Raw genomic sequence first — 49,012 nt, 5'->3', positions numbered from 1 at the left:
CGCAAGCAGGATCGATGACCTGCTGCCGTGGAACCTCAGACCAGATGGTCAAGCCGTGGTGATAGGCTGACGCTTACGGCACTGGCTTTGAGCCGGGCGCTGCAGATAGAGCGGGCTGCCCTTCCGGCACGGGGCTCAGAGTTTGCGCATTCGGTCTTGCGGCTTTTAGGCACGGTGTCCTCCGTCGAAATGAGGACATCCACTTACCGAACATGAAAGGCGTCGGCACGCCCTAGGTATCGAAGCGGCTTTGACACGCCTTTGCGAAAAATTAGGTGGGCAGGGTTGCTTGCGGGGGGGGCGTTTGGAAGCGCGATCATCCTTTCCAAAACCGGCCTGCCGGTACTAGAAGAAAGCGATTACAAATGCATAGCGCCACTCGGCACTTGTCTAAAGGCGGACCACACGAGGGACTTAGCAGTATGAGGCTGCACGAAAACCCCGTTGCGAAAAATGGCTGCAACGGCTCGGACCCGGGCTACGACAGGTCGCCAACACGTTGGCCCAAGGCGGTTTCAGCCTTGCGAATCGGCGGTTGTGAGAGATCGGACCGGATTCGGAATTAATGGCTGCGCCAAAGAAGCGGCGAGCCTGCAGGGCGGAAAGAAAGTCGGCCACTGGAGCGGTGGTGTGATGCTGCTGCAGGCGCTGTAAAACCCGGCCAGTGGCAGGTGGACTGGCACCGTCAACTCGCCGGCCCTACGACCATTGCGCTGACATACCCGAAGGTTACGGCACAGCAGGATTCAGGCGGCAGCAGCGGCTGCAGCTGGCCCGGCCGCGGCGACTGCCGTTCGTCCGCTCGTTGGAACGGCTGGCGGTCGAGGCTGACCCGCTGAAGCTGCCGCTTTAGGAGCTGGAGACGGGGGCGCCAGCCCCATTCCCATCAGCGTGGTGCCGGCCATCCGCCCCAGCGATCCCGGTATAGCAATCCGCCAGACTGCCATCAGGTCCTTGAGCGAGAAGTGCAGCCCGACTGCGAACATGAGCAGGATCACGCCGATCTCGGCCAACTGGTTGGCCATTTCCTGGTTCGCCACGATCCCCGGCGTGAAGGGTCCGACCGCGACGCCGGCTAGCAGGTATCCCACCAGCGGCGAGACTCGCAGGCGGTGCGCGACGACGCCGAGCAGGAAGGCGAGACCCAGGCCGACGGCGAGGGTGGCGATGAGTTGGGGCTGGTGCTGGGGCAAGTTGCGTCCTGTGCAGCAGGTGGTCCGTCCGCCTTACCGGGCCGCGCAGCGGGTTGCCACCAATGCTGCGCCGGTCACCCGGTTTGGCGTATCCTTGCAGTTTACAGAAACAAAACAAACCAAACCATGCCGATCGAAGGTGGTCACAGACTTTGAAATTTATGCCAACCCCCGCGCCACCCAACGGGGGCACGTTGCCAAAGTCGGCGTTGCTGCGGTGTCTCAAGATCCCCAGATGCAGGTGATCTCAAGATCGAGGATCCTCCATGGCGCTGTCACCTGACCCGAAGCTCCACGAGGCCCTCGCGGTGGTTGCCAAGGCGATCGCCGCCGGCAAACTACCGTATCCCACGGACGAGGCGGACCAGCCGCCGGTCGCCAGCGACGATCGGGACCTCATCGGCCACCTGGATGCGGAAAGTGGGGAGGTTTTGGGCGAAGCAGCCATGGCTGTGGCATTTGGGGCTTTCGCCGCCCGTGGTGGTGACGATGGCCCAGTCCACACCTTGGTCGCCTCCATCGGTCTCATGGCGATGCTCGCGGGCGAGGAACCCGATCCGCCGGGTGAGATCGGTTCGGTGCTGACCGATGGCGATCAGGTCGAAGCGGAGATTGATCAGGCTGGCGAGCTTGCCGATCGTGTCTATGCCAAGTCGAAGTCATGCGATGAGGCGATCGCGGCGTTGGAAGCCCGCATTGTCGGCACCGCCATCACGCTTGCTGGCTGCACCCTGCCGGATGACCAGGACGATCAGCAGGCCGTACGAGCGCGAGCAGCGCGGTACCTGGCGCGGCTGTCGGCAGGTCTGCTCTTGATGAATCAGGCTCTGCAGCATGGAGCGGATAAGTCAGATGCTGTCGCGGGCAGCGACAAGCACGTTTGACTTGATAAGACGACGATGAACGCATGAGTGGTGGAAGGGTCCTGGTTAACCGAGGCAGACGCCGCTCATCTACGCTGTTCCAAGTCAGCATGAAGCAGCTGCTGAAGTAGGGCATTTCTGCAATAGGGCCTGCCACCACACCGAAAAAGCTTTGGCGGTAGCCAACAGGCAGGATCCTGCCTGTTGGTCAAAGCCGAGTTCAACTTTTCAAGCAAAGGGGCCGTTTGAGACTCGGCTTATTCAGCGTTGGTCTTGCCATCAGGCGATGCGCCGTTCGTGGAATCGCTATCCTGCACGGTCTGGCTGTCCATTGAGGCCGCCTCTGATACAGGCTTTTTCCGAGTGCTGGACCGGCGCGTGACAGCCTTCCTTGACTGCGGAGCTGCTTCAACAGCCGTGGTTGCCGCTCGACGTGGAGAAGCACGTTTCGTGGCCTTCGGTGAGGAGGCCTCAGTTACCCTTTTCGAGCGTGCCGGTTTAGCAGCAGCAGATACCGTCTTACCGGCACTTGTTGCACGCGACGACGAAGCTGCCTTGCGGGGCGCAGGCGCCGTCCGACCACGGGCAGACTTGGCCTTCTCTTTTTGGCGGGTGGCCTTTTCCTTGTCTTTGCGGGCGGTCAGCTTTTCGCGGATTGCGGCGAGCGCTGCTCTGGCGACCTGCGACCGGCCAGCATCCGGTGTCGAATCCAAGGCCTCGAAAAAAGCTTTGACGACCTTGTTGGTGCCGCGCGGAGCGGATGTGTCTGACTTCGCCATCGAGCTTTATTCTCCTACATCGACTGCCATAACACTGATCTGCCAGAATCGCACAAATCTTCGACGCGCAGCGGCTTCCTTGCTCGTGTGCTATCACGCTTATTCCGCTTGGATCAGAGCATTAATAGCGAGGTTGGCGCCCCTCGGTCAGCCCCACCGGCAAATGCGCTTCTCAGCTCGGCCCATTGCATCAGCTGTCTCCGCGCCGACCTTGGCAGCGATCATGCGTGGAGGGGTAGCAGCGTAGTATGCGCGCTGGCCCATTCCCTACGCTGTCCGCGGATCCTCTGATCCCGTCCTACTGCGAGGCCCTGTCTTGGCGGCTCGCCCCACCGGTGGTGTCCAGTCCCTCCGGCTCCGCACTGCCCAGCCGAAGCGGTGGTCGCCCTCGAGCAGATGCAGATGCTCGCGCAGCCGGTTGCGGCCGAGCCATTCCAACGCCGCCTCCAGCTCCGCCAGCGACATCTCGTTGCGGGCCTTGTCGCCGAGGACGCGCTTCAGCGCGGCGTTGTAGGCATGGTACAGCCCCGCCCCGCGTGGCGGCGCGATGGCGCCGGAGACGCCCTCCGCCGCATCCTCGACCGCCTGCGCCGCGACCTGTTCGCTCAGTCGCTGCCGCAACTGCCGCTCCGCCCCGGAGGGCGTCAGGAAGTCCCCCTGCGGCTCCGGCTCGCGCGCCGCCGCCAGCCCGGCCGCCAACTCCGGTCCCGGCCGCAGGGTGCTGAGCCGCAGGGTCAGCGCGTTGCTCTCGAGCGGGACGATGGCCTGGCGCTGGCGCGTCTCGGCGATTTCGTCCTCCAGCCAGTCCGGCAGGTCGAGCCCCGGCTGGCGGGGCGGCCGCGGGTCCTTGCGAAGCTGGCCCCCCTGCTCGCGCTCCATCCGCCAGCGGAAGCGGGCGAAGAGCGGATCGTCGGGGTGGAAGACCAGGGCGCGCTGGGCCGCATAGGGTCCGGCATGCGGGTCCACCCGCGTCGCACGCGCCACCATCTGCTCCAGCCAGGGGCGCGAGCGCACATGGGTCAGCGCCGCCACCACCGCCACCTCCGGGGCATCCAGCCCCTCATAAGCCATGGCGACGGTGACCAGCACCGAAGGCTCTGGTGTCAGCCGGTACGCTGCCAGGGTCTCCTGGGCGCCGCGTTCGTCGGAGACTGCCAGTGCCATGCTGCCGGCCTGGGCCGGCGGCACCCAGCCGCGCAGGATCTCAAGGTAGCGCCGCGCCTGGACCTGGTCGGGCGCCACCACCAGCAGCTTGCCGAGGCCGCGCGGGGTCTCCCCCGGCGCGGCACCCAGGGCCAGGCGGCGCTCGGCCCGCAGCTTGCGCGTCGCCTCGAAGGCTCGCCGCAGCAGGCCCTCGGCGAAGCCGGTGCGCAGCGCGGTGAACAGCGCCGGCCGGGTGGACTCCTGCGGCGCCGGCGCCTGCAGCCGGTGCGGCCCGAGCCGGGGCCGCTCGCCGCCGCCCTCGGGCTCCGGCCCCAGCCAGGCCGCCTCGCCGTCCAGCGCGCCGAAGGACACCGGCAGCACCGCCCGCTCCGCCAGGGCCCGGGCCCGGCTGTAGCCGACCACCGCCCAGCCTGGCGCTGCCAGGTCGACTTCCTGCCGGCCGCCTGTCCCGCGGCGATAGGGCAGCCAGAGGATCCGCCGCCCATCCGCCCGCTCCAGCGTTCCGGAGAGCAGCAGCCGCACCGCCGATAGCGCCAGCAGCGGCTCGATCGGCGCCGACCAGGCGGCGGCGACATCCTGGGTGCCGTCCCGGCCGCCGGCGGTATCGGCCTCGTTGAGGCCGGGCAAGTGATGTACCTCGTCGACCACCAGCAGGTAGCGGTGGCGGCGGAAGGCGGCGAGGTGCAGGTCCGGGGCCGCGGCGATCCCCTGGTAGGTCGTCACGTAGCCGGCCAAGCCCCGGCAGGGGTCGCCCGGGGCATTGTCGGCGGCGCGAACCGAGAGGTCGTGCCCCAGGGCCTGCCGCCAGGCCGGGTCGGCGAAGACCTCCTCCGCCTGCAGCCGCAGGCTGTCGCGCGGCACCACCCAGCAGATCCGCTCGCAGATGCCGGCGGCGATCAGCGCCTGCGCCGCCAGCACCGGCAGCAGCGACTTGCCGCCGCCCGGGGTGACCGCGGCGAGGATATCGCGCACCTCGCTCGCCTCGCCGGCGGCGATGGCCCGGACGACGCCCAGAAGCTCGGACTGATGGCTGCGCAGGGATCGTGGGATCAGGCTTGGCTCCTTGTGGCAAATTGCCCAGCGGCAGCTTGAGTCGTCGTGAATTCCCTGTCGAGTGGCTTTACGCAGATCAGCTTGTTTCGACACCGCCTACGTTCGATGGCTAGTATTGGGATCATGACCCGGCTGACGTTTGGCTACAGCTATCCGCACTCAACGTCAGACAATCCTGCCAGTAAGAATGGGGCATCTGCCATGCAGCTTGACGCACTTGAAGCGACAACCGGCAGGCTTCCCTGCCCATGAAGGGTGTAGGCGGTTCACATCAGGCTGTTCACCAACTCGGTCTCGACAACCCGTGCGGATGCACAGCCTACCCGACCGTCCAACTCCCATTGCGACAGCGCTCACGGTCAGGCTCTTACGCCAGATCTGCCTTCACGCTTGTTCTGCTGCCGCGAGACGCTCGACCTCGCGTACGTAGCCGTCAGCGTCAAACTTCTTCAGACTCGCACCGCTCATGGAACGCACAGTGCCAAACACTGGCTGAGGTCCCCATGGCCGGTCATGCAGCCCGAAGAGCCAACCGATGTTGGTAAATGAGTTGGCGTCGCGCCCATCGATGAAATAGCGGTTGTTGAGCCGAAGCGCGGTCTCCCAGGCCGTCTCCGGTGAAGGCGACCATTCGACGATCTTTTTGCCCCAGTACATGCGCATGTGGTTATGCATGTAGCCGGTCTCACGCATCTCCATCATGGCGGCGTTCCAATAGCGGTCATGGGTCAAGCCCATCTCGAATTGCTCAGGCGTGTAGAGATAGGGATGCCGATCCCTCTGATGTTCGCTCAACGTTTTGCGCGCCCAATCAGGCAGGCAACCGTAATCGTCATAGCGTGGTTCGTAATGAACATGATTTGCCGCAAGCTCTCGTCTGACCACGACTTCTTCGATATAGGCGGCCTTGTCATCGGCATCGCCGGTGCTCGCAGCGCGCACGGCAAGCACGATGGCCACCGGCGAAATTTGGCCAAAGTGCAGATACGGGCTCATGTGTGAGGCAGCTCCGGCCTCTGGTTTGCTACGTACGGTGGCATAACTTGCGAATGATGCGTCGAGATAGCGCTGCAGCCTCGCTTCTGCCTGCGAGACGCCACCTTTGAAGCGCCGTACCGGCCGGACGCCCTGGTCTGCTTTCAGACCAGCGACCAGCCGTGGGACATCGTCCAAGCCAAGAGTGCTCTCGACCTGCAGACCGGTGGCACGGTGTACAACGTGACGTTCCTCAAGCGGCATCAGGTAGTCCGGTAGGAGTCGGGTGAGCTTGGGCCGTAGCGTTCTTGCGGCAAACTCATGCTTGGACGAAGCAGTCTCGACCGGGACGACCACATCGCCCTCAACCTGCACCACTCGGCACGGCGCCTGCGCCGCGAAGTCGGCGTAGAACTGGACAGCGGGCTTCAGGTAGGTTCGGTCGCAGATCACCATGGCAGCCTCGGCGGCGTAAAACAGGGCGGTTTCCACCGGTGGCGATCGACGGGCGACAAAAGCGATTCCTCGGCGCTCCATCTTGTTGCATGGGTCGCTCAGTCAGGCGCCTTGGAGTAGGCTGGCGTAGAGGCGAGCCCTCGAGCAGTGAGGGATTCTGCCATGCCGTTCAAGGCCAACGCCGATCGCCGGCACCGCATCCCCAAGCAGCGCCAGAAGGTCACCAACTGGACTGAGTACGACGCCGGCTTGCGCGCCCGCGGTAGCCTCACGGTGTGGTTCACGGCCGAGGCGATCGAAGGGTGGCGCGCCGAGGCACGCACTGGCCGGGGTGGCCAGGCGAAGTACTCGGACCTAGCGATCGCAACCGCCTTGACGCTGCGTGCCGTGTTCCGCCTGGCGCTGCGCCAGACCGAGGGCCTGATCGGCTCCATGCTGCAGCTGCTGGGCCTTGACCTCGCGGTGCCGGACCACTCCACCCTAAGCCGCCGCGCTGAGACGCTGGAGGTGCTGCGGCCACGCTGTGGGCGCGAGCCGGTGCATCTTCTGGTGGACAGCACCGGCCTGCGGCTATGCGGCCCTGGCGGATGGCTGCAGGAGAAACACGGCAGCAAGCGGCGCCGGGCCTGGAAGATGCTCCACCTCGCCACGGACGCCGACACCGGCCAGATCGTCGCCTCAGTGCTGACCAGCAGGGATGCCGATGACGGCTCGCAGGTTAGCCCTTTGCTCGAGCGGGTCGATGGTTTCGTGGCATCCCTCACCGGCGATGGCGCCTACGACCGAGACGACGTCTACGCTGAGGTCGCGGCGCGACATCCCGATGCTGCCGTCATCGTCCCGCCGCGCGCAAACGCGGTGCCGAGCGGCACAGTTGCGACCGCGCCGACGCAGCGGGATGCACATCTGCGATGTATTGCCGAACGCGGCCGCATGGGTTGGCAGCGGGCGGCGGGGTACAACTGGCGCGCCCTGGTGGAGGCCGACATCTCGAGATGGAAGCGCGTCCTCGGTGACAGGCTGCGCTCACAGACAGATGGGCGCCAAGCGACCGAGGTAGCCATCGCTGCCAAGGTGCTGAACCACATGCTCGACCTTGGCCGGCCGGAGTACATCCGGATCGCATGATCCCGAGCGCGCACAGGGCTCAGCGTGCCCAGGTCACCGACCCATGCAACAAGATGACCGTATGCGCGACGGCCGCCTCGACCTGCTCAGGCTTCGATACATCGCAGGCGATGGTCAGCACCTCGCCGCCCGCTTGCTTCACCGCCGCCTCGGTCTCGCGCAGGGCTTCAGCGCTGCGGTCCAGAATGACAACACGCGCACCTTCAGCCGCGAAGGCTACAGCAGTCGCGCGGCCGATGCCGCTGGCCGCGCCGGTGACGAAGGCAACCTTGCCGTTGAAACGAAGAGAATTGGGCATGGGAACACCTTGTTTATGAGTAAGGGACACCTTGTCTGACGATGATATAGGGATCGTCGATCGATCGATGAGCCATCCGCTCTTCAACAGGGCGATGAATCAAATTCATCTCAGCGGCGGCCGCCATGCCGTGGGCTGAACGTCCTTATGTCGAATGAGATCAAGTGGAAGTCGGTACCGCCAAGCGACAGCCGTCGCGTAGTCCCATTGGTCTCGGCAACATTCTGGAAGTTGTCTTTGCGTCGCCAACAATCGCGGATCATGTACCTCTTGCCGGTGACGATGTCATAAGCCTTCGTGACATATGCCCTCGATCTTCTTCGGCATGAGCATTGTTCAACAGCGCATTGCTAAAGTCTCAACAGGGAAAGGGGGGTGCAGGCCGGCATAGCTGCGCTAACTGCCCTCATCACCAAATCTGGGACGCAGGGAATGCCGAAGCCTCATATCATCTGCCATATGGCCAGCAGCCTGGACGGCAAGATCTTACCCCGCTTTTGGGCTCCGGAAGGCGTTCATGATCCGTCTATCTACGACCGACTGCACCACAAACTTGGGGGTGGGTCATGGATCGTCGGACGCGTTACAGCGCAGGAATTTGCGAAACGGGATACCTATCCCACCACGACGGACAAAACCTTCGTGCGGGAAGCCTGGCTACCCCAAAAGAGTGCCAAAGCCTATGCCATCATGGTCGATGGTGACGGCAAGATCGCTTGGGGGCGCGCCCATGTCGATGGTGAGCCGATCGTCGTTGTTCTGACCGAGCAGGTTTCCGACGCTCACCTCGCCGGATTGCGTGAGGATGGTGTTGGCTATGTCTTCGCTGGCAGGACTGAACTTGATCTTCCACTGCTCCTGGAAGTCCTACACGCCAGTCTCGGGATCAAACAGCTTCTTCTTGAAGGCGGGGGCGGCCTCAACGGCTCATTCCTGCGCGCCGGTCTTGTCGACGAGTTCAGCTTGGTTCTGGAACCGGCGATCGATGGCACACGTGGCAGCCCCACCACCTTCGACGGTGGTGACGCCAATGCCGGCCTGCCGCCGGTCAGAGGCCTGACCTTGACCGAGCAAAACCTACTCGAAGGCGGAGTCCTATGGCTTCGCTACAGCGTGGAACACGGTCCGGCCGCAAAGGCACGTTGAGCGTTGCTCATTGCTGCATCAAGCCTCCGGCTAGTTGGCCCTCACGGGGCGAAGCCATAGATCGACCTGGAAGTGATCTGGCTCAGGTCTGGATTGCGACGCGGGTCAGTATGGCTGCGAGGCCAAGGCATCTGATCTGCCTTAGCAGGAAGTATAACATGGCCGGCAACACGACCGCTTTCGACGAGAGTCTGATCACGTGCAAGCGCCCATCCTGGGGCGCTGTCTACGCGATGGGGCTGTGCGGTTTCGCGCTGATCGCCTCGGAGTTTCTTCCTGTCAGCTTGCTCAGTCCCATTGCAGCAGAGCTGCAACTCACGGAAGGCCAGGCGGGACAAGCAATCTCCATCTCGGGCCTGTTTGCACTGATCAGCAGCCTCTCGATCAGCATCGTCGCCGGACGCTTCGACCGGAAGTATGTGCTGCTGGTCCTGACAGCATCCTTGATGATATCCGGAATGATCGTTGCCTTCGCCCCGAACTACGCAGTTATGATGGCGGGTCGCGCCCTGCTTGGCTGCGCCATCGGCGGCTTCTGGTCCATGTCCGCTGCCACCGCGATGCGGCTGGTGCCTGCCGCTTCAGTCATGACGGCGCTTGCCATCGTCAACGGCGGCAACGCCATTGCCTCAACCGTCGCAGCGCCGCTCGGCAGCTTTGCAGGAGGGCTGTTTGGTTGGCGAGGCACCTTCTTCTGTGTCGTACCAGTCGCCGCCTTGGCGTTTGTTTGGCAGGCGCGGTCCTTACCCTCATTGCCCGCACCGGAGCGCCGGATTGATGGCAAGGGAGGCATGCTTGAACTGCTGCGTCGGCCCGCCCTCGTGCGAGGATTACTGGCAGTGGCGCTCCTGTTTGCGGGACAATTCGCGCTGTTCACTTACCTCCGTCCTTTCCTGGAACAGGTCACGCAGTTGAGCCTGCCGACGCTGTCGGCAGTGCTTCTGGCAATCGGCCTGGCGGGCTTCACGGGCACTCTGCTGATCGGACGGGTGCCAAAGCGTCACCTTGACCATACGCTGGCCATCCTGCCCGCGATCATGGCTGTGATTGCGGTGGCCCTGGCCGTCTACGGCCGTTCGGTGCCGGTTACGGTGGTGCTCCTGGCGGTTTGGGGTTTCGCCGCCACCGCAGCACCCGTGGCGTGGTGGAGTTGGCTCGGCCGTACAGTACCCGATGCGGCCGAAGTAGGCGGTGGTCTCATGGTCGCCGTTATCCAGCTCGCCATCACCCTGGGAGCGAGTGTCGGGGGACTTGTTTACGACGCGGTGGGCCCGTCGTCGGAATTCCTCGCCAGCGGGCTGGTCCTGATTCTGGCGTCACTCGCCGCCTTTGCCGGCATCCGGCGTCAAGGCGGCACTGCTCGAGTGACCGCTGCCCATGATCAGTGAGCGGCTCTCACTGGAGCATTGATCTGCCTTCATATGCCATCGGGCTAACCCTCCACCAAATAGAATGGGTGAAGCCCAACTCCGTGAAAACTTGGTTGAGTGAGGGTCAGACCCCACCGACGCACAGCAATGAAAGGAACGACCTTCATGCCGGATATGCCCGAGCTGGAAGTGACCCGACGCGGCGTCCTCAGCGTGGGGGCCGCAACCGCCGTGCTGGGTAGTGTCACCCCCCTCCAGGCCCAGGAAAGGCAGCCTATGCAGCATGAACCTGCACCTCTTCCCGTCAGCTTCGAGGTGAACGGACAGCCGCAGGCATTGACGCTCGACGCCCGGACGACGCTGCTCGACGCCTTACGCGAGCACCTGCACCTGACGGGTACCAAGAAGGGCTGCGATCACGGCCAATGCGGTGCCTGCACGGTGATGGTCGATGGCGTGCGGATCAACGCCTGCCTCAGCCTGGCCGTGATGCATCAGGGCGACAAGATCACCACCATCGAAGGGCTCGGCACCCCCGACAACCTGCACCCGATGCAGGCTGCCTTCGTGAAGCACGATGGCTACCAGTGCGGCTACTGCACCCCCGGCCAGATTTGCTCAGCCGTGGCGGTGCTGGACGAGATCAAGCGCGGCGTGCCGAGCCATGTGCAGGCAGACCTGAACGAGGCCCCCCATCCCACCAACATCGAGATGCGAGAGCGGATGAGCGGCAACATCTGCCGTTGCGGCGCCTATTCGAACATCGCCGAAGCCATGGCCGAAGTCGCCGGAGAGAACGCATGAGGGCCTTTACCTACGAGCGCGCCGCCGATCCCGTGGCAGCCGCGCGGGCGGTCGCAGGGCGGCCCGGCGCCAAGTTCATCGCCGGCGGCACCAATCTGCTCGACCTCATGAAGATCGAGGTCGAAACCCCGACCCACTTGGTGGACGTACAGGATCTCGGCTTCGATCGGATCGAAGCGACGCCGGAGGGCGGGCTGCGGATCGGGGCGCTAGTCACCAATACCGCTTTGGCCGCAGACGCGCGGGTCCGCCGGGACTACGGCGTACTCAGCCGTTCGATCGTCGCAGGCGCCTCGGGGCAGTTGCGCAACAAGGCCTCGACCGCGGGCAACCTGCTCCAGCGCACGCGCTGCTCCTATTTCTACGACACGAATATGCCCTGCAACAAGCGGACCCCCGGTGCCGGCTGCGCCGCGATCGAGGGCTATTCGCGCCAGCTCGGCGTCATCGGCGTGAGCCCGGCCTGCATCGCCACCTTCCCCGGCGACATGGCGGTGGCCATGCGCGTGCTTGATGCCGTGATCGAGACGGTCGATGCCCAGGGGCAACGCCGCACGATCCCGATCGCCGACTTCCATCGGCTTTGGGGCGATACCCCGCAGCACGACACGGTCCTGCGTCCGGGGGAGTTGATCACCGCGGTGACACTGCCGCGCCCGCTGGGTGGTAGGCACTTCTACGAAAAGGTGCGGGATCGCGCCTCCTACGCCTATGCCCTGGTTTCGGTCGCGGCGGTCATTCAGCCCGACGGGACGGGCCGGGTCGCCTTCGGCGGCGTGGCGCCCCGACCCTGGCGGGTCGAGGCGGCCGACGCGCTGCTGCCGCAGGGTGCCGCCGCGGTCACGGCACGCGCTTTCCAGGGGGCCACCCCCACCGAGGACAACGCCTTCAAGCTGCCGCTCGCCACCCGCGCCCTGGCTTCCGTCATCGCGCAAGCCAAGGCCTGATGCCATGAAGTTCGAAACTCCCGCCGGCGCCAACCCCATCGACCGGATGCAAGCGGTCGGCCAGCCGCACGACCGCATCGAGGGCAAGCTCAAGACGACCGGCCGGGCGACCTACGCCTACGAGCACCACCGCGAGGTGCCCAATGCCGCTTACGGTGTCGTCGTGGCGTCGGCCATCGCCAAGGGACGTATCCGGTCGATGGATCTGGGTCCCGCCAAAGCTGCGCCCGGGGTGCTCGCGGTCGTCGTCGCCTCGGACGTGCCCAAGCTGGGCAAAGGCAAGTTCAACACGGTCAAGCTGCTCGGCGGGCCGGACGTGGACCATTACCACCAAGCAATCGCCGTGGTCGTCGCGGAAACCTTCGAGCAGGCACGGGCAGCCGCCGCCCTCGTACGGGTCGACTATGCTTCCGCCGGCGGCCAGTTCGACCTCGCGGAAGCGCTGAAGACGGCGCCTCTCATCGGCGGGTCGAGCGACGAGGGCAGCGGTGGCGGTGCGGAAGACCGCGTCGGCAATTTCGAGCAGGCCTTTGCCGCCGCGCCCGTCACCCTCGACGCGGCATACTCGACCCCCGACCACAGCCACGCGATGATGGAGCCCTTCGCTTCCGTCGCGGCCTGGGAAGGCGACGAGCTGCGCCTCTGGACCTCCAACCAGATGATCGACTGGGGGCGGAGCGACCTCGCCACCACCCTTGGCATTCCGAAGGAAAAGATCCGCTTCATGTCGCCCTACGTGGGTGGCGGCTTCGGCGGCAAGCTGTTCCTGCGAACCGATGCGGTCCTGGCAGCGCTCGGCGCGCGCGCGGCGCGGCGACCGGTCAAGGTGGCCATTCCGCGCCCGATGATAGCGAACAACACCACCCACCGCCCGGCGACGCATCAGCGCATCCGCATCGGCGCGGAACGGGACGGCACCATCACCGCGATCGCGCATGAGAGCGGCTCGGGCGACCAGCCGGACGGGTCCCCGGAAACCGCCGTCTCGCAGACCAAGCTGATCTACGCCGGCGCCAACCGGCTGACTTCGATGCGCCTCGCGGTTCTCAACCTGCCGGAAGGCAACGCCATGCGCGCCCCGGGCGAGGCACCGGGCATGATGGCCCTCGAGGTCGCCATGGACGAGATGGCAGAGAAGCTCGGGATGGATCCGATCGCCTTCCGCGTGGAAAACGACACGCAGGTCGACCCGGAGAAGCCGGAGCGCCGCTTCTCCCAGCGCCAGCTGGTCCGCTGCCTGAACGAGGGCGCGGAGCGATTCGGATGGTCACGGCGCAACGCCACGCCAGCGCAGGTGCGTGACGGACGCTGGCTCGTGGGGATGGGGGTCGCCGCCTCCTTCCGCAATCACCTGAACATGCCCTCGGCCGCGCGCGTACGGCTGGCCCAGGACGGTATCGTGACGGTCGAAACCGACATGACCGACATCGGCACCGGCTCCTACACCATCATCGCGCAGACGGCGGCCGAGATGATGGGCGTGCCGACCGACGCGGTGGTCGTGAAGCTTGGGGATTCCGCCTTCCCCGTGTCTGCCGGTTCCGGCGGGCAGTTCGGCGCGGCGAACGCGACGGCTGGCGTCTATGCCGCCTGCGTGAAATTGCGCGAGATGGCAGCGCAACGCCTCGGCTTCAACTCGGCCGATGCGGTCTTCGCCGAAGGACAGATCCGTAGCGGCAACCGCTCGGCTCCCCTGCGGGAGGCTGCATCCTCGGGCGCGCTTACCGCAGAAGACAGGATCGAGTTCGGTGATCTCGGCAAAACCTACCAGATCTCGACCTTTGGGTCGCACTTCGTCGAGGTTGGCGTCGATGCCTATACCGGTGTGACGCGCATCCGGCGGATGCTGGCGGTGTGCGCCGCCGGGCGCATCCTGAACCCCAAGTCGGCGCGCTCGCAGATGCTCGGCGCGATGACCATGGGCGTGGGGGGCGCGCTGATGGAGGAATTGGCGGTCGACAAGCGCCACGGCTTCTTCGTCAACCACGATTTGGCGGGCTATGAGGTGCCGGTCCACGCCGACATCCCCCACCAGGATGTCGTGTTCCTCGACGAGGCTGACGACAAGGCCAATCCGATGAAGGCCAAGGGCGTGGGCGAGCTGGGCCTGTGCGGCGTCGGCGCGGCGGTGGCGAATGCCATCTACAACGCCACCGGCGTACGCGTGCGCGACTACCCACTCACCCTCGACAAGCACCTCGATCGCCTGCCGGCAGTGGCCTGACGGAAGGGCATGCGCATGAACCCCGATACCGCCGCACTCCTGCTGATCGAGTTCCAGAACGACTTCGTCAGTGAGGGGGGAGCTCAGCACCATGCCGTCAAGGAGGTGATGGCCCAGACCGGCATGCTGGCCCATGCCCGGGCCGTCGCCGATGAGGCCCGGCGGCGCGGCGCGTTGGTGCTGCATGCCCCGATCACTTTCGCCGAGGGGTACCCCGAGATGCCGCGCGAGCCCTACGGAATCCTCGCCGGCATCCTGGCCGCGAAGGCATTCCGCAAGGGAAGCTGGGGCGCCGCCTTTGCCGAGGAGATGACGCCGGCGGATGGCGACATCGTGCTGGAGGGCAAGCGGGGCCTGGACTGCTTCGCCTCCACCAACATCGACTTCATCCTCCGCCAGCGGGGGATCACGGACCTAGCGATTGGCGGCTTCCTGACCAATTGCTGCGTCGAGTCGACGATGCGCTCGGCCTACGAGCGCGGCTATCGCGTCGTGACGCTGACCGACTGCACCGCCACGCTAAGTCCGGAAGAGCAGGACGCCGCCGTCACCAGGAACTTCCCGATGTTCTCGCGGCCCCTGACCCATCAGGCGTTCCTCGCGGAGTTGGCAGCCGAAGGAGCAGCGGCATGAAGTTCGACACCCCCGCCGGCATGAATCCGGCCGACCGGCAGGCGGTGCTGGGCCAGCCACACGTACGGGTCGATGGCCGGCTCAAGACGACGGGCACGGCGCCCTATGCGGCCGAGCATCAGGATGTCGGCCCTGGCCTCGCCTATGGCTACATCCTCGGCGCGGCCATCGCCAAGGGGCGGATCGAACGGATCGATGTCTCCAGGGCACGGGCCGCGGCCGGCGTCGCCGCCATCGTCACGCATGAGAATGCCGGCCCGCTTGGCACCGGCGAGTTCTACGTGCAGCGCATGCTCGCGGGACCGCGGGTCGATCACTACCACCAGGCCGTCGCCGTCGTGGTGGCCGACACCTTCGAGCAGGCGCGTGCCGCCGCCGCCTTGATCAGGGTGGACTATGCTCGGGAAGGCGGCGCCTTCGACCTCGCCGCCGCCAAGGATACGGCACCGCCGGCGCCGAAGGAGGCGTTCGGCGGCCCGCCGGAGGTGAAGGTCGGCGACTTCGACACTGCCTTCGCCAATGCGCCGGTGACGGTGGACGAGACCTATACGGTGCCCGACCAGGCGCATGCGATGATGGAGCCGCACGCCACCATCGCCCGCTGGGATGGAGACCGGCTCACCTGCTGGACAGCGATCCAGCAGGTCAACTGGGGCATACGGGACCTGGGATCTATCCTGGGAATTCCGAAGGAGAGGATCCGCCTCATCTCCTCCTTCATCGGCGGCGGCTTCGGCGGCAAGGGTACGGTGCAGAGCGACCTTGCGCTGGCCGCCCTCGCAGCCCGTGCCGCGCGGCGGCCGGTGAAGGTCGCGCTGCAGCGTCCGATCATGTTCAACAACACCATCCACCGCCCGCAGACGATCCAGCGCATCCGGCTGGGCGCCGGGCGCGACGGACGGATCACCGCGATCGGGCACGACAGCTGGTCCGGCAATTTGCGCGGCGGCCGCACTGAGCCCGCGACGGCACCGACGCGACTTCTCTACGGCGGCGAGAACCGGTTGCTGCGGCGGTTCCTGACCACGCTCGATCTGGCCGAGGGAAATGCCATGCGGGCGCCTGGCGAGGCGCCGGGCATGATGGCGCTCGAGATCGCCATGGACGAGTTGGCGGAGCGGCTGGGCGTGGACCCGGTGGCACTGCGGATCGCCAACGACACGCAGGTCGATCCGGAGAAGCCCGGGCGCCGCTTTTCCACGCGCGCCCTGGCCGAGTGCCTGCGGAGCGGGGCCGAACGCTTCGGCTGGAGCGGGCGTCCCAGCGAACCCGCCAGCCGGACCGATGGACGCTGGCTGGTCGGCATGGGCGTGGCGAGTGCCATCCGCGGGGCGCCGATCAGCAAGGCGGGCGCGCGCGTGCGCCTGAACCGCGACGGCATCGTGACCGTCGAGACGGACATGACCGACATCGGCACCGGCAGCTACACGATCGTCGCGCAGACCGCGGCCGAGATGATGGGCGTCCCGCTCGATCGCGTCATAGCAAAGCTAGGAGATTCCACCTTCCCCGAGACCCCGGGTTCGGGCGGGCAGCAGGGCGCGGCATCGAGCACCGCCGGGGTTTACGCGGCCTGCATGACGCTGCGGGAGGCAGTGGCGCAGCGTCTGGGCTTCAACACCCAGGACGTGATTTTCGCCGATGGCGAGGTGCGCTCGGCCGGCCGGTCCGTCCCGCTCGCGGCCGCCGCGCGCGAGGGCGAATTGGTGGTCGAGGACAGCATGGAATATGGCGACCTCGCCCAGCGCTACGCCCAGCAGACCTTCGGTGCGCACTTCGTCGAGGTGGGCGTCGATCGCTACACCGGCGTGGTCCGCGTGCGCCGCATGCTGGCGGTGTGTGCGGCGGGCCGCATCCTCAATCCCCTCACCGCGCGCAGCCAGGTGATCGGCGGCATGACGATGGGGATCGGCGCGGCGCTGATGGAGGAGATGGTGGTGGACACCCACCTCGGCCTCTTCGTCAATCACGACCTCGCCGGCTACGAGGTACCCGTCCATGCCGACGTGCCGCATCTCGACGTCGTGTTCATCGACGAAGCCGATCCGACCATGTCGCCGCTCAAGGCCAAGGGCGTGGGGGAACTCGGCCTGTCGGGCGTGGCGCCCGCCATTGCCAATGCCGTCTACAACGCAACAGGCGTGAGGGTGCGGGAATACCCCATCACCGTCGAGAAGCATCTGAACAGGCTCCCCGCCATCTCCTAGGGCGTGATGGCAGCGCTCCGGCAATGCGCGAGCGCCTCTGTTGGCCGATAGGTGTCAGGCCAAAGGTCGCCCGGACATCCGCCGTATTGATAGAGGATCTTCTATGAACCCGACCTACGATTTCAGCGGCCAGTCTGTTCTGGTCACCGGCGCCAGCGCCGGCATGGGACTGGCTGCGGCCCGTGCCTTTGCGGAGGCAGGCGCCGCCGTTATGCTGGCGGATGTGAGGCAAGAGGCGGTCGCGGCCGTGGCGCGGGAGTTGGCGGACGCCGGTCACAAGGCCCTCGCCGTCACTTGCGACGTGAGCGACGATGACCAGGTTGCCGCCATGGTGGAGCGCGCCGTCGCCGAGTTCGGCCGCCTCGACATCGCCTTCAACAATGCGGGGACCATGGCCCAGGTCGCCCCGACCGCCGAGAGCACCCGCGACGAATGGGACCGCGTCATCGGGATCAACCTCCGGGGCGTCTGGAGCTGCATGCGGCACGAACTGCGGCAGATGCAGCGCCAGGGCAGCGGCGCCATCGTCAACAACGCCTCGGTCGGAGCCCTGACCGGCAATCCCGGCATCGGATCCTACATCGCCTCCAAGCACGGCGTTGTCGGCCTGACACGCACCGCCGCTCTCGAATACGTCAGGCACGGCATCCGCGTGAACGCGGTGAACCCCGGCGTGATCGATACCCAGATCGCCCGGGACGTCGTGAAGGGCGACGATCAGGCCTACGCCGACATGGTGAAGCAGGTTCCCATCGGGCGGGCGGGCAGGCCCGATGAGATCGCCGCGATCGTTCTGTGGCTGTGTAGCCCGGCCGCGAGCTACGTCGTCGGCCAAGCGATCACCGTGGATGGTGGCATGACGGTGCCTTGAGAGAGGTGGCGCCGGCCCCCTGCATTCACCGAGCTAGGACATCAACGTGACCGAGAACGGTATTCTTGCGACCCGACTGCGACCTGAACCGCAGCGTCGGCAACCGAAGGGAAGGCGCGCCCTCCTCCTCGGCGCGGTCGGCAGCTATGTCGTCGCGAGCATGGCCGCACGCGCTCAGGAGTCCGGAGCCGGACCGACTGCACTCAGCCATGACGCGCAGACTCGCGGCCCGGCACCGATCCCCCCCGGGGAGCGTGGCTTGCAAACCGTGGCCGCGGTGCCCTGGTTCAAGGTGTCCGACGCCGCCTTCGCCATCGAGGGACCGGCCTTCGACCGCAACGGCAACCTGTACGTCTGCGACGCATCGGACGGTCGCGTTCTTCGTCTGACACCTGAAAAACGGCTGTCGACATTCGTCACCATGGACCTCAGGCCCGGCGGTCTCGCGTTTCACCGGGACGGGCGACTGTTCATCGCCGCCCTGGATATTCCCCGGGGCGTTGGCGCGGTGATGGAGGTTCGGGCGGATGGCTCGGAGCTGCGGGCCGTCGTTCCGCCGGAGGCCGGGTACATGCCCAACGACCTCGTCTTCGACGCGCAGGGCGGTCTCTACTTCAGCGATTTCCAGGGCACATCCACCGATCCCCGTGGCGGCATCTACTATGTTGCGCCGAACTCGCCGTTGGTCATGCCCGTGCTGCCACGCATAGCGAAGGGGAACGGGGTCGCGCTCAGCCCGGATGGTAGGGTGTTGTGGGCGACCGAGTTTGGCGCCAACCGCCTGCACCGGGTCGAACTGGCGGATGCCGCGACGGCTACGCCGCTCGGCACCGCCGTGCCGTACCGCTTCACCGGTCCGGCGCCCGACTCCATGCGAGTTGATGCCGAAGGCAACGTGTACGTGGCGATCTACGGGCAGGGTCGCGTGCTTGCCTTCAACCAACAAGGTATTCCCATCGGCCAGATACTTCTCCCAGGACGCGAGGAGGGTCACAACCTGTTCTGCACCAACACGGCCCTCCGCCCTGGAAGCCACGAGCTGCTCATCGTTGCGAGCGACGGCGATGGCGGGCAGGGCACGTCAATCTTCCGGGCCGGAGCCTTTGCGACGGCCTTGACGCTCTTCTCGCACCGATGACGAACTTGTCTCAACACCCCCCCGGAGCGGATGGCGGATCGGGCCCCGGCACTTCCGGAAGGGAGGGAGAGACGACCGCCGCGTCGTCGCTCAGGGAGGAGGCCGACATCCTTCCGAAGGTCCCGCTTCTATTGCTGGCCCTGACCGGCTTCACCGCGATCGTCACGGAAACCATGCCCACCGGCCTGTTGCCGCAGATCTCCGTGGATCTCGGTATCGAGCCGCCGGCCGTCGGGCAGATGGTGACCATCTACGCGCTGGGTTCGCTGCTGGCGGCGATCCCGCTCGTGAGCCTGACGCAGCGGTTGCGCCGCAGGCCGGTGCTGATGACCGCCATCGCGGGCTTCCTGATCTTCAACATCGTGACCGTGGCCACCTCATCCCTGGTGGTGATCATGGTGGCGCGATTTATGGCGGGCGTATCGGCCGGGCTCTCCTGGGGGCTGCTGGGCGGCTACGCGCGGCGGATGGTGGTGGACAGCCTAAAGGGCCGTGCGGTGGCCCTCGCCATGGCAGGCACGCCGGTCGCCCTGTCGATCGGCACGCCCCTCGGCACTTACCTGGGCGGCGCGATCGGGTGGCGCGGCGCCTTCGTGGTTATGTCGGCACTGGCCGCCATGCTTCTCGTCGCGGTTTCCTGGCGAATGCCCGACTTTCCAGGCCAGCCTTCGGACCGTCCCTTGCGCGTCCGCACGGTGATCATGACTCCAGGTGTGCGGCCGGTGCTGCTCGCTGCCTTTCTCTGGGTGACGGCGCATTATGTTCTCTATACCTATGCGGCTCTCTTTGCGGCGCAGGTCGGCATTCCCCAGCGGACCGACCTGCTGCTGGCAGTCTTCGGTTTTGCGTCTCTGTCCGGCATCTGGCTTGCCGGCGCGATGGTCGATCGACGGCTTCGCATGCACGTCCTGGGCAGCCTGGTCCTGTTCGCCTTGGCGACGGCCGCGATGGCTTTCGCCAGGCAAGCGCCGATGCTTTTGTGGCCGGCCGTGATCGTCTGGGGCATCACCTTCGGTGGGGCCGCTACCTCGATCCAGACCGCAGCGTCGGACGCTGCCGGAGAGGGCGTCAACATCGTCAGCGCGATGACCACCACGACCTGGAACGCTGCCATCGCCCTCGGCGGCGCGCTCGGTGCCTTGATCCTGGGACTGCAGGGCGTCACAGGCTTCTTCTGGGTCATGCTGGCCCTGATACTGACCAGCTTGATCGTCGCGGTTGGGGCGCGCGATCATGGCTTCAGGCTTGGCGCCCGAGCCGGACGATGATGCATTCCATGGCTCTCTCCCGACCGCTTGTCAGGAAACATTGACATGATGCGGACCATGATCAGTGCTGCCATCGTCACCACCCTTTTCTTTGCAGGATCAGCCATGGCGCAGGACCGCATCCGGATCTCATCCGATTGGGGGGCGGTCACGGCCGAACTGGGCGATAATGCCGCCGCACGGGCACTCGCGCGCATGCTGCCGGTGACAGTCAGCATGCGGGATCACCTGCGGCAGGAGAAGACGGGAAACCTGCCGGCAGCGCTGCCGGAAACAGACCGTCAGCGGGACTTCGAGACCGGAACGCTGGGACTATGGAGTGCCGATCACTTCGTGATTTACTATCGAAGCGGGCGTGTCCCCTCCCCCGGCATCATCGTGCTCGGCCGCGTCACCGGCGATGTGTCCATCTTCGATCGTGCGGGTTCCGTCTCCATCCGGATGGAACGGCTGCCCTGACGGCGCCAGGCTGCAGCATGGTATCTGACGTCCTGCTGGCGACTCATGGCTGACGCCTGAGAAAGAAACAGATTCGGTTCGGGAATTGAACCAGCTTCGCCGGTATGAGAGATGGCGGCGCCGTCCGGACGGGGGTTGCGTGGCCAGCAATAGCGCCGATCCCGTCGCAGGACCGTTGATTGAAAGGCGCGACTTTGCATGCCCGTCACCCGCTCCGATGTTGCTGACTTCAGCTACTTCCTTGCCATCGCTCGCCATCGCAACCTGCGTCTGGCCGGGCTGGAGATGGGTGTCAGCGCATCGGCGTTGAGCCATGCACTGAAAGGGCTGGAGGGACGGCTCGGCGTTCGCCTCTTCCACCGAACGAACCGAAGCGTCACGCTGACGGCGGCCGGCGAGGAACTGCGTGACGCGATCGAGGCGCCATTCGATGCGATCGGGCAGGCAATCGATGGTCTTAACCGCCACCGCGACGCGCCGGCCGGACGCATCCGCCTCAATGTTCCCGTGGATGCAGCCCCCTTGCTCCTCGCGCCGGTGCTGCCAACCTTCGTGAGGCGCTACCCGGACATCGAGATCGAGATCGTTGCAAGCAACCGCATGCTGGACGTTTTCGACGGCGGCTTCGATGCGGGGATACGCTACGGTGGCACTGTGCCCCAGGAGATGGTGGCACAGCGTCTCTCGGCGGATCTGCGCTGGGTGGTTGCGGCCGCGCCATCCTATCTCGAGCGGCTTGGGATACCCAGCCGGCCCAAGGATTTGCAGGACCATAATTGCATCAGGGTCAGGCTCGGTGACGGGAGCCTATACGATTGGGAGTTCGTGGGGCCGGACGGCGAGTTCGCCATTGCCGTTCCAGGTCAGATTACGATTGACGAGACACGGGCGATGCTGTCGCTCGGCCTTCAGGGCGTCGGCCTCATGTACGGCATGGAGCCGACCTTCGCGCCTCTGTGCAAAACGGATGAGCTGCGCCTGGTGCTGGAAGAATGGTCGACGACTGGTCCCGGGTACCACGTCTACTACTCCAGTCGCAGACAGGTGCCGGTCGGCCTACGCCTGCTGATCGACCTCATCCGTGAAATGCGCCCGCTCGGCCTGTGACGGGGCTCAAGCCGATATGCGCCCTCGGCGCTGGTTCGGGATGCCTCAAAGGAACACATCCCGAAAAATCAAGCTCCGGGGAAGATCACTCAGCCTCGGTAGCGCAATGCCTCGACCAGCAAGGCAAAGGCCGGCGTCTGCTGGCGGCGGCTGGGATAGTAGACGTGGTATCCCGAGAAAGGTTCGCACCAATCTTCTAGCACCCGCACGAGGCGACCCTCCGCCAGTGGGCCTTGCACCTGTTGCTCGGTCAGGATGGCCAAGCCAAGTCCGGCTAGCGCTGCATGCAGCATGAGCGAGGCGCTGTTGAAGATGAGCTGCCCCGTGACCCGCACCCGGAGCTCGCGCTTCTTCTTCTCGAACTCCCACACATACAGTCCGCCATGCGTCGGCAGCCGGAGGCTGATGCAGTTATGCGACGTCAGATCCTGCGGCTGCCTGGGTGGTGGGCGCCGTGCAAAGTAGGAGGGTGCCCCAACGACCGCCATGCGTATCGGCGGTGCGATCGGCACGGCGATCATGCCCTGCGCTACGGTTTCTCCTGACCGTATGCCGGCGTCGCACCGCTCCGCGACGATGTCGGTTAGCCCGTAGTCGACGATGATCTCCACCTGGATGTCCGGGTACTCCTGCAGGAGTTGCTCCAGCCTGGGCAGCAGGACCGAGGTTGCCGCATTTTCCGTCGCACTGATCCGGATCGTGCCCGATGGCTTCTCCCGCAGCTCGCCGAGAGCAACCAGTTCCTCGCCAATCTCATCAAGCTTCGGACCGACCTTGCGAAGAAGGCGCTCCCCCGCTTCGGTAGGGGCGACACTGCGGGTGGTCCGAGTGAGTAGGCGGAGGCCAACCCGGGCCTCCAGCCCGCGGATGGTATGGCTGAGCGCCGATTGCGAAACCCCAAGCTTGGCAGCAGCCCGCGTAAAGCTGCGCTCCCTCGCCACGGCCATGAAGGCGGCGATGTCATTGAGGTTCACACCGGCCATTCAGAAGAACCGCTCATAAGTTCTTGCGTATTGTACCGCCTAATCAGACGCGGCCACAGCCATCATCTCTGTTGCCAGTCAGGGCGGTTGCCTCTCAGGAAAATCGCATCTCTCATGTGGAAAGGCAGAACCATGGACATCCAACGCGTGGGCTCGCAGCCCTCCGGCAAGGGGCCGGCCGACTACTTCACCGGGACCGTCCGCATCGACCCGCTCTTCAGCCCGCCCGATCCGGCCCGGGTAGCCGGCGCGCTGGTCACCTTTGAGCCTAATGCCCGCACCGCTTGGCATACACACCCCTTCGGTCAGACCCTGATCGTCACGGCCGGGCTCGGCTGGGTGCAGCGCAAGGGCGGACCCGTGGAGGAAATTCGGCCGGGCGACGTAGTGTGGTTCTCGCCCGGCGAGAAGCATTGGCACGGAGCGTCCCCGACTACGGCAATGAGTCACATCGCCGTTCAGGAGAAGCTGAACGGCTCCCCCGTCGACTGGATGGAGCACGTCACCGACACCGAGTACCGCCGCACCTAGCGATGAGCACGGCCATCCGGGTGCCCGGAGCGTAAGAACCGGGCATCCCCGGCATGCCGCCCGGCACCCGGGCTCCGGTTTAGGCGTGGTAGCCCCTGAATCGATGAGCAGCACCCACGAATTGCAGGAGCAGCAGATGAATAGCGGAACCGAGTATTTTTCCGGCACGGGCGCATTCGCAGCTGGCAGTAATCTGGCCCGCAGGATGGGACTCCTGACCCTGGTGGCCGCGACGGCACTCTCCCTAGGTAGCACGCCGCAACAGGCCAGGGCGCAGGGGACGGCCGATGCCTCCCGGTCGGCTGAGGGCGCCCTACAGACCGTGGCACCCGCCCTGGAGCATTACGAACGACGTGACCTCTTCGGCAACCTGTGGCGACGTCCTGAACTCTCGCCGCGGGACCGCAGCCTCGTTACCATATCGGCCCTAATTGCACGGAATCAGGCGAGCGAGTTGCCCAACTACCTTGATCGCGCGCTCAACAGCGGCGTCAAGCCGGAGGAAATTTCCGAACTGATCACCCACATGGCCTTCTACGCCGGCTGGGGCAACGCCCGGGAGGCTGCCGGGGCGGCGGCGCGGGTCTTCACCCACCATGGCATCGGTGCTGCTCAGCTGCCCCCTGCGGAACCCGGCCTCCTGCCGCTCAACGAGGCTGCCGAAGCGCAACGCGCAGCCCAAGTCGCGCAGAGCGTCCGCCCGGTCGTGCCCGGCCTTGACCAATTCACGACGGACATTCTGTTCCGGGACCTCTGGCTGCGCCCGGGCCTTGCTCCGCGGGACCGCAGCCTCGTCACGCTCAGCGCCCTGATCACCGCCGGCCAGGCGGCGCAGGTCCCGTACCATCTTAACCGCGCGATGGATAACGGCCTGACGCGCGCCGAGGCCTCCGAGGTCGTGACCCACCTCGCCTTCTACGCCGGCTGGCCGAACGCCTTCTCGGCCGTCCCCGTACTCAAGGGCGTCTTCGAGGCCCGCCGTGACTGAGCACGCCAGCATGCCAGGCCGCTGATCTCTTTGAAGAGGAACGAGAATGAAGCGCATCGCCACCTTCGCCGTTATGGCATCCCTAATCACCCCGCTGGGCGCCCACGCCAACCAGACACCAGCCACGGCCGTCGGTGAGGCTGCCTTGCAAGTCACGCGGGCAGGCTCGCAACCCTCAGCGCGCGGGCCGGCTGAGTATTTCACGGGCACCGTGCGTGTCGATCCGCTGTTCCCGGCCGATGCGCCATCGCGGATGTCTGGCGCAAACGTCACCTTTGAACCTGGTGCACGGTCGGCTTGGCACAGCCATCCGGTGGGCCAGGTCTTGATCGTGACGGCAGGCCTTGGATGGGTGCAACGCGAGGGTTCGCCGCCCCAGGAAATCCGGCCCGGAGACGTCGTTCGGATCGCCCCCGGTGTGAAGCACTGGCACGGCGCCGCCAAGGCCACCGGCATGACGCACATTGCGCTTCAGGAGCACGTCGACGGGCAAGTTGCGACTTGGATGGAACACGTCAGCAACGACCAGTACCCCCGGTGACCCCTGGTGACCGCCGCCCACCTAGCCGGATGCCGACGATGTCGCAGCCGCAGATCTCGCCCTTGGCCTCGTAGCCAAGGGTTTCGAGGTGCCGCGTCACCGACGCATAAAGCAAGGTCTCGCGCCTACGGCCGGTCGCTCTGGGCTCGTTCATGCGACCCTCCGCTGGTCGATCCCCTGGCCAGGCTTCGGCCTGAGGGTAATGGTCCCGAAGGCCACCTCCTGGTCCATGTCGAGGGTGGCGTCGCGGGCCAGCTCGAGGCTGGCGACCAGGGTGCTGGCCAGCGCCGCCCGCTGCCGCAGCTGGCGCTTTGCCGCGCCGGCCGGGATAGGCGGCAGGCAGTCCGCGAGCGAAAGTCCGTCGGGCTGGTGATTGAGCAGTGCGGTCACCCTGGCGATGGCCTCCGGCACGCGCCAGAGGTCGATCGGCACCGGCTGGTAGGCGGGGGCCTGAGCCGGCTGCCCCGCCTTGCCCTCGAGCATGGCAAGCGTTACCTCGAGGAAGGCGACGTAGAGCTCCGCCTGCGGTCGTGCCTGCCGCTCCATCTGTCCCCGGGCAAAGACCCGCAGGCCGAGCTGCGGCCGGGCGGCGAGCCAGTCGGCGGCGGCGCGCATGCGGGCCAGCTCGGTCAGCTGCTCCAGCCGTCGGGTGGCCTCCGCCGCGGCGGCCTCGGCCACGGCGAGGGTTTCCGGGCAGAGCAGGCGGGCCTTGAGCAGGACGAGGTCACTGGCGGCGACCAGCCAGGCGCTGCGGCGCTCAAGCAGGACGCGATCGGCGCTGTCCTCGAGCGCGGCGACGAGCTGGTCGGTGAGGGCGACGATCGACAGCGGACCGAGGTCGACGCGGTGGCGGCGGACCATCTCGAGCAGGAAGTCGAGCGGCCCCTCGAAGCCCGCCACGCTGAGCAGCGGCATTGCCTCTCCGGCCGGTGTCGGTGCCGTCCCCTGCCCGGCCGCCTCGGGCCAGTCCGGCTCCGGCTCAGCCATCGGTGGCTTCGCCGTAGTGCGGCCGCAGGCTGAGGGTCAGGTCCGGCCAGGTACGGCGGAGGGTCCTGAGTGCCGGCCAGGGCGACCAGTCGGCCGACCAGAACTCCACCAGCCAGTGATCGGTCCGGCGGTTGCGGCGATCGGCGGGACTGGGCAGCAGCCGGACGTGGCGGAGGGCGCAGGTGGTGCCCCAGTGGCGCCAGAGCCAGCTCTGACTCTGTGGGTCCTCGGGCCCCAGCCGGAGGATGGTGGCTGGCACCGGCAGCAGGCGGTGCAGATCGAAGGGACAACTCTGGTCGGTGGTGGCGCGCAGCAGGGCGCGCTGCTGCTGCAGGGCCACTGAGTCGCGCAGGCGGCGGGCCAGGATCCGCGCCCCGGCCAGGCTGATGGCCCGCACCCCGTCAACGGGGGCGGCCATGGGCAGGAACCAGTCCTCCTCCATCCGGTCGAGATCACGTTGCCAGGGGATGATCCCACTCCCCCTGGTGGCAGCCTGGAAGCGCCCGACGGCCTCGGTGGCACCGCTGACGCCGAGGGTGTTACGGAGCCAGTCGGTGTCGGTGGGCGCCAGGGGCGTAGGACCAATGTCTGACTCGGGCAGCATGGTCGTTACCGTCGCTTCGGCGAGCTGGCGGACGGTGAGGGAAGAGAACTGGCCCGCAGCCCCTCGGGCGACAGACGGCTGCCGGCGGGGACGCGAAGCCGGGCCAGACCGGCGCGGCGCCGAAGGATGCGCCAGACCCCCTGCGGGCTGAGCCGGTCCTCCAGCGTCCCCGCCGCGGTGACCCGGCGGAAGACCGCGCCGTAGTCGATCCGTGCCTGCCGCAGCCAGGCCTCCAGGGCGCAGGTTGGACAGCGGCCGAGTCAGGCGAACGGGCAAGCTCCAGCGCCCCTCGCCCCGTCTCCAGCATCACCCCTACCGCGGTGAAGCACAGCTGCCTGCGTTCGAGCGCCAGCAAAGCAGCACGATGCAGCATCGTGGCCTGGATGAGCAGCAGCAGCGCGGTCGCCGCCCGGCTCGATCCTCACCGCAGCTGGCGAGCAAGGCGCTGAGCGCGGCCTCGCAGCGGTCGTAGCGGCTTCATTTTGAGTGGGTCTTCGAGCCCTTGGAATTCCGACGGGTTGTTGGAAAGGACGATAGAGGCGCTCTGCAATCAGACAGTGCTGGTGCTCAACACAAATGTAGGAACTAATCCGAAATCATTTGCCGTTTCTGAGCCATCTTGTAATGGGTTTGATAACGGTGAACTGTTCCGCATAGAGACCGCGCTTTCAGGCTCATAGCTGTGAGCCGTGAAGGCAAACTCAAGCTGTACGGGGGGGGTGCCGAAGTAAGTGCACCAAAGGGTTAACGTCACATGCAGCACTTATACAGAGCGGTTCTTACAGACCGCATGCGCGGTGCACTCCTGACATTCAAATTTGCTGATGATTGCCTTCGACAGGCTCGTGCACACGCCGAGCTTCTGGCACCGACCGAGGCATATGCCTTCTGGACCGGGCCTGGATACCATATCAAACAGCGTGCTGACGCAGCCGCATGGTGGGCTGTGACCGTCTACAAGGCCTATGTAGCGGCAGGACTGGCTGGCTGTATGCGCAGCGGTGATCGAGACTTGGTCATTGCTGCCAATCGGCATTTTGACCAACACTCCATAGTTTGGATCGGCAAATAACATTCATATAGTATCTGAAATCTTTCGCCCTAACGATATTTCAAAAGCAATGGATATCGCCGTAAAAGCAATTGGGTAAACGAATGGCTCAGATTTGCTGAGCAATATGCTGAATAGAAATAACATCAATTCCACATCAGTCAATTTTTCATTCCAGATTTGATAGATATTTAGGCAGTTTCGCCACTCAGGCGAGCTGCCGATCCTGTGGTTGGTTTGGATCCTTGAGTGGGAGCGACATCGGCGCAGGAGAACTTGCCGGCTGTCTCGTGGCAGCGGCGGTCGCCGCCATGAAACACCCGAAGATGGCGAGCCACGCCAGTCGGCCGTGGTAGCGACCTTCCACGTCGCCACCGACGCCGATGATGAGCGCATTCCCCACGATGGCCGCGACGCTGACGCCAATGAAGATCAGTGCCAGAGGTGCCTTGCGGCGCCAGGCCACCAGGCCGCCGAGCGCGAGCAACGGCGCCCATGCCAAGCTGGTGAGGTCACCGACCTTCGCTGCGGTGGTCAGCTGCTTGGTCCGAAGCGGTCGGTCGACACCGCCATCGAGATAGCCAAGCTTGGCATCCCGCAGCGTTTGCAGGATGGCGGCCTGGTCTCGCCGCGCACCAAACGAGGCGCTGTCAGGCGAGAACAAAATGGCGCCCGCCCGTCCGATCCCAGCGACGAGCGACTCCCGCCAGTAGCGGCGGGTGGTGGCCGACACGATCTCCGCCGCCTCCGAGGCATAGCCAACCATGCCGCCAAGCCGGGCCTGCAGCGGGCTGTCGTCAGCGAAGCCGAACCACAGCGAGGTGGCCCCATCCAGCAGGATGCGCTCGTCGCACAGGCGCCACCGACGCGTCGGGCATTCTGCATCCAGAGTGCGTTGCGTCAGCCCATCTTCAACCTGCCGCGTGAGGGCAAGCGCTGGGCTGGAATAGGTGACGCGCGCCACCCCGTAGATGACGATATTCGCTGTGACCAAAAGACTGGCCGCAAGCACCGGCGCGGCGATGACGCCAAGTGCCATGGACCGCGACAGCCCAAGGCCAGGCCACAGCAGCGCAGCACCCAACAGGATGATGCCGATGCCGAACAGCAGCGGCAGGTGCGTGACATGCGCCATGCCGGCGAAGATGACGAAGGCCGCCATCAGAGCGCGTTCCCAGACACTGGCAGGAGGGCGCGCTACGAGGATAAAGGCCGCGAGCACCAACAATCCGGTCAATACGTCGGCCATCACCCAGATAATGAAAAACGGTAAGCTGGATAGCGCGATGACCGCTGACGCTGTGAACCGATCACGTGAGGAAACCTGCAGTGCGTCCAGGGTTCGCCAGACGAGCCAGAACGCGAGCGCTGCTTGCCCCAAAATGATGGGCCAGAGCGAGGTGTTCCAGTGCAGCAACCGGATCATGTAGGCATAGACCGGTGGTCGCAGCGTGCCAAAGCCCAGCTGACTCCCCACCGTCAGATAGTCCAGGGAGTCCCAAAACAGCAGTGGGTAGCCGATTACCAGGAGCGGCCATACCAGGGCAGCGACCATGCAGGCCGCGGCGAAGCGGCGCTCCCTCACGGCATTCATGTGCAGCCTCTCCGCCGTCGTCACGTACACAAGATCAGACTGCGTCTATGCGTACGGGGCCAGAGCCAGTCCAGTCACGAAACCAAAAGCTTGGCGCTACTGAAAAGCTCCATCGACCCCTGGCGGCCGCGTCGCAAGGTGGCGGCAGACGGCACCGATGCTGAGACCGAGCATCGCTCCGGCAAGCAGATCCGTCAGGAAGTGTGCCCCCATCATCATCAAGGCGGTACCACTGGCAACGCTGAGCAATAGCCAGCTGGCTCGCACTGCCACTTTGCTGCAAGGCCACAAAAAGGCGGTCATCACGCCCATCACCACCATGTGGCCGGACGGGAAGCAGCCGCTGTACAGGAAATGGAAGTTCCGCAGGGGCGCACTTTGGTGCCAGAACCAAGTGTCGGGCGCGACCCGGCCGAAGGCCATTTTCAACTCGGTCTTCGCCGCCAGTGCGACGCAGACGCCGAGGCCTGCGCTTAGCATCTGTCGCAAACCGGCCCCGATCCGCCCGGTCATCGACCACCAAAAGCCAATAACCAGCGTACTGGAAATAGCCATCACGGCCAGCGCTTCCGGTGCCCGCACAAACAGCCGGACCAGTCGACTGCGGCTGCCATGTTCCAGCAGATAAAGGGCGACCGGATGGTCAAGATATAGCACCCCGGCCAGGATGCCCGCAGCCATCCCTAGCCAGACCAAAACCCATGGGCGGAATGCACTCCAACCGATGCCTGTGCGACGGCTGTGGATGACGGGTTCAGGCAGCATTTCATCCATGCTTTAAGCCTCAGAAACAGTTGACGGGCTAGCACTACCTGGGCAGTCTGGAGTCAGGTGGTGGCCTGAACTTATACCGGCAGTGTGGACATCGGATGAGCGTGACGAGGTCGGCGAACAACCGCGCCATGATGGCGCGGCGCACGGCAGGCAGGCTCGGCGATGGTGGCGGTCCTGGAACCTGACCCGGCATTTTTCCCCGACCCCGCCGGGCGCTGCCCGGCGAGGCGGAGGTGCTGCAGCCAGGCAAAGGCGATGCAGGTCATGAGGGCGTGTCGATGCAGGCCGGTCCAGGACCGGCCCTCGAAATGGCCCAAACCCAGTTCCTGCTTCAGTTGCTGGTGCGCCTGCTCGCAGACCCAGCGCGCCTTGATGGCCGCGGCCAGAGCGCGGAGCGAGGTCCGGGGCGGCAAGTTGGACAGGTAGTATTTCCGCTCGCCGCTCGAGCGCCACTCGCCCACCAACCAGACCTCATCGCCCGGCAGATGCTGGTTGTTGGCCCAGATCGCACCATCGCCGACCCGGATGCGGGTGGCGGCAAAGCGGGCGGCGAGCGGACCCTTGGTGCCCTGCCGCCAGGTCACTCGGCGCCAAGGCAGGTTGGCGAGCATCGCCTCCGCGTCCTGGGGTTCCTGGTCCGGCACCGGGCGTCGTTTGCGGCCGCCGGGCGGGACCAGCTGGACGTCAGCGCCATAGACCTTCTGGTGGCGCGGGATGCCCACCGCCCAGGTCAGGCCTCTCTCGCTCAAGCCCTGTCGGAATGCCGCGCTGGCGCCATAGCCGGCATCGGCCAGCACAATGCCGAACCGCACCCGGCCGGCGAGCAGCCGGTCCAGTTCGGCAAGTGCGATCTCGCCCTTGGCTCGGGCCACGATCTCCGCTTCCGGCACGCCGGCCGCCACGCAGCGCTCCGGGTCGTCGAGCCATTCCTTGGGCAGGAACAGACGCAGGCCGACTGGGACGGGCACCTCCGCGCCTGCCAGCGTCAGCGAGACCAACGCCTGGCAGTTCGCCCGCTTGCCCAGCTGCCCACAGTATTGCCGCGCCACACCGACCGAAAGCGTGCCCTTCTTCGGCAGCGCGGTGTCGTCGATCACCAGCGCCGCCTGCGGCCCACCCACCAGCCGGGCTGCCCGCTTGGCCAGCACCTGCCAGAGCGGGGCATCATCCCAAGCGGGGCTGGCAATGAAGTGCTGCAGTTGATCATGACCAGACAATCCCAAGCACGCCGCCATCGGCTGCAGGCTCTTGCGCTCGCTCGGGCCCAGCAGCCCGCGCAGGTAAAGCGGCGCCCAGAGCCGCCGCTTCTTGTGCCCGACCGCAGCCAGGAACGGCTCCAGCCAACTGTCCAGATCCGGCATCGTGCGGCCCATCGCACGCCTCCCCCCAAACCAAGCCGTCTCAGCCCAGCTCAGATAACGCACATCAGCAACAACAGTGCCCAGGTAGTGCTAGGCTGGCCAGATGCTCTGCGACGGCCCCGGCATTGCCGGTAACGCCACCCAACTGGCGGTCATGCCTCCTCCAACAAAGGTCTGCCAGCCGGCAGCATAGACCCGCGCGGCATGCACTGCCCGGGGGGCGCCGGGGGGCAGCTGTGGCGACGTGGCTGGTGATGGGCCCCTGCTTGGTTCGGCGACTGCTAGCGGCGTTGCACTGCCTGCTATCGATAAGGGAACGATCCGGATACTACAAACTGCAAGGTGAGGTTAACGGGATCTACATGAGCAGCCTCATATCAAGATATTGATATTAAATCGTTTTCCTCACCAAGCTGCGTTTTGGAACTTCTCATCCAGATTCTGTCCGCTCATCCTCCCTGCTCGCAAAGTCGTTTTTTTAATAAATGTTTCTTGATTTTAATAGCCGATCGGTAAGCCTCATAAGAGAACTTCGTTGATGGAGTTCGCTCTATGGTTATCAGCTCTGTTAGAAAAATCGTGCTGGGTCTTGAGGATCTCGCCGCCGCAGGTGTGATCAGTGACACCACCAGCCTCTACGACGCCGGCCTGTCATCTTTTGGCACGGTCAGCCTCATGCTGGCGCTTGAAAACGAGTTCGATATTCAGTTTCCGGACGCATTGCTGACCCGCGAAACTTTCGAAACCATCACATCCGTCGCAGGCGTGGTTGAAGTTCTACAGAGCCAGCGGCAGACCAGTGGCGATACTCCGTACATTCAGTCCGCGCAGGGCGAAGCCAATGCCGATGGCTGGTTTTTTGCGGCGGAGCCGGGACGATGAATGTTGTCCTCGCCGGAAGCCGGCCCTCAGCCGATTTTTTCCGCCGCGAGATCTTTGCTCGCGGCCTGCTGATTCCGACTGGGGTCGAAGGCCTCTACGGCCGCAGCGAGACCTTCGAGGGTATCGTCGAGGCGATAGACAAGCTCATTGGCCGGCTCAGCGCCGAGGACGGTGCAGAGATCATGCGCTTTCCACCCATCATGACTCGCACCGGCTTCGAAGCTAGCGGCTATTTCAAGAATTTTCCGCAGTTGACCGGCACGGTGCATTGCTTCTGCGGCGACGATCGAGACCACAGGCGCGTGCTGGAATGCGCCCCCGCCGAGGGCGGCTGGACGGCCGCGCAGGCAGCATCCGATGTCGTGCTGACGCCGGCTTCCTGCTATCCGGTTTATCCCGTCATCGCCAGCCGTGGCCGCTTGCCCGAAACAGGTTGGCTGGTAGATTCATCGTCCTACTGCTTTCGGCATGAGCCGTCAGTCGATCCAGCTCGCATGCAGATGTTCAGGCAGCGAGAGCAAGTCTGCTTCGGCTCACCCGATCGCATCCGCGCCTTCCAGGCGCATTGGATGGAGCGGGCGCTCGACATGTTCAGGCAGCTCGAACTGCCGGCCTTCACCGACTTGGCGAATGATCCGTTTTTCGGTCGGCCTGGCCAGCTCATGGCCAATGGTCAGCGCAGCCAGCGGCTGAAGTTCGAGATCTTGATGCCGGTCTCGGATCCCGACAAGCCGAGCGCCTGCGGCAGCTTCAACTACCATGTTGACCACTTCGCCGATGCCTACGGGTTGCAGGCCGCCGATGGATCGGTCGCGCATACCGGCTGTGCCGGTTTTGGACTGGAACGGATCGCACTCGCGCTGCTGCGCCAGCACGGCTTCGCACCGGACGCTTGGTCCACGTCGGTACGCCACGCGCTGTGGCCTAAGGGCTGACCGGATCACCTAGTCAAGGCGGATGGGACCAATGACTCCGGTTGTCTTCGGCGATTGTCGTGGCTGGTTCCATCCGGCATCGGGGGGAACGCCCAAGGACCGCGGTGTGGTCCTGTGCTCTCCCTTCGGCTACGAGGCGATCTGCACCTATCGCGGCTGGCGTGCGCTGGCGGAGCGGCTGGCTGCTGCGGGCATGCCCGTGCTTCGCTTCGACTATCCCAGCACTGGCGATTCCGCCGGTGATGATGCCCTTGGACGCGTACCCGCCTGGCTCGGCAGCATTGAGGCCGGCACCACATGGCTGCGCCAGCACGGCGGCGTCAGCCAGGTTGCGCTCTGTGGTTTGCGGTTGGGCGCGCTGCTGGCAGCCGAAAGCAGCGCGCGGCGTCCTGGCAGCGTCGATGCGCTGATCCTGTTGGCGCCAGTCATCTCGGGACGGATGTACCTGCGGGAGATCACCCTGGCCGCTGCCAGCGGCACGGATACGGCCCAGGATCCCGACTGGCTCGACAGCGTCGGCTTCCGCCTTCATGCCAGCGACGTTGCCGCGCTGCGCGGCCTCGACATCAACGGAGCCCTCGTCCGATCCGGGACTCCACAGCTCCTGGTGGCTGAGACCCCGAAACGCCCGGCATTCAATGCTGCGGCTTTGGCAGCGCTTGATGCCGCGGGCCTTGCTGTCGATCGCCTGGCCTTTACCGACCAGGACGCCTACCTCCGACACGCGCATCTGAGCCTGACGCCGGATGCGGTCTTCACTCAAGTGGTCGACTGGACAGCGGCCGGCGCGCCTTCCGGCTGCCCCTTGGTGCCACCTGCCGCCCCCGACCGACTTGCGTGCGAAGGCCCGGCGACGGAACGCATACTCCGCTTCGGCCACGCGGGACAATTGACCGGGGTGCTGTGCGAACCCGCGATGCCACTGCAACCATCTGGCCGGGTAGCGGTGCTGATGCTGAACACCGGCGCGAACCATCACATCGGCAACAGCCGCCTCGCGGTGCGCATGGCTCGAAGGTTTGCGGCGTCCGGAACCACCTCCCTCCGCATCGACCTCGGTGGCATCGGCGATAGCGACGAGACGGTGGCGTGGACGTACGCCGACCGTTCCACGCAGCTCTTCGACGACGCCGCGCTTGGAGATGTTCATGCCGCGCTCGACGCGCTCGAGCAGCGCGGTTTCTCCCGCTGCTTCGTCGTCGGGGTCTGTTCCGGCGCCCATCATGCCTTCCAGGCCGCTCTACGGGACCCTCGGATTGTCGGCCTCGCGCTGGCGAATCTGCCAGCCTTCGACCGCCAAGCTGGTGGCGCCCCGGCACTCGATGGCGGTCCGCCGCCGGGTGAGATCCCAGCATTACGCCGGCCACGCATGGCCATGCGCCGGCTGCGCGCGGAGGCCGACCGATTCATCGCCGAATATCTCGGCCTGGAGCTAGGCCTAGACCGTGCTGGGCAGTGGCTGCGCATGCTGCACTCACGCGGTGCCAGCGTGCTGCTGGCCTATAGCGCGGGTGATCGGTCTTTGCGGGAGCTGCGGGCGCATTTCGGCCGCGGGGGGCGGCATCTGCCGCGGCGTGGCGTCGCCGTCAGCAAGGTGCTGAGTGGCCGCGACCATTCGCTTAACTCACGCACCATGCAGATGGAATTCATTGGCATGATCGAGGAGCACCTCCGGCTGCATCATAGCTTGGCGCCAGAGGCGGCCGGCCAGCCGGGCGAGGTTGCGCCGGTCCCGCTGGCACGCCGCTTCGGCCTTGATCCGCGTCGGCTATCCCCTGCTCTGCAACTCTCAAGCCAGTCGACCCTAGTGGCGCCGCAGATCCGCCGCGGTAGCTTGCGGCACAACATTCAGTTCTGGAACATCGCGCCATGACCATCGTCCAGCCCTTTCGGTCGCTGCCGATCGACACACCGCGGCAGAGTAGCAGGGCCGGAGCAGGAGTTCAGATACCGGAGGCGATTGAGATCGCCCGCGTGGTGCTCGTGATCGGGTTAGTTTTTCTGCACTACTTCGCCTTTCCCAACAGCCGGACTTCACCCTTCACCGGGCTTGATCCGGCGCACCATCCCTTCGCCACCTTCGTCAACAGTTTCGTCCTGCTGTTCTTCTTCAGCGCGGTGCCTTTGCTTAGCGCCATCTCAGGTTGGTTGTTCTTCAACTTGGCCAGCAAACCGATGACGGTAATCCGGCGGCGAATCCGCGGACGCGTTTCCTCACTGCTGCTGCCGTTGGTTGTCTGGAACCTGCTGACGCTGTTGGTTGGGTACGCGCTGTATCGAGTGGCACCGACCACTGGGTTGCTTGGGGATTTCAATTTCAAATTCGGTCAGGCGAACCTCTTCGATTACGCAAACGCGGTTTTGGGCCTGACGCGGTTGCCCATCGCTTTTCAGTTCTGGTTCGTGCACGACCTGTTTCTGTCCGTGCTGGTCAGCCCACTGCTCTGGCTGATGCTGCGCAGCGCGCCGCTGCCATTTGCCGCCATACTCGGAGTAGCCTGGGTCGGCGAGTGGACCTTCGGTATCTTCGTCCGCACCGACGTCTTATTCTTCTTCTACCTTGGTGGCCTTTTCCGTCTGCGCAGCATACCGCTTGATATCGAATGGGTCTGGGCCAAGCGGCTGCTGCTGGCTTACTGCGTGCTTATGGCGGCGCGTGCACTGGCGCCTCTTATGATCGACCCCGCCGTTGGCGACAATCAGTACTGGCTGGATCTAGCGACCCGGTTGGCGCGTCCGCTCGGCGTGGTTGCCTGCTGGGGCCTGTGCTTACGACTGGTCGGTACCGGCCTTGGCGGGATACTGGCTCGCTATGGCGGCTTCGCTTTCTTCCTGCATGCAGCGCATTTTCCCATCATCGCCGGCGTTAAATTCGTCCTGTGGCGTGCGGTACCGGCGGAGACCGATGCATGGATGCTGGCCCATTACGCGGCCAGCGTGACCGTGACAATCGCCATCGCGGCGCTTGCCGCTGTGGCCATCTTCAAGGTTTCACCTGCGCTTTACAGTTTCCTAGCGGGCGGACGGAGGCTGGCATGAACAATGTCATGGCCGATCCTCTCGGCATCGCCGTCGACGCGACGCCGCGGCCACGGCCGGAGCGCCGGATCATGGCTGGCCGCAGCGTGACCCTTGAGCCGCTGAATGGGCAGCACGCGGCAGAGCTTTGGGCGGCAGCCCGGGATGCTCCTTCGAGCTGGACCTGGCTGCCCGTTGGGCCCTTCGCGGAATTCAATGCCTTCTCCGGCTATGCGCGTTTCATGGCGGCAAGCCAGGGCGAGATCGTGTGGGCCGTGCGTCCGCACGACCAGAACGGTCAACCGGGTCCTTCGGCAGGCTGGCTGGCGTTGCTGGATATCCGTCCTGGCGACGCGGCAATCGAACTTGGCAACATCTGGTTTCCTCCTGGGCTCGCGCGCAGCCGTGCAGCCACCGAGGCAATGTTCTTGCTGCTTGAGGAGGCATTCACGCTCGGCTACCGCCGCATGAGCTGGAAGTGCAACATCCTCAATTTTGCGTCTATGCGGGCGGCGGAACGGCTGGGTTTCACCCAAGAGGGAGTATTGCGGGCGCATATGGTGGTTCGCGGGCATCGCCGCGACACTGCCTACTTCTCGCTGCTTGATGAAGAGTGGCCGGCTCGCCGTGCGGCAATCAGTGCTTGGCTACAAGACGCTAATTTTGATTCCATGGGCCAAGCCATTCGGTCGTTGCAGCGGATGTCGGGGGACTGACGGCGTTGGTGCATGGATGTGAGAGTAGGCAGGACTGGCCCAGCCCTTCCAAAATTTAGCACTACTTGGGCACTTTTTTTGTGGTGTCGTGCGTTATCCGTGAACTGGTTTGCAGGGTTTGGCTTCCGGGAGGCGGGTATTGCCCGTGACGCGCAGGATCTGGGCATCTGGCTGGAGCCGTTCCTGAACAACCGAGTGGAGTGCTAGCCCTCCAGCGCGGCGATAGCGGCACTGGCGGCGGACTGAGCGAGGTTGAGCGCACGGGCCGCCTGCATGACGTGCCGCCGCTCGGCGACGGCCACAAAGACGCGGAGTTGCTCCAGCGTCATCCCGCGATGCCCAGTATCCGGATCAGCCCCAGGCTGACGATGCCCAGCGCCAGCAGCGACGCCGTGACCGCCACCACGACGCGCATCCCGGCACGCGCTACCACCCGCACGTCCACGCGCAGCCCGAGTGCCGCCATGGACAGCATCGTCAGCACGGTGGCGACGATGCTGACCGGTCCCAGCGCCGCCGCCGGGATCAGCCCGGCCGAGCGCATGCCGGCCATGCCCAGGAAGCCCAGGATGAACCACGGCACCAGCTGGTGGGCGGCGATGTGGCCGGGCTTCGGCCGGTCGCCGGCGGTCAGATGCGGCTGCGGCTCGTCCACCTCCTTCCGCAGGCGGCTTGTGACCAGCGACATGCACAGCACCACCGGCGCAAGCATCAGCACCCGCACCAGCTTGACCAGGGTGCCGATCTGGACCGCGACGACCCCGATTGGCGCCGTGGCCGCCAGCACCTGCGGCACGGCATAGACGGTCAGCCCGGCCAACACCCCGTATTGCAGCCCCGTCATGTGCAGCAGCGGCACCAGCAGCGCCAGCACGACGATGACGCCCAGCACGGCGGTGAAGGCGATGGAGGAGGCGATGTCCTCGCTGTCCGCACCGATCACCGGCGCCACGGCGGCGATGGCCGAGTTGCCGCAGATCGAGTTGCCGCAAGCCACCAGCATCGCCATGCGCCGCGGCAGCCGCAGCGCACGGCCGATGCCGTAGCTGAGCAGGATGGCGACTGCCACGACGCCTGCGATCCCCACCAGAAGGCCCGGCCCCGCCGCCATGATCGTCCCCAGGCTCAGCGAGGCGCCAAGCAGCACGACAGCGACCTCGAGTAGCGTCTTGGCCGCGAAGGTGACGCCCGCATGCCAGCGTGCGCCGGGCGTCCAGGCGGTGCGGACCGCAGTGCCGATCAGGATCGCCAGCACCAGCGCCTCCAGCCAGGCCCGGCCGAACACCACCTCCTCGGCCGCCTGCAGGGCCATGGCGGCCAGGGTGACGGCGGCGCACAGAAGCAGGCCGGGCAGCAAGCCCGTGGCGCTGCCGGCCAGCGTATGGGGCAGCGACGGCCTGGCAGATGCCGTGGGCGGCACAGGAAGGTTTGGGACGGAACGGTGTGGAACGGCGAGGTCTGCCATGGTGCGGCCTTCGGTCTGATGGCCGCAACCTGGCCTGCGCCGACCCATCTTACCGACGCAGAACTACGCTGGAATCAATCGAAAAATGCGATCGATTTGGGCTGCCAAGCCCATCTGATGTGGTGAAGGCATGTGATAACCGTCCTGACGTCCTCCCCGGATGCCAGCGGCGATGGCGTCGGTGACGGATGTGGGATTCTTGAGCAGCGCCGTCACCTGACCGGCATCTCATCAGGTGCAGCGGGCCGTTCGGAACAATCTTCGGCCGCCGCCCGGCCAAGCTGCGTCGGCTTGAGGTCGCATGTGCCGGACCTTGCAGCACTTGCCCAAGCAGCCGCGGAGCATGATGGCGCCGCGGCCCGGTCGGCGCCGATCGAGCCGCGGGCGCGATCGATGATCCCGCGCCGGGCCCAGTCGGCGCTGGCGAGATCGCCCGGCCTGGGCCGCTCAGACCCGCCCCATCTGGCGCCTGACCGCGTCGGCCAGCGAGTGCAGCGCCGCCGCCGGAAGGGCACCGACCAGGCTGTAGCCATTCCCCTCCGAAGCCCAGGTGAGGGCCCCGACCGGACCTTGTGCGCGATGCGCCATCGGCGTGTCCCGATCCATGGCCATTCCGCGCGTGAGCAGCACCAGGCGCGTGCCACGATCGTCGTCGAACATGAACATCGCGGCCGGGCCCTGCGGCGTCGGGACCACCCGCCCACCCATCAACCGGTAACCGGAGGCCGATAGGTCGGGCGGCGCGACCGGACGGCCGAGCCGGTCCGATGCCCAGGCGACGAGCTCGGCCCGGCTGTCCGCGCGCAACTCCACCGGGCGCTGGCGATCGGCGACGTAGGTCGCGTAGCTGTCCGTTGCCTGCTGCGACAAGGCCGCGATGCCCCAAGTGCGTTCCTGGGCTTCCGACGTCGTCAGCCCGTGCAGGCCCCAGCCGCCGGCTCCCCCAAGGCCGAGCACCAGCAGGGCGACCGCCGCCACGCGCCAACCAGCCAGGGCGGGGCGGTGGCGCGCCGCGATCAGCCGCCCGATCCCCAGCTCGGGCGGCAGGGGCTCCTGCGCGACGGGTGCCAATGCCTCGCGCAGGGCAGCCCTTTGGCTGCGATAGCCCGCGACGCGTGCCGCCACCTCGGGATGCAGGGCGAGATAGGCCTCCACCTCCACTTGGCGCGACGCATCGAGCGCGAGGTCCACCAGCCCGTGCAAATCCTCCTCGGTGACCGGGCGCGTGCTCATTTGACCCTCCTGAGATGAGAGGCGACAGCCGGTTCGGCCTTGGCTACGCCCTCCATGGCCTGCCGCAGCCTTTCCCGCCCGCGGGACAGCCTCGACATCACCGTGCCGATGGGGATCTTCAACACCTCGGCCACCTCGACATAGGAGAGATCCTCAACGGATACGAGCAGGAGCACGATGCGCTGCTCCTCTGGCAGGCTCTCCAAGGCACGCAGCAGGTCGCGGTGCTGCAAACCATGCTCCTGGGCCGGAGGGACGGAGCCGACGGCGTCGGCGTCGTCCGGCGGCAGATGCAAGCCGCGCCGACTGGATTGGCGGACCCGGTTGAGGGCCAGGTTGTGTACGATGGCGAAGAGCCAGCTGCGCGCGTTGCCGTCGGCCCGGCGCTGGTGCCACCGGCCGATGGCCCGTTCCAGCCCGTCCTGCACGAGATCGTCGGCGGCGCTGCGGTCGCGCAGGAGGGCACGGGCATAACGGCGCAGGGCGGGGATCAGCGGCTCGATGAGCTGCGCTATGTCGTTCATCTGGAAAGGCCCCGATCGTGAGAAGGGCCCGCCCGGCACAGGGGCGGGCCCGCCGCATCAGTGCTGCTGTACCTGCACGGGGGCACTCAGCCCATTCACACCGCCGGGGGCGATGACGAGGTAGCGCCGTGCCGGCTGCGCCCCGCGCGCCGCCGCCCCGTTCCCCAGCACCTGCCGGATCGGGCCCACCGTGTTCACGATGGCCGAGCCGGCGGGATTGGTCATGAAGGCGGCCAGCGGCTGCAGCGTGCCGTGCCCGTCAGCATGGTCCGACAAAGCCAGGGTATAGGGCTTGCCCGGCTCGAGGCCGGTGACGGCGGCCTGCAGCACCTGGGTCAGCCCCTGGTCGAAGAGCGAGACGCTCGTCGGCATGCCGGGATGGGCGGGTGCGCTCAGGCTCAGATGTACGGTCTGGCCGGCCAGACCTAGCGGCTGGAGGTTGGCACGGCCGTCGCCCTCCGGCACCGCATCCGGCACATAGGCCAGCGCCTGCGGCGCTTGCCCGATCGGGACGTTGGCGATGACCGTGTTCGTCGCGGTGTCGATCACCGCGAGCGCGTCGGCATTCTCCAGCCCTACATATATCCGACTGCCGTCGCCGGACGGCCAAAGCCCGTGCGGGAGCTTGCCGACCGGAATGGTGGCAACAGGGGAGAAGTCGTCCGTTCGCAGCACCTTCACCTCGTTCAACCCGCCCACGGTGACGTAGGCGAAGCTGCCACGCGCCGTACTGGCGAAGTTCACATGGTTGGTGATCGGGCCCGTCTCCATCGTGTGGAGGATGTTGAACGGTGGGCGGGCATTGAACACCATGGTCCGGCCGACATCCTTCAGCGTCATCCAGACCTGGGTGCCGTCCGGCGTCGCTGCGATGTTCGGGCAGAACGGGCTCTCCTGCTTGACCCGCCCGACGATCTCGTGGCTGCCGGTGGCGATCACCACCGTCTCAGGGTTGAAAGAGGAGCAGACATAGCCGTATGCCCCATCGGGCGAGAAGATCGTCATGCCCGGGCCGGCCAGCACGCGGATGCGGGTCTTCTCCTCATAGGTGTTCACGTCGAGCACGGAGACATAGTCTTCCCCGCGCACGGTGACCCAGACCTCGGAACCGTCCGGCGTGAAGAAGGCCTCGTGCGGAGCGCGGCCGACATAGGTGGTGTGCTTCACCGCATTCGTCTTGGTGTCGATGAAGGTGACGGAATTGCTGCCGATCGAGACCACGGCGAGCGTGCGGTGGTCGGGCGAGAAGCCCATGCCGTGCACGAGCACCTGGCCATGATAGAGCGGACTGAGGTTGCCCGGCTGCGGATCCCCGAGCCGGATGACGCCGAGCAGTGTGTTGCTGGCAGGATCGGTGACGGAGACGGTGTTGGAGAACTGCTCCGCCGCATAGACGCGGTCCTGGTTCGACAAGGGGCGATCGGTCGCCGCAGCGGAACCGGGGGCCTGCCCGGCCCAGGCGCCGGCCGAGAGAAGGCTGCCGCCAAGGCAGACGGTGGCCAGAAGACGATGTTTCACGGGATCTGTCCTATCGCGTGGAGAGGGAAGTGGCTTGGGTGGGAGCCGGGGCCGAAGGCGGCGGTGCCAAGCCGAGGGCGAGTTGCATAGCCGCGATCTCCTGCTGCTGGGTGACGACGATCTCCTGAGCCAGGCGCCGCAGCTGCTCGTTCCCACCGTGGCGGAGATAGATCACGGCCATGTCCATGGCGCCCTGGTGGTGTGGTGTCATCATCGCAACGAAATCGCGGTCGATATCGCCCATGGGAGGGACGGCCATGCCCTCCATCATCTTCGCCATGGCGGCCTCGTTCTCGGCGAGGAAGGGGCTCTCGCTCGCGGGAGCCGCTGCCGGCGTGGGGTGATGATGCCCCTCATGCGCCAGGGCGGGAGTACCCGCGAGCGCGGCTATCACCGCAAAGCCTGCGCCGATCCAGCGCATGAAAGTCCAACTCTCCATTGCGGCTCGATCCCCTGCTGCTGGTTCTGATGAGGAGGACACCGACAGGCCACGGTTATTCCCACTCCTGTGCAGATAAACTGTTTTACCCAAAATTGTGGGCAGCGTTTGGTTGCGGAAAGCACCCAGCTTCTAAATCGAAACTTATGCCAATCCCGTTTCGGCAGGCGGACCACGGTGAACGACTGGCGTGAACTGCGGTTGTGACAACGCTCAGCGGAGATCCGACGCTTTACTAGCGAGAGCCTGATTTGAGCGCGCGCTGCATGATGACCCGCTGGTCTGTCCGCTTTGGTAGCGGGGCCGAACGCCTGGAGGGGCAGTCGGCACCATCGATCAGATTTGGGTCAGTCCACCGTCGACGAACAATTCCGCCCCGTTGATAAAGCTCGCGTCGTCGGACGCCAGGAACAGCACAGCCTTGGCGATCTCTTCCGGCTGGCCGACCCGGCCAGCCGGGATTTGGGTGGCAAGAAATCCCTTGATGCCCTGTGCCTGATCGCCCCCCCCGAACACATCGGTCAGCCCGGTCGTCTCGGTCGGCCCTGGGCTGACCACGTTCACGCGGATGCCACGCTCCTTGAGGTCGAGGATCCAGCTCCGCGCCAAGTTGCGCACGGCGGCCTTGCTCGCGCCGTAGACACTAAACGCGGGGGTTCCCGACGATCCGGCATTGGAGCTGGTGAGAACGATCGACGCACCGTCTTTGAGAAGCGGCAGCGCCTTTTGTACGGTGAAAATCGTGCCCTTCACATTCGTATCGAACGTCCGTTGATAGTGCTCCTCGGTGATTGCGCCGAGCGGGAGCATGTCGCCGCCACCGGCATTGGCAAAGAGGACGTCGATCTGGGAATGCTGCTGCTGGACGGCGTCATAGACCCGGTCGATGTCGGCGAGTTTGGACATATCGGCGCGCACGCCCGTAACCCGGCTGCTAATCTGCTTCACTGCGGCGTCCAGCACCTCCTGGCGCCGCCCGGTGATGAACACCGCAGCACCCTCCGCGACGAACGCCTTGGCAGCGGCAAGCCCGATGCCGCTGGTCCCACCGGTGACGACGACGACCTTGTTTTTGAACCGATCCGTCATTGTATGTCTCCTGTGACTTGGCGGTGAAGCACCGCTGACCCACAGATGCCGCCGTCACGGGGTTGCGTGTAGGCGGCACCTTCGGCACCTAGCGTTCTACGAAAGGAACGCTGATGCGCACCGACCTGAACGATTTGGCCTATTACGCAGAGGTGGTCAGCCATGGGGGCTTTGCCGCAGCGGGCCGCGCGCTGCGGGAGCCGAAGTCGAAGCTCAGCCGCCGCGTTGCCGGCCTTGAGGACCGGCTCGGGCTACGTCTGATCGAGCGATCCAGCCGACGTTTTCGAGTGACCGAAACCGGTCAGGCGTTTTACGAGCGGTGTCGGGCGATGCTGGCTGAGGCCGATCAGGCCGAAGCCCTGGTGATGCAAGCGCGGGCCGAACCGCACGGTCGCATCCGGTTCAGTTGCCCCACTGGCATGGTTGCGCCAGTGTCCGACCTGATCACGTCGTTTCTCGCACGCTACCCTAAGGTGCAGCTGCAACTCATCGCCACAGACCGAGGTATCGATCTCATCGACGAGAAGATCGATCTGGCGCTGCGGGTGCGAGCGGCCCTGACCACCGATGCGGAGCTCACGGTTCGGTCGCTGGGTCAATCAATCCGGATACTCGTTGCCAGCCCGCAACTCGCAAGCGGCATTGGCTCGGTCGAGCAGCTTGCGACCCTGCCGACGCTGTCGACAAATGAAGAACATGACGTGGTGGACTGGGATCTGGAGACGGGCGACGGGCGGAAACAGACCGTCCGTGTCGAGCCGCGCCTCGGCTGCACGGACATGGATCAGCTCATGGCAGCCGCCTTGGCCGGGCTGGGCGTTGCGCTATTGCCGGACCGTGTTTGTCGTCCGGCACTGGATGCCGGACGCTTGGTTCGTGTGCTGCCCGCTTGGCACGCTCAGATCGGGATTGTCCACCTCGTGTTCACAACGCGGCGCGGTCTGCCTCCAGCAGTGCGTGCGCTGATCGACCACTTGGTGCAAGATTTTCCGCCCGCGATCGCAGTCAGCCGGAGCTGATCAGCCCCCATCGAGTGGTTTAAACGCAATTTGGAGCGCGAAGTGGTCGGGATGATCGCTTTGGCCGAATCAGCGGCCATCGCTTGTGCCGTTAAATCCTGGGTCGGCGGCAGGTGGCAACTCCATTCAAACGCCGAGGCCAGTTCAGTCGCCAGCTTGCAAAGAAATCGCACTGTTCGATCCGTACGCAAAAGCCATGCGGAGTGCCGCTATTCCGACTTCGGTCAGGCGATAGACGTCACGGCTTTCCCGTTCGAACCAGCCGTAGACGTTGCGCAGCATCAGGGTAGTGGCGTCGGGTGCGATCGAGTGCAAGGCTTTGGTGCTGACCGGCCCTGCGGCCATGGCGGTGGCGCAGGCCAGAGCCCGTTGCCGGTAAGCAGTGAGAATGGGCCTACGCGTTGAGTCGCCCTGAGCTGGGTTACCCTGCCGGCGCCGGTGTTCCAGCACCAGCTGGCTGCGACGCTTGGCATTCGGCCAGGGACGGTAGGGTGCCGGCTCGGCCAGGACCTCGACGGCCTGACGAGCCTGCGGCCAGTCGCCTTGACGATGTTCATGCGGCGCTCTCCTCGCCGATCCTGTGATCTGTCCGTGCCCGGAGTGTGATGGTCCCAAAGTCCTCATCCTGGTCCATGTCGAGGGTGGCGTCGCGGGCGAGCTCGAGGCTGGCGACCAGGGTGCTGGCCAGCGCCGCCCGCAGCCGCAGCCGACGCCGTGCCGCGTCGACCGGGATCGGCGGCAGGCAATCAGCAAGCGGCAGTCCGTCAGGCTGTCGATCGAGCTGCCGGGTGATGTGCTCGATGGCTTCCGGCACGCGCCAAAGCTCGAGCGGCGCCGGCTGGTAGGCGGGGGCATGGGCCGGCTGTCCCTCCTTGCCTTCGAGCATGGCGAGCGTTGCCTCAAGGAAGGCGACGTAAAGCTCCGCTTCGGGCCTAGCCTGCCGCTCCACCTGCCCCTAGGCAACGACCCGCAGGCCGAGCTGCGGCCGGGCGCTGAGCCAGTCGGCGGCGGCGCGCATGCGCGCCAGCTCGGTCAGCTGGCCCAGCCGCCGGGTTGCCTCGGCCGCGGCGGCCGCGGCCACGGCGGGGCTCTCCGGGCAGAGCAGCCTTGCCTTGAGCAGGACGAGGTCGCTGGCCGCGACTAAATGTTTAGTCCCGGCATTTGGTGGAGCGGATTGAGGGTGAAGCGTTCCGGCTGGTTCTATCAAAACTCACGTCAACCTGACGACGTGAGGTGAAGGCCGAGTCAGCCTATGCCGCGGCGAGAATGGCGAGCACACGACTGGCACGGCGAAGGTGAAGCAGACGACGACGGCGAGCAGAGGCGTATTGGTTGTGGCGGGTGCAGGGGCGAAGCAGTTTGCGGAGCTCGTCATAGCTTCGACAGAAGCGCTCCGCTAATGTGAAGTTCTCGAAGCCGCGCATACACCTTGTCCGACCTTTGACGCCCCGGTGGTCTTGTTCCAGCCTGACCTTTCCCCAGTTTGAGTAGACACGGGTTACGGCCTACGCGGCCGCGGCGAGTTGTTCCATGTCGGCTGGTGTTTTGTAGCCAATGGCCGAATGCAGGCGGGTCCGGTTGTAGAAAGCTTCGAGGAAGCTGATGAGGGTGGATTTGGCATCCTTCCGGGTCAAAAACGGCCCGTCCATACTTGCTATGAAATACTATGCCGAATTTATAAAAAATGATATATAAACACAATTTTTAGGCAGACATAAATGCCACTTCTTCTTCCAATGCGCGTAATGAAGATTGCTGTTCGCGCATAAGTTGGTTTTTTGGCAACGTTCTCTTTACACTGCCATTCGGTGCTCCGCTGAAGGCATGTGTATGAAGACCTCGGGTAGTAAAGTCAGAGGTTGGCAGGTGATACCCTTCACCCTTGCCATATCAGCAGGCTTCTGCGGCCTGGTCGGCGCGACCTTGGTGGAGGCTCGTAGCGACAACTGGAACCGTGCCAGCCAGTCAGCTCGCAACCTTGCCCAGGCCATCTCCGACGACTTGCAGCGCACTGTCGAGAGCCTCGACCTGTCCATCCGCGGGGTCGCCGATAATAGCCAAGTTCCTGGGGTCATGAACCTCAGCGCCGAATACCGCGACATGATTCTGTTCGACCGCGCGGCGACGGCCAAGAGCCTTGGTTCCCTGATGCTGCTTGATGCCAACGGCGCGCCGGTGGCCTTTGCCCAGTCGGGCCGTGAGCTGCCCGCCAGCCTGGCTGAGCGCCAATACTTCAGCGAGCACCTTAGCAACGCCACCCGCGGCCTCTATGTCAGCGAGCCATTCCGTAGTCGTTTCAGCGGTGAGCAGACCATTGCCCTGAGCCGCCGGATAAATGCAGCGGATGGCAGCTTTAGCGGCGTTGCGGTCGGCACCATACGATTGACTGCCATTCACCAGCAGTTCGCCAAAATGGATATTGGCCCCCACGGCACCATCACCCTGTTCCATACCGATGGCGCCGTCGTCATGCGGGTGCCGTACCTGGACGCTTATATCGGTAGCGATGTGAGCGGTTCGGAGACGTACCGTCGAGCTCTGGTTCTGGAGACCGGTCAGTTCGTCGCCAACTCCAATATCGACGAGGTTAGTCGACTACACAGTTTCACCAAGGTCGGTTCCACCCCGCTCCGCGTTGCCGTCTCTCTCTCAGTGCAAGATATCGAAGCTGGGTGGTGGCGGCATGCTACCCTGGTTGGCTCGGGTGCTTTGGTCATCGTCGCCACACTGATGCTGGCCGCTTGGCGCCTGCTCCGGGAGTTGCGCAAACGCCAGGAAGCCGAGGCCGCCACCCAGGAAAGCGAAGCCAGCTTCCGCCTTCTGGCCGAGAACTGCAGCGACATGGTCTGTCGCATAAGTCCAGACGGAGTGCGCCGCTACGTCTCGCCCGCTTCCCATCGCCTGCTTGGCAAGGCGCCGGAACAGCTGGTCGGCAGCCGGTCCCAGGAGGACATCCACCCCAACGATATCGAAGCGGTCCGGCAGGCCACCCAACCACCAGCCGGGACGGCAACCGAGGATGCCACCATCACCTACCGGGTGCGGCGGGCCGATGGCTCATGGATCTGGGTGGAGTCGGCCCTGCACGTGGTCCATGACCCGACAACGGGACAACCCGATGGCATGGTCACCGTCTCCCGCGACGTGACCGAACGCAAGAAGGTCGAGAACGAGCTGGCTCGTCTGGCGACCCTCGACGGGCTGACCGGCATCGCCAACCGCCGCAGCCTGGATGAGACCCTGGAGCGGGAATGGCGGCGATGCGCCCGAGCCGAACTGCCGCTCTCCCTGCTGCTGGTGGACATCGACAAGTTCAAAGCGCTGAACGACAGTCAGGGTCACCAAAAGGGCGACGAGTGCCTGCGCCAGGTGGGCACCATCATCGGCAGCACTGTTCGCCGTGCCAGCGACTTCTCTGCCCGCTACGGCGGTGAGGAGTTCGCTGTCCTATTGCCGGAGACTGATGCCGACGGGGCCTCCGCTGTGGCTGAGCGAGTGCGGGCCGAAGTTGAAGCCCTCTGCTTGCCCAATGAGGCCAGTGGCATGCCAGGTGGAGTCATCACTGTCAGCGTCGGCGGGGCCACGCTCTGGCCGGTCCCTGGCGAGGAAAGGACCGGTCCTGTTGCCCTCATCCATATGGCTGACCAATGTCTCTATCAGGCCAAGCGCGGAGGTCGTAACCGCATCGCGCACGACAGCATTTCCTTCCAGATAATCAGCCCAGTCACGTCGGCAGACTCAGCGAGGGCCACTGGATAATCCGTCACACCAGAGCGCCGGGCTGAAACCAGAGGCGCTAGGGCGGCGGCAGGCGGAGCGGCATGCGGAAGTTGAAGCGGGTTTCTTCCCGGAAGGAAGTTATCTTCATCTTGCCACCATGCGCTTCAGCGATCTGGTGGACGATGTAGCGACCAAGGCCCAAGCCCTCCTGGTTGGGACGGTGGGCGCCGCGGGCGAAGGGTCGGAATATGCTGTCCCGTATCGACAGGGGAATTGGCTCACCCGCGTTGCTGACGGTGACCTCAAACCAAATGCCACTGGTCGTGGCCATCATACGCACAGGCTGGTCCGGTGCGGTGTGGACCAAGGCATTTGACAGCAGATTTGAGGCCCGTTGCGCTATCCGACGACTGTCGCAGTTCACCGGTTGGGTCAGGGCAAACTCCGTCTCGATTTGCCGGTGGGGCATGCTTATCCGTAGCTCGTCCGCCACCTGCGCCAAAGCCTCCTCAACAGGGGCATTGTCACGGCGGTCGATGTTCAAGCCGCCACCGAGGCGGCTCCTGGCAAAATCCATCACGTCATTGATGAGACCCGCCATGCGGCCGACGCTGCCCTGCACCATGAGAACGAGCGACTTGGCATTATCGTCGAGTGGCTGTTTTGCGAGCAGCCGCACGCCGCCACTGATGGCAGCCAATGGTTGCGCAAATCATGACCGAGCACGGCGATGAACTGTTCACGGAGCGACGCCGTGGCCCGCTCATCGAGCAGGTGGCTTTGACCGAGTGCATCCGGTCGAGGGCGCTCAGGTGGTCGCCGATGATTTGCGCGAACATCTCTAACATCGCCACCGTTTCGGGCGTGTTCAGGCGGTGCGCCTTAGTGTCCATCCGGGAACAGATCGAGTTATCTGAATCGGTTGTGATTGGCTTCCGGGGGCGGGTGGAGGAAGAA

48 protein-coding genes and 1 pseudogene are annotated in these 49,012 nt (G+C 65.3%); 25 read left to right on the top strand and 24 right to left on the bottom strand.

Going from position 1 to position 49,012, the window contains the following annotated elements; all coding sequences use genetic code 11:
- Positions 1–746: 746 nt before the first annotated feature.
- Positions 747–1,193 carry a cation:proton antiporter domain-containing protein gene (locus AC0IW9_RS25845; RefSeq protein ID WP_471651172.1) on the bottom strand — a complete coding sequence of 149 codons (447 nt, stop codon included), beginning with the start codon at positions 1,191–1,193 and terminating at the stop codon, positions 747–749.
- Positions 1,194–1,459: 266 nt separating this feature from the next.
- Here AC0IW9_RS25845 and AC0IW9_RS25840 point away from each other — a divergent pair, with 266 nt between their 5' ends.
- Positions 1,460–2,077: a hypothetical protein gene (locus tag AC0IW9_RS25840; RefSeq protein WP_471651171.1), complete on the top strand. Its 618-nt coding sequence runs from the start codon at positions 1,460–1,462 to the stop codon at positions 2,075–2,077.
- Between the two features lie 236 nt (positions 2,078–2,313).
- On the opposite strand, the gene AC0IW9_RS25835 is transcribed toward AC0IW9_RS25840, so the two are convergent.
- The 3 genes from AC0IW9_RS25835 to AC0IW9_RS25825 all read right to left on the bottom strand — a co-directional run bounded on the left by AC0IW9_RS25835 (position 2,314) and on the right by AC0IW9_RS25825 (position 6,519).
- A complete protein-coding gene (locus AC0IW9_RS25835) occupies positions 2,314–2,835 on the bottom strand; it encodes a hypothetical protein (protein WP_471651170.1) in 522 nt (173 codons plus the stop codon).
- Between the two features lie 267 nt (positions 2,836–3,102).
- Positions 3,103–5,037 (bottom strand): DEAD/DEAH box helicase, encoded by a 1,935-nt coding sequence (locus AC0IW9_RS25830; protein ID WP_471651173.1) that lies wholly within the window; start codon positions 5,035–5,037, stop codon positions 3,103–3,105.
- A gap of 399 nt (positions 5,038–5,436) precedes the next feature.
- Positions 5,437–6,519 (bottom strand): hypothetical protein, encoded by a 1,083-nt coding sequence (locus AC0IW9_RS25825; RefSeq protein WP_471651169.1) that lies wholly within the window; start codon positions 6,517–6,519, stop codon positions 5,437–5,439.
- 126 nt (positions 6,520–6,645) lie between these two features.
- Between AC0IW9_RS25825 and AC0IW9_RS25820 the strand changes: the two genes are divergently transcribed.
- Complete coding sequence (locus tag AC0IW9_RS25820) at positions 6,646–7,611, top strand: IS5 family transposase (RefSeq protein WP_471651168.1); 966 nt, start codon at positions 6,646–6,648, stop codon at positions 7,609–7,611.
- 19 nt (positions 7,612–7,630) lie between these two features.
- On the opposite strand, the gene AC0IW9_RS25815 is transcribed toward AC0IW9_RS25820, so the two are convergent.
- Positions 7,631–7,909: an SDR family NAD(P)-dependent oxidoreductase gene (locus tag AC0IW9_RS25815; protein ID WP_471651167.1), complete on the bottom strand. Its 279-nt coding sequence runs from the start codon at positions 7,907–7,909 to the stop codon at positions 7,631–7,633.
- Between the two features lie 432 nt (positions 7,910–8,341).
- Here AC0IW9_RS25815 and AC0IW9_RS25810 point away from each other — a divergent pair, with 432 nt between their 5' ends.
- The 12 genes from AC0IW9_RS25810 to AC0IW9_RS25755 all read left to right on the top strand — a co-directional run bounded on the left by AC0IW9_RS25810 (position 8,342) and on the right by AC0IW9_RS25755 (position 22,083).
- Entirely contained in the window at positions 8,342–9,055 is a 714-nt protein-coding gene (locus AC0IW9_RS25810; RefSeq protein ID WP_471651166.1) for a dihydrofolate reductase family protein, read from the top strand.
- Positions 9,056–9,213: 158 nt separating this feature from the next.
- Positions 9,214–10,443, top strand: a complete 1,230-nt coding sequence (locus tag AC0IW9_RS25805) for an MFS transporter (RefSeq protein ID WP_471651165.1) — start codon at positions 9,214–9,216, stop codon at positions 10,441–10,443.
- 147 nt (positions 10,444–10,590) lie between these two features.
- Complete coding sequence (paoA, locus tag AC0IW9_RS25800; protein ID WP_471651164.1) at positions 10,591–11,229, top strand: aldehyde dehydrogenase iron-sulfur subunit PaoA; 639 nt, start codon at positions 10,591–10,593, stop codon at positions 11,227–11,229.
- A complete protein-coding gene (locus tag AC0IW9_RS25795) occupies positions 11,226–12,176 on the top strand; it encodes an FAD binding domain-containing protein (RefSeq protein WP_471651163.1) in 951 nt (316 codons plus the stop codon). The genes paoA and AC0IW9_RS25795 overlap by 4 nt, the downstream gene beginning before the upstream one ends.
- A gap of 4 nt (positions 12,177–12,180) precedes the next feature.
- Positions 12,181–14,400 (top strand): aldehyde oxidoreductase molybdenum-binding subunit PaoC, encoded by a 2,220-nt coding sequence (paoC, locus tag AC0IW9_RS25790; protein ID WP_471651162.1) that lies wholly within the window; start codon positions 12,181–12,183, stop codon positions 14,398–14,400.
- Between the two features lie 15 nt (positions 14,401–14,415).
- The gene (locus AC0IW9_RS25785; RefSeq protein ID WP_471651161.1) at positions 14,416–15,033 is read left to right on the top strand and encodes a cysteine hydrolase family protein; all 618 of its coding nucleotides are present in this window, start codon (positions 14,416–14,418) and stop codon (positions 15,031–15,033) included.
- On the top strand, positions 15,030–17,240 hold the full coding sequence (paoC, locus tag AC0IW9_RS25780) for an aldehyde oxidoreductase molybdenum-binding subunit PaoC (RefSeq protein ID WP_471651160.1): 2,211 nt from the start codon (positions 15,030–15,032) through the stop codon (positions 17,238–17,240). Before AC0IW9_RS25785 ends, paoC (AC0IW9_RS25780) begins: the two co-directional genes overlap by 4 nt.
- 103 nt (positions 17,241–17,343) lie before the next feature.
- Positions 17,344–18,111, top strand: coding sequence for an SDR family NAD(P)-dependent oxidoreductase (locus tag AC0IW9_RS25775; protein WP_471651159.1), 768 nt, complete (start codon positions 17,344–17,346; stop codon positions 18,109–18,111).
- A gap of 46 nt (positions 18,112–18,157) precedes the next feature.
- Positions 18,158–19,249, top strand: coding sequence for an SMP-30/gluconolactonase/LRE family protein (locus AC0IW9_RS25770; protein WP_471651158.1), 1,092 nt, complete (start codon positions 18,158–18,160; stop codon positions 19,247–19,249).
- A 131-nt stretch (positions 19,250–19,380) separates the two neighbouring features.
- Positions 19,381–20,517 (top strand): MFS transporter, encoded by a 1,137-nt coding sequence (locus AC0IW9_RS25765; RefSeq protein WP_471651157.1) that lies wholly within the window; start codon positions 19,381–19,383, stop codon positions 20,515–20,517.
- Between the two features lie 45 nt (positions 20,518–20,562).
- Positions 20,563–20,976, top strand: coding sequence for a cyclophilin-like fold protein (locus AC0IW9_RS25760; protein WP_471651156.1), 414 nt, complete (start codon positions 20,563–20,565; stop codon positions 20,974–20,976).
- Positions 20,977–21,174: 198 nt separating this feature from the next.
- A complete protein-coding gene (locus tag AC0IW9_RS25755; RefSeq protein WP_471651155.1) occupies positions 21,175–22,083 on the top strand; it encodes a LysR family transcriptional regulator in 909 nt (302 codons plus the stop codon).
- Between the two features lie 89 nt (positions 22,084–22,172).
- Here the strand turns inward: AC0IW9_RS25755 and AC0IW9_RS25750 are convergent, their stop codons facing one another.
- Positions 22,173–23,066 (bottom strand): LysR family transcriptional regulator, encoded by an 894-nt coding sequence (locus AC0IW9_RS25750; RefSeq protein WP_471651154.1) that lies wholly within the window; start codon positions 23,064–23,066, stop codon positions 22,173–22,175.
- A gap of 132 nt (positions 23,067–23,198) precedes the next feature.
- Here AC0IW9_RS25750 and AC0IW9_RS25745 point away from each other — a divergent pair, with 132 nt between their 5' ends.
- The 3 genes from AC0IW9_RS25745 to AC0IW9_RS25735 all read left to right on the top strand — a co-directional run bounded on the left by AC0IW9_RS25745 (position 23,199) and on the right by AC0IW9_RS25735 (position 25,126).
- Positions 23,199–23,597 (top strand): (R)-mandelonitrile lyase, encoded by a 399-nt coding sequence (locus AC0IW9_RS25745; protein ID WP_471651153.1) that lies wholly within the window; start codon positions 23,199–23,201, stop codon positions 23,595–23,597.
- Positions 23,598–23,700: 103 nt separating this feature from the next.
- Positions 23,701–24,585: a carboxymuconolactone decarboxylase family protein gene (locus tag AC0IW9_RS25740; protein WP_471651152.1), complete on the top strand. Its 885-nt coding sequence runs from the start codon at positions 23,701–23,703 to the stop codon at positions 24,583–24,585.
- A 46-nt stretch (positions 24,586–24,631) separates the two neighbouring features.
- Positions 24,632–25,126, top strand: a complete 495-nt coding sequence (locus AC0IW9_RS25735) for a (R)-mandelonitrile lyase (RefSeq protein ID WP_471651151.1) — start codon at positions 24,632–24,634, stop codon at positions 25,124–25,126.
- A 150-nt stretch (positions 25,127–25,276) separates the two neighbouring features.
- Here the strand turns inward: AC0IW9_RS25735 and AC0IW9_RS25730 are convergent, their stop codons facing one another.
- The 5 genes from AC0IW9_RS25730 to AC0IW9_RS25710 all read right to left on the bottom strand — a co-directional run bounded on the left by AC0IW9_RS25730 (position 25,277) and on the right by AC0IW9_RS25710 (position 31,509).
- On the bottom strand, positions 25,277–26,113 hold the full coding sequence (locus AC0IW9_RS25730; RefSeq protein WP_471651150.1) for a segregation and condensation protein A: 837 nt from the start codon (positions 26,111–26,113) through the stop codon (positions 25,277–25,279).
- The gene (locus AC0IW9_RS25725; RefSeq protein ID WP_471651149.1) at positions 26,106–26,717 is read right to left on the bottom strand and encodes a hypothetical protein; all 612 of its coding nucleotides are present in this window, start codon (positions 26,715–26,717) and stop codon (positions 26,106–26,108) included. The genes AC0IW9_RS25730 and AC0IW9_RS25725 overlap by 8 nt, the downstream gene beginning before the upstream one ends.
- A 1,259-nt stretch (positions 26,718–27,976) precedes the next feature.
- Positions 27,977–29,362, bottom strand: a complete 1,386-nt coding sequence (locus AC0IW9_RS25720) for a hypothetical protein (protein WP_471651148.1) — start codon at positions 29,360–29,362, stop codon at positions 27,977–27,979.
- 96 nt (positions 29,363–29,458) lie between these two features.
- Positions 29,459–30,136, bottom strand: a complete 678-nt coding sequence (locus AC0IW9_RS25715; protein WP_471651147.1) for a phosphatase PAP2 family protein — start codon at positions 30,134–30,136, stop codon at positions 29,459–29,461.
- A 71-nt stretch (positions 30,137–30,207) separates the two neighbouring features.
- Positions 30,208–31,509, bottom strand: coding sequence for an IS701 family transposase (locus AC0IW9_RS25710; protein WP_471651146.1), 1,302 nt, complete (start codon positions 31,507–31,509; stop codon positions 30,208–30,210).
- Between the two features lie 540 nt (positions 31,510–32,049).
- Here AC0IW9_RS25710 and AC0IW9_RS25705 point away from each other — a divergent pair.
- Genes AC0IW9_RS25705 through AC0IW9_RS25685 form a run of 5 tightly spaced genes read left to right on the top strand, consistent with a single transcriptional unit; the run spans position 32,050 to position 37,048 of the window.
- Positions 32,050–32,379 (top strand): acyl carrier protein, encoded by a 330-nt coding sequence (locus AC0IW9_RS25705; RefSeq protein WP_471651145.1) that lies wholly within the window; start codon positions 32,050–32,052, stop codon positions 32,377–32,379.
- Positions 32,376–33,314: an amino acid--[acyl-carrier-protein] ligase gene (locus AC0IW9_RS25700; RefSeq protein WP_471651144.1), complete on the top strand. Its 939-nt coding sequence runs from the start codon at positions 32,376–32,378 to the stop codon at positions 33,312–33,314. Before AC0IW9_RS25705 ends, AC0IW9_RS25700 begins: the two co-directional genes overlap by 4 nt.
- Positions 33,315–33,345: 31 nt before the next feature.
- On the top strand, positions 33,346–35,187 hold the full coding sequence (locus AC0IW9_RS25695) for a serine aminopeptidase domain-containing protein (protein ID WP_471651143.1): 1,842 nt from the start codon (positions 33,346–33,348) through the stop codon (positions 35,185–35,187).
- Entirely contained in the window at positions 35,184–36,353 is a 1,170-nt protein-coding gene (locus AC0IW9_RS25690) for an acyltransferase family protein (RefSeq protein WP_471651142.1), read from the top strand. The genes AC0IW9_RS25695 and AC0IW9_RS25690 overlap by 4 nt, the downstream gene beginning before the upstream one ends.
- Positions 36,350–37,048 carry a GNAT family N-acetyltransferase gene (locus tag AC0IW9_RS25685; RefSeq protein ID WP_471651141.1) on the top strand — a complete coding sequence of 233 codons (699 nt, stop codon included), beginning with the start codon at positions 36,350–36,352 and terminating at the stop codon, positions 37,046–37,048. Before AC0IW9_RS25690 ends, AC0IW9_RS25685 begins: the two co-directional genes overlap by 4 nt.
- Before the next feature lie 209 nt (positions 37,049–37,257).
- Here AC0IW9_RS25685 and AC0IW9_RS25680 read toward each other — a convergent pair.
- From AC0IW9_RS25680 to AC0IW9_RS25645, 8 genes and pseudogenes are all read right to left on the bottom strand, one after another.
- Positions 37,258–37,377 (bottom strand): annotated as a pseudogene (locus tag AC0IW9_RS25680) (LysR family transcriptional regulator); the annotation flags it as partial.
- Positions 37,374–38,405 carry a YeiH family protein gene (locus tag AC0IW9_RS25675; protein ID WP_471651140.1) on the bottom strand — a complete coding sequence of 344 codons (1,032 nt, stop codon included), beginning with the start codon at positions 38,403–38,405 and terminating at the stop codon, positions 37,374–37,376. The gene AC0IW9_RS25675 and the pseudogene AC0IW9_RS25680, both read right to left, overlap by 4 nt.
- Positions 38,406–38,576: 171 nt before the next feature.
- On the bottom strand, positions 38,577–38,729 hold the full coding sequence (locus tag AC0IW9_RS25670) for a hypothetical protein (protein WP_471651139.1): 153 nt from the start codon (positions 38,727–38,729) through the stop codon (positions 38,577–38,579).
- 231 nt (positions 38,730–38,960) lie between these two features.
- Positions 38,961–39,746, bottom strand: a complete 786-nt coding sequence (locus AC0IW9_RS25665; protein ID WP_471651138.1) for an anti-sigma factor family protein — start codon at positions 39,744–39,746, stop codon at positions 38,961–38,963.
- Positions 39,743–40,270 carry an RNA polymerase sigma factor gene (locus tag AC0IW9_RS25660; RefSeq protein WP_471651137.1) on the bottom strand — a complete coding sequence of 176 codons (528 nt, stop codon included), beginning with the start codon at positions 40,268–40,270 and terminating at the stop codon, positions 39,743–39,745. The genes AC0IW9_RS25665 and AC0IW9_RS25660 overlap by 4 nt, the downstream gene beginning before the upstream one ends.
- 57 nt (positions 40,271–40,327) lie before the next feature.
- Positions 40,328–41,788: a YncE family protein gene (locus AC0IW9_RS25655; RefSeq protein WP_471651136.1), complete on the bottom strand. Its 1,461-nt coding sequence runs from the start codon at positions 41,786–41,788 to the stop codon at positions 40,328–40,330.
- A 10-nt stretch (positions 41,789–41,798) separates the two neighbouring features.
- Positions 41,799–42,209, bottom strand: a complete 411-nt coding sequence (locus tag AC0IW9_RS25650; protein ID WP_471651135.1) for a DUF305 domain-containing protein — start codon at positions 42,207–42,209, stop codon at positions 41,799–41,801.
- A 354-nt stretch (positions 42,210–42,563) separates the two neighbouring features.
- The gene (locus AC0IW9_RS25645) at positions 42,564–43,316 is read right to left on the bottom strand and encodes an SDR family NAD(P)-dependent oxidoreductase (protein ID WP_471651134.1); all 753 of its coding nucleotides are present in this window, start codon (positions 43,314–43,316) and stop codon (positions 42,564–42,566) included.
- A gap of 113 nt (positions 43,317–43,429) precedes the next feature.
- Here AC0IW9_RS25645 and AC0IW9_RS25640 point away from each other — a divergent pair, with 113 nt between their 5' ends.
- Positions 43,430–44,335, top strand: a complete 906-nt coding sequence (locus tag AC0IW9_RS25640; RefSeq protein WP_471651133.1) for a LysR substrate-binding domain-containing protein — start codon at positions 43,430–43,432, stop codon at positions 44,333–44,335.
- Between the two features lie 144 nt (positions 44,336–44,479).
- On the opposite strand, the gene AC0IW9_RS25635 is transcribed toward AC0IW9_RS25640, so the two are convergent.
- The 4 genes from AC0IW9_RS25635 to AC0IW9_RS25620 all read right to left on the bottom strand — a co-directional run bounded on the left by AC0IW9_RS25635 (position 44,480) and on the right by AC0IW9_RS25620 (position 45,984).
- Positions 44,480–44,959, bottom strand: a complete 480-nt coding sequence (locus tag AC0IW9_RS25635) for a DUF2161 family putative PD-(D/E)XK-type phosphodiesterase (RefSeq protein ID WP_471651132.1) — start codon at positions 44,957–44,959, stop codon at positions 44,480–44,482.
- The gene (locus AC0IW9_RS25630; RefSeq protein ID WP_471651131.1) at positions 44,889–45,221 is read right to left on the bottom strand and encodes a hypothetical protein; all 333 of its coding nucleotides are present in this window, start codon (positions 45,219–45,221) and stop codon (positions 44,889–44,891) included. The genes AC0IW9_RS25635 and AC0IW9_RS25630 overlap by 71 nt, the downstream gene beginning before the upstream one ends.
- Positions 45,222–45,290: 69 nt before the next feature.
- Entirely contained in the window at positions 45,291–45,416 is a 126-nt protein-coding gene (locus AC0IW9_RS25625) for a hypothetical protein (protein ID WP_471651130.1), read from the bottom strand.
- 424 nt (positions 45,417–45,840) lie between these two features.
- Positions 45,841–45,984, bottom strand: a complete 144-nt coding sequence (locus tag AC0IW9_RS25620) for a hypothetical protein (protein WP_471651129.1) — start codon at positions 45,982–45,984, stop codon at positions 45,841–45,843.
- A gap of 181 nt (positions 45,985–46,165) precedes the next feature.
- On the opposite strand from AC0IW9_RS25620, the gene AC0IW9_RS25615 reads away from it, so the two are divergent.
- Positions 46,166–48,094 carry a diguanylate cyclase gene (locus tag AC0IW9_RS25615; protein ID WP_471651128.1) on the top strand — a complete coding sequence of 643 codons (1,929 nt, stop codon included), beginning with the start codon at positions 46,166–46,168 and terminating at the stop codon, positions 48,092–48,094.
- A 37-nt stretch (positions 48,095–48,131) separates the two neighbouring features.
- Here the strand turns inward: AC0IW9_RS25615 and AC0IW9_RS25610 are convergent, their stop codons facing one another.
- Positions 48,132–48,755, bottom strand: a complete 624-nt coding sequence (locus tag AC0IW9_RS25610) for a sensor histidine kinase (protein ID WP_471651127.1) — start codon at positions 48,753–48,755, stop codon at positions 48,132–48,134.
- 14 nt (positions 48,756–48,769) lie between these two features.
- Here AC0IW9_RS25610 and AC0IW9_RS25605 point away from each other — a divergent pair.
- A partial coding sequence (locus AC0IW9_RS25605) for a hypothetical protein (protein WP_471651126.1) occupies positions 48,770–49,012 on the top strand: 243 nt, incomplete at its 3' end.

The sequence above is a fragment of the Belnapia sp. AC561 genome (assembly GCF_979252845.1).
This window is presented reverse-complemented; position numbering and strand designations above follow the sequence as displayed.

Bases quoted from the DNA above. Each gene is read 5' to 3' on its own strand.
- AC0IW9_RS25805 (WP_471651165.1), top strand. From the start codon at position 9,214: ATGGCCGGCAACACGACCGCTTTCGACGAGAGTCTGATCACGTGCAAG.
- AC0IW9_RS25760 (WP_471651156.1), top strand. From the start codon at position 20,563: ATGATGCGGACCATGATCAGTGCTGCCATCGTCACCACCCTTTTCTTT.
- AC0IW9_RS25715 (WP_471651147.1), bottom strand. From the start codon at position 30,136: ATGGATGAAATGCTGCCTGAACCCGTCATCCACAGCCGTCGCACAGGC.
- AC0IW9_RS25690 (WP_471651142.1), top strand. From the start codon at position 35,184: ATGACCATCGTCCAGCCCTTTCGGTCGCTGCCGATCGACACACCGCGG.
- AC0IW9_RS25795 (WP_471651163.1), top strand. From the start codon at position 11,226: ATGAGGGCCTTTACCTACGAGCGCGCCGCCGATCCCGTGGCAGCCGCG.
- AC0IW9_RS25785 (WP_471651161.1), top strand. From the start codon at position 14,416: ATGAACCCCGATACCGCCGCACTCCTGCTGATCGAGTTCCAGAACGAC.
- AC0IW9_RS25740 (WP_471651152.1), top strand. From the start codon at position 23,701: ATGAGCAGCACCCACGAATTGCAGGAGCAGCAGATGAATAGCGGAACC.
- AC0IW9_RS25650 (WP_471651135.1), bottom strand. From the start codon at position 42,209: ATGCGCTGGATCGGCGCAGGCTTTGCGGTGATAGCCGCGCTCGCGGGT.
- AC0IW9_RS25815 (WP_471651167.1), bottom strand. From the start codon at position 7,909: ATGCCCAATTCTCTTCGTTTCAACGGCAAGGTTGCCTTCGTCACCGGC.
- AC0IW9_RS25615 (WP_471651128.1), top strand. From the start codon at position 46,166: ATGAAGACCTCGGGTAGTAAAGTCAGAGGTTGGCAGGTGATACCCTTC.
- AC0IW9_RS25840 (WP_471651171.1), top strand. From the start codon at position 1,460: ATGGCGCTGTCACCTGACCCGAAGCTCCACGAGGCCCTCGCGGTGGTT.
- AC0IW9_RS25750 (WP_471651154.1), bottom strand. From the start codon at position 23,066: ATGGCCGGTGTGAACCTCAATGACATCGCCGCCTTCATGGCCGTGGCG.
- paoC (WP_471651160.1), top strand. From the start codon at position 15,030: ATGAAGTTCGACACCCCCGCCGGCATGAATCCGGCCGACCGGCAGGCG.
- AC0IW9_RS25640 (WP_471651133.1), top strand. From the start codon at position 43,430: ATGCGCACCGACCTGAACGATTTGGCCTATTACGCAGAGGTGGTCAGC.
- AC0IW9_RS25720 (WP_471651148.1), bottom strand. From the start codon at position 29,362: ATGAATGCCGTGAGGGAGCGCCGCTTCGCCGCGGCCTGCATGGTCGCT.
- AC0IW9_RS25705 (WP_471651145.1), top strand. From the start codon at position 32,050: ATGGTTATCAGCTCTGTTAGAAAAATCGTGCTGGGTCTTGAGGATCTC.
- AC0IW9_RS25685 (WP_471651141.1), top strand. From the start codon at position 36,350: ATGAACAATGTCATGGCCGATCCTCTCGGCATCGCCGTCGACGCGACG.
- AC0IW9_RS25775 (WP_471651159.1), top strand. From the start codon at position 17,344: ATGAACCCGACCTACGATTTCAGCGGCCAGTCTGTTCTGGTCACCGGC.
- AC0IW9_RS25755 (WP_471651155.1), top strand. From the start codon at position 21,175: ATGCCCGTCACCCGCTCCGATGTTGCTGACTTCAGCTACTTCCTTGCC.
- AC0IW9_RS25810 (WP_471651166.1), top strand. From the start codon at position 8,342: ATGCCGAAGCCTCATATCATCTGCCATATGGCCAGCAGCCTGGACGGC.
- AC0IW9_RS25665 (WP_471651138.1), bottom strand. From the start codon at position 39,746: ATGAGCACGCGCCCGGTCACCGAGGAGGATTTGCACGGGCTGGTGGAC.
- AC0IW9_RS25820 (WP_471651168.1), top strand. From the start codon at position 6,646: ATGCCGTTCAAGGCCAACGCCGATCGCCGGCACCGCATCCCCAAGCAG.
- paoC (WP_471651162.1), top strand. From the start codon at position 12,181: ATGAAGTTCGAAACTCCCGCCGGCGCCAACCCCATCGACCGGATGCAA.
- AC0IW9_RS25630 (WP_471651131.1), bottom strand. From the start codon at position 45,221: ATGCTCGAAGGCAAGGAGGGACAGCCGGCCCATGCCCCCGCCTACCAG.
- AC0IW9_RS25725 (WP_471651149.1), bottom strand. From the start codon at position 26,717: ATGCTGCCCGAGTCAGACATTGGTCCTACGCCCCTGGCGCCCACCGAC.
- AC0IW9_RS25835 (WP_471651170.1), bottom strand. From the start codon at position 2,835: ATGGCGAAGTCAGACACATCCGCTCCGCGCGGCACCAACAAGGTCGTC.
- AC0IW9_RS25745 (WP_471651153.1), top strand. From the start codon at position 23,199: ATGGACATCCAACGCGTGGGCTCGCAGCCCTCCGGCAAGGGGCCGGCC.
- AC0IW9_RS25660 (WP_471651137.1), bottom strand. From the start codon at position 40,270: ATGAACGACATAGCGCAGCTCATCGAGCCGCTGATCCCCGCCCTGCGC.
- AC0IW9_RS25695 (WP_471651143.1), top strand. From the start codon at position 33,346: ATGACTCCGGTTGTCTTCGGCGATTGTCGTGGCTGGTTCCATCCGGCA.
- AC0IW9_RS25730 (WP_471651150.1), bottom strand. From the start codon at position 26,113: ATGGCTGAGCCGGAGCCGGACTGGCCCGAGGCGGCCGGGCAGGGGACG.
- paoA (WP_471651164.1), top strand. From the start codon at position 10,591: ATGCCGGATATGCCCGAGCTGGAAGTGACCCGACGCGGCGTCCTCAGC.
- AC0IW9_RS25710 (WP_471651146.1), bottom strand. From the start codon at position 31,509: ATGGGCCGCACGATGCCGGATCTGGACAGTTGGCTGGAGCCGTTCCTG.
- AC0IW9_RS25735 (WP_471651151.1), top strand. From the start codon at position 24,632: ATGAAGCGCATCGCCACCTTCGCCGTTATGGCATCCCTAATCACCCCG.
- AC0IW9_RS25700 (WP_471651144.1), top strand. From the start codon at position 32,376: ATGAATGTTGTCCTCGCCGGAAGCCGGCCCTCAGCCGATTTTTTCCGC.
- AC0IW9_RS25645 (WP_471651134.1), bottom strand. From the start codon at position 43,316: ATGACGGATCGGTTCAAAAACAAGGTCGTCGTCGTCACCGGTGGGACC.
- AC0IW9_RS25620 (WP_471651129.1), bottom strand. From the start codon at position 45,984: ATGGACGGGCCGTTTTTGACCCGGAAGGATGCCAAATCCACCCTCATC.
- AC0IW9_RS25635 (WP_471651132.1), bottom strand. From the start codon at position 44,959: ATGAGGACTTTGGGACCATCACACTCCGGGCACGGACAGATCACAGGA.